Below are 57,671 nucleotides of genomic sequence, written 5' to 3'. Positions count from 1 at the left end.
CTGGCTCATATCCCGTGCGTTCGCGCCAGAACGGCCGAGCTCCTCGCCATAGTAGATGACCGGCATGCCCTTCGCGGTGATTTGCAGTGCGGCCGCAATCATCAACTTGCTCTTGTCGCCATCCACATAATGGGACAGGAAGCCGTCCTCGTCGTGGCTGCTCAGAAATTGTGCCATCATTGTCGTATTCGACAGCTTGGATTCACGGTCTTGCAAATACGCGTCCACCGCGTCGATGCTGCCATTGGCAAAGTTTTTCGCTTGCGCCTTGAAGCCAAAGTCGAGCAGCGCATCCATCTGGCCGCTTGCCAGCATGCCGCCGTCGCCCTCCACCGTGCCGCCGAAGTATTCGCCCAGCAGCTTGAAGCTTGGATCGATGGCGGTCAGCGCGTTTTTGAATGCGACCCAAGTCGTCGTCTCCACATGCTTCACCGTATCGACACGGAAGTAATCGATGGTGTCGCCGCGATCCGTTCTGGCTCTCTCCAGCCAGCCCGTCTGCCATTCGATAATCTGCTCGCGCACGTCGGCATTCTCCGTCATAAAGTCCGGCAGGCCGTCAAGCTCGCCTTTAATCGGGTTAATGTTCGCTGACAAGCCGTTCGTCCGCAGCATATCTGCAAAACGCGCCTTGTCTTCCTCCGTCACGCCTGGCTGATTGTCTCCGGGCTTCAAGCCATAGCCAGTATGATTGAGGACGACATCGACCATGATTTTGATACCGCGGTCATGCGCCTTCTCAATCAGTTCCTTGAAGGTCTCCATATCGCCCAAATGCTCATCGAGCTTTGTGAAGTCCTTCGCCCAATAGCCATGATAGCCATACTGCTTGCCGCCGAAGCCGGTACCTTGGTTGAAGTCGATATTGTCTACAATTGGCGTAATCCAGAGCGTGTTGATTCCCAGCTCATCCAAGTAATCGAGCTTGTCGATTAGGCCTCTGAAATCGCCGCCATGATAAGCTTCCAGATGCGACTTGTCTACGTTGATGTTATTGGTCTCGTCTCCGTCATGGAAACGGTCCGTCAGCAGGAAGTAAATACGCGACTCATCCCAGTCGAAATCCAGATCCCCTGCGAACGTTCTCGGTTTGACCGTTACTTGAATCCGCTGCGTATACGCATTGCCATATTGGTCCACAAGTGTCACCGGTATGGTCTTTACGCCTGCGGTTACCGATTGTTTCACGGCAATCGTATGAGCCATCAGCTCCACGTTGAACGGTGCCGTTGCCGAACCGCCCAATGCGGTCAGGTCCATATAGCCCTCGCGGAATGCCAGCGGCTCCGCGCTGGCAGCGCTGATGCGAAGCACAGCATTCTCGTCATACGTAATGGCGCCTGGCTTTACGTTGCCCGAGAGCGTAACGGCCGGCTTTTTATACACAACCTCGGACTTGCCGTCCTGTGTGTTCGCCGGGTCGCTTACTTCTGTAGTCCCGCCGTCCTTCGCAACCAGATAGCTGTATTCATAGTTGCCCGGAGATACATTCCGAAGCGTATAAGTGAACCATTCTCTGGATTCGTCGTAAGCCATATCATACGACTTGCCGCCGATTTTCACCTGAACACCTTCTATTGTATCCATCAGCCCCTTGCTGAACAGGCTGGCGTCACGATAGCGGAACGTGATATTCCCGTCATGCAGGTAAGGACCGTAGATGGACGGGAATACGTCCAGTTCGCCGACCATGCTATTCACATTCACTTTCATGTAGCGGTCGCCATCGGTCAGCGGGATGACACGGTCATACGGAATATCTTGCTTCGCCGTATCCCAGTCCGTACCCTTGCGAAGGACGAAGCCGACACCGATGGCATCATCATGTAATTCAATAGTAGCGGTGGCGATGCCGTTCTCTATCTTATCGAACAACACCTCGCCGTCTTGCGCGCCCGTGTTCCACACCCAAATGTTCCAGTCCTTATAGTCTCCATCAGGACGAATGTAGTTGAATTGAAGCGTACGAACCGTATTTGGCTCGGCAACCTCAATCTGCACCGTTGCCTGGAAGCCCTTGTATTCGACGGTAATCGTCGCACGGCCCGGGCTGACTGCCTGAATGACGCCTGCTGAAGACACGGTCGCTACGGCTGGCTTGTCGGAGACAAAGCTTGCCCCGCTCTTCACTTTCTCCCGGCTGCCGCCCTCGTACTGAGCGTACACCGAGACGGTATGGCTGCCATCAACCTTAATCGTCTGCTTGCTGCTATCTAGCTGAATCGATACTAGCGCTTGTGCCGCCGCATCCATACGGATAACGACCGCGCTTAGCGGATCGATTGTAAGCGACTGTTTTGTTAGTGTAAAGCCCGATGGATCGGATACGGCTACCGTGCCAGCCTCGTCGTTATCGACAATGACCGTACCGCCCGTCAAGTCAGCCGGGAGCGTCAACGTTCTGCTCTCATCGTCGGCATTAACGAAGACATAGTAATGGCCTGTTCCGTCCATGGCGATGTTTTTGTAGCCGATCAAAAGATCAGTGTCCCCGATCTCCGGAGCATCGATCAGTGTAACGTTGGAGTTCACCAAATCCTGATCGCCCAGACGGAACGCATCCGTATGTCTGCGAAGCTCGATCAGCCCTTTCGTATATTTGCTTGTCACATGGTTGACCGGAAAGGCCGTCTCATCTGTTGCCTTCGTCCAGTCGAACATGTTGATTGCATCTGACGAATCGTAGGAGTCATGGACGAAATACCCGAATACCTGGCCTTCCTGATCCTCCAGCGCGTGGTACTTATGCTCCGGTGTCCCCGGCGCCAGCCACTGCTTCGTACGACCATACTCTTGGCCGGCATGAAGGAAAGCCGTACCTTGCGATGTCAATACGAGCAGATTGCCAAGTCGAATGCGCTGGTGGATCTCCAGATCATTTTCCTTAATGGCAGGGTCTTTCTTGATCGATTGTGCAATTACATCGTATAGCGGCAGATTGTCATGCGCCTCAATATACGGCACAATGTCGCCCGGATCGTCGAAAGCCGTGTTGCTTGGCTGTCCTTTAATATTGTTCAGGATGGTCTGGATGCTTCTGGCGCCGCCTGTAATGAACCGCGGCTCGCCCTCAGATCCAAAGCCGGACTTCAGCTCGTTGCGGATCTCGTCGGAGAATACGCCGACATCATCCGTCTTATCCATCCAATCCTGGTCGGCGCCCATGCCGGCGAGCGACGGATCAGCTTCGTGTCCGGCGAATGTGCGCCATCCTTCGCCGATAAAGAGTGCATTCGGATTCAGCTCAGCAGCCGCATCGTACGCCTTCTGTACGGAAGGATACGTCGCATCGCCCATCATATCCCAGCGCATGCCGTCAATTTTGTATTCGTCAAACCAATACTTCACGGAATCGACCATCAACTTCTCGGCCATGGCGTGATTAGTCGCCAGGTTGTTGCCGAAGCCTCCGATGAACGAGCCGTCAGGACGCTGAAAAGCATAATAGTTCGGAACGATGTCATTCAGGAAATCCGACTTCGCCATATGCGTATAGACGACGTCCAGCACCACGCCCATGCCTGCTTCGTGAATCGCATGGACCAGCTCTTTCAGTTCCTTCACGCGAAGCTCAGGGTCCTTCGCATTCTCGGAATAAGCGCCGTCAGGCGAGAAATAGCTATGCGGGTCGTAACCCCAGTTGTATTCATTGTCCTTGGCGGAATACGACAGCTCGCGCACGTCCATCGCTGCTTCATCGCCGTAGTACCAAGCCATAACCGGCAGCAGCTGAATATGTGTGACGCCGAGTGACTGGATATAAGGCAGCTTGTCGACAAATGCCTTGTACGAGCCCCAGCGTGATTCCAGATCGCCTTCAATGGACGGATCGGAGGTGAAGTCGCGAACATGCGCCTCCCATATAATCGCATCCTCGCGTTGCCCGTAGCCGTCGATGGATGCATAGCCGAAGCCAGCCGGGTCTGTGCCGCTCAAATCAATAATGGCAGCCTTGCCCACTGTATCGCCATCCGGACCTGCCTCGCCTTTCGTATTGACGCGGAACTCGGCCATTGATTTGGCGTACGGATCAAGCACTTGCTTCGTTACGCTGTCATTTGTCACTTCGTATTGATAATAATAGCCGCGCAGATCGGTGACCGAGCCGCCAGACAAGCCGCTTGGAGCCACTGTTGCGGCCCATACGCCATGCTCGCCTAGTGTAAGCTCTGCCGTGCCCACAAGCTTCGTGGCATCGTTCTTGTCGTAGAAGCTCACGGTTACTTCGCTTGCCTTAGGCGCCCACAGCTTCAGCGTCACAATGCCGTTATGGTAGGTCGCACCAAGATCATTGCCATTGTAGGCATACTTATGATCGATCAGCCTCCAGCTCACATTCGCCGCAACCGTTCTACCCTCATAGGTTACAGATAACGGCGCCAGCTCCAGATCAACGTTCCCGGACAGCGTCAGTTGAACAGTCGTCTGACCGGTAATCGTTGCCGAAGCCGCTGTCAGCGGATCGCCGTTCTTGTCTTCTATCATGACCGATTGAAGCAAGCCCTCTGCTTGCATGCCTTCTGTCGTCGTGAAGCCTAACAGCAATTCGTTGTCCGATATGATCTCCGCCGCTACAATAGCCTTGGCTACTTCGCCAGTCGGCGAAGAATAGACCTTATCGTCGCCTTGCTTGATCCAAATCTGGTTGTTCGCAACGGATGACAGCACAACCGACTTGTCGCCGCCATCCTTCTCTCCCGTCGTACGATGCACTATCAGGAATCCTACTTTCGTCGCGTCATCAGCAAGCGGCACATCGACATAAGCGCCGTAGCTATCCTGCTTGTCTGCAGGGAAAGCTGTTGCGCCGGATGGCCAGTTCGCCGATGGCGAAGCTACGTGATCCCATAGCCATAAGCCGAAGCCATCATAGCTTAGGTCCGCACGCTGATAGTGAATACGAAGATGCCCCTCCGGTACCGGGTCCGTGTCGGGATCGACCGGTACGTTATAGCGGGCATTAACTTCATGCGTTGTCGCATCGTAGGTGAACGTAACCGGCAGCTCTTCTTGCAGCGCCAATACAGCATTCGAGCCAGGATAAGCGGTCGCCGTATCCCAGCTGTTGCCGAGAATGATCTTATACTCGTAGCTGCCGCCAGGCAGCGTCGCGACTGCTTCATACACGCCATTGTAATCTTCATCTGTCAGCATAAGCGACGCGTCAGCCGGGCTCCAATTGCCCGCATCACCGATCGCCGTCTGCAGGTCGCCCACTACTCTCGGAGTCTGCTCCCCTGGCAGCGGCAAGTAGTACGTGGAATCTGCAATTTTCCGGGTCGTATGGTTGTAGTAGAATGTGACCTCCGTCTCTTCAGCGAGATGAAGCACAATATTGCCGCCGTCCTCTACACCAGCCGGATTCGTATAGTTGCCGTGCCCATAGCTTTCGTCCCACGTGCCGTTCAGCGCCACCTTGTACGAATAATCCCCTGCAGGCAGCGTGCCGGTAAGCCGATATTCTCCTCCTCCCGCATAAGTCATTGCCGTATCATCCGAAGATGGGTCCCAGTCTCCGGCAGCGCCAAGCGCTGTCTGCAGCGTACCCACCACAGTCACCTTGCCGGGCAGCTCGCCGCTCGCCTGTGCGGGCGGAATGCCCATCGTCGTCCAGGTCAGCGCCGCGATCAAGACAATCGCCATCAGCCTTCTGAACTTGTTCATCATAGCCATGCATTAGTCCCCTTTCTCTGCGCAAACGTTTGCATCATGCGCAAAATAAAAACAAACGAACCCAAGTATCTAAATCCGGACTGCCGAAATGGCAAAAATCAACTTGAAAGCGTTTGCTTACCGTCAATTTTAAGCTCCAAAATAAAGCGCTGTCAATCCTTTTATCGTCCCATTTGAGCTAAGGAAACAAAATTCCACAAATTCTCGCCAAAATGACAACGTTTGCGCAATGGTGTAGCTAGACGCTTTGGAGAATGAACTCTTCTAGAATGAATGGAAATATAGTACATTTTAGAAAGCGCAAAAAGGAATACGCACGAAATATCCCACTACAGGTTTGCCTAGGAGGCTTTACATACCATGCTCAAAAAAATCATCAAGTGGCTGCTCTGGATTGCGATCACGGGTATCACTCTACTAGCCGTATTCCTGATTTACATCACCGCGATAGACTATAAGCCGCCAGCTCAGGTGCAGCTGCCCCATGAAAGCCGACAGTCGGCGGGCATTAAGCACAACGAGCCATTCAAGATAACAACCTTCAATATTGGCTATGCCGGCCTGGACCGTGGACAGGACTTCTTCATGGATGGCGGTACGAGGTCGAGAGCCGCCAGCAAAGAGCAGACAGAGGCTAATCTGGAAGCGGCGATCCACTTTCTGAGAGAATCAAAGTCCCGGCTTATTCTGCTGCAGGAGGTAGACCGAAAGTCTTCCCGCAGCTATAAGGTCGACGAGGCTCAGTGGATTGGCGATGGCTTGCAAGACTATGACCAAACCTTTGCCTATAACTATAAAGTTCCGTGGGTGCCCGTTCCCTTGACGCAGCCGATGGGTGCGGTGAAGAGCGGACTGCTGACGCTGTCGTCCTTCACAGCCAGCTCCCATACCCGCTACGATCTGCCGGGCAAGGAAAGCTGGCCGGTGCAGCTGTTCGAGCTGGATCGCGGCTTCATCGAGAGCAGACTGCCCGTCGATAACGGCAAGGAGCTAGTGCTTGTGAATTTGCATTTGTCTGCCTTTGACAAAGGAGGCCGGATACGCAAGCAGCAGCTCGACTTTCTCGGCGACTATCTGGAGAGTGAGGCCACTAAAGGGAATTACATCATAGTTGGCGGCGACTGGAACCACTCTCTGCCGTCTACGGATCCAGACGCCTTCCCTGCACAGCAGGAGTGGCCGGAGTGGCTGCAGCCGTTCCCGGAGACATTCGGCCCTGACGGCTTCCAGTGGGCAGTCGATCCAGCTGTGCCTACCGTTCGAACGCTCGACACCGCCTATGAGGAAGGCGTCAACTTCCTGGCGGTCATCGACGGCTTCTTCGTCTCGCCTAATATCGAGATTGTGCAGGTTGCGGGTACGTCTCTAGCCTTCGAGCACAGTGACCATAATCCGGTGACGGGGACGTTTATTTTAAAGTAATCAGAAGCGCCAGACGCCTAGTCCTTCGGCAGACGACACACCTTTGAGGCGGGACCCAAGCTGTCCATTCCTTCTGGAATCTATTATAATAGTCACGTATTCGCACTTATCCCACTATGCCGAAGGAGAGTAGATGAATATGTACGATATCGTTATTATTGGCGCAGGGCCCGCAGGGGCAAGCGCGGCTATCTATGCCGCCAAGTCTGGCAAGAAAACGCTCCTTTTTGACAATGACAAGAGCATCACCAAGAAAGCCCTTCTCCGCAACCATTATGGCGCTCCCGATATTACCGGGCCCGATCTGGTGGAGACCGGCAAGAAGCAAGCCGCCGAGTTCGGCGCGGAGATCATTCAGGATACTGTGGTCAATCTCGTCCAAACAGAGTCCGGCATTCATGTAGAGACAGAAAATCAAAGCTACGAGGCAAGTCATGTCATTCTCGCCACCGGATTAAGCGTGGATCTGGCCGATAAGGCGGGCATCGCCACCAAGGACGGCACCGAGCCGCGGATTAAAACCGTTATTGACGTCGACACTAGCGGCAAAACATCCGTTCCGGGCATCTGGGCAGCAGGCACAGTGGCAGGCGTAAGCGTGCATACCATTGTCACAGCCGGCGATGGCGCCAAAGTCGCGATTAACGTCATCAGCGAGCTGAATGGCGAGCGGTATGTGGATCATGATATTTTAAAAGCGTAAGGTCATTATAAAAAAGCGAAAAGAGCGCCTTGTCCGGCGCTCTTTCTTATTGCTCCTATGGGGCTAAACCCGCTAATGCTGCTCATCATCCGTCCATTCCATTGCCTCTCCCGGCTGATAACGGTACTGCTCCAGATCCACACGGCCCTCGTCATCCGCCAATACGCCTTCGCTGCTTAGATACAGGATCTGCTTAAAGCGCGACTCCTCATCCATGAGGGCAATCATGCCTTTGGCATTCACCACTCTGTGCCAGGGCAGCTTATGGACGGCGCTCATCGAGTGGAGAATACGGACGACCTGTCTCGCTCCTCGCGGGCTGCCGGCGGCTTCGGCAATTTGCCCGTAGGTCATCACATACCCCTCAGGTATGTTCTGTATGATGTGAATGACGCGTCTCGTGAATGGCTGCATGCAGAGTTCTCCTTATCGATAGGGTACTTGCCGGTCCCTTCAAGTACTGCCTAATGTATCATACCTCAGCCGGAAATAAAACCGCCCCGGAGTAGAGTGATTTCCGGCAACTGCGCGCGTTCCGTCGCTTTTCATCCAGGCGTTGTATTAAAATAAGACAGACTGCTTTTGGTATCGGAAGCACATTAGCATGATTGGAGGTTCTAGCATGGCAACTACCATTTACTCCGACTGGGGCGGTCATAATGTGAAATTAACCTGGCTGCCAGGGACTGACAGCCCTGATCCCGCCCTCGTCACAAGCGTCCATGGCGTATGCATGGATCAAGGCAAAATCATGCTGGTGCATGTCACTGGCCGGGGCTTCAACCTGCCAGGCGGGCATGTAGAGGACGGAGAATCGCCCGAGGAAACCGTCACCCGGGAGTGTATGGAGGAGGGCTATGTCAGATGTGAGGACCTTCGCTTGATTGGCGCCATTCAAGTTAGCCACGAGGAGAATCTGAGGTTCGATCCGAACGGTAAATACCCGTTAATCGGCTACCAGCTCTTCTACCGAGCTGACGTCACGGCATGCCTCCCTTATCTTCAGGAGCATGAATGCACGGCAAGAATATGGGTGGAGCCCGAATTGGCCGCCTATGTCATGGAGGACCACAATCTGGCCTATCTCATTGTGGAAGAAGCCGTTCGGCAGGCAAACGCAGAGACGTAAAAAAGACCCGGAAAGCTTACGCCGTTAAGCCTTCCGAGTTTTTCTTATTTTCATTGAAATCCAAATGGAAATGTAGAAACCATGCTTTGCTAAAAACCGCATTGAAGGATTTATCATCGTCATCGTCATTGAATACAGCATCGTAGATCTTAGTTAGCTGCTTATAGTAATGTCTAGTGAAATACAGCAGATTCATAAGCGCTAGGACTAATGCCACGATCTCGCGAACAACGGGAAAGTCAAATAAAAGCATATACACGCCGATCCCGAGCACGACAGAACTAATCAAAACGAGAATATGGAACAGGATGGTCTCGGAGCTATACAGGTTCTTGCGGTAGGACCCCCATCCGCTAACCTTTTTATTTTTACGATATACAAATACCGAGTCCATGCTCATCTTCAAATTCCGATAGAACATATGCTGGACGAGCTCTTTGTTAATCGCTTCTTTCTCGAAATTATAGAGCTGCTTGATGACGCGAGAAGTAATCCAGTACACTTCCTTGTACACCCGATATCTCACAACAACCCAAGCAAGCATAATACCCAGTATAAACAAGGCAAGGAAGCTAAGCCCCTTAATAAAAGTAGAAAGGCTTAAATCAATAATGGCTGGAATAACAAAGCTGATAATGGCAATGTAAAACGCGATAATCTGATCTCTCTTCGTCTGCTGAAGGCCAAGCTCATTAACACATAGACTGTATGCCTGCTCCAGATGATAATCCTTTTCGGCGTCTATAGTTTCTTCGTCAATCTTATAGTCCTTGTACTTGATTTTCTTCGTGTTCTCCTGGTCAGCCACCCTGACAGCCCCCGCCTCGTCATGTCCTATTGGTCGTACGGAATCTTCGGTACCTCGTCCGTAACGACTCGCTTCAAGTAATCATAATTCTCTCTCGAATTCGCGCAGATGAGCGGAATCGGACGAGTGAAGACGGTTCGATCGAACTCGACCGTTCCGACATAACCGCCTGCTTCCCGGATCAGCACCTCGCCTGCTGCAAAGTCCCATGGGAAGACACGCATCTCAAAATACAGATCGACTCGCCCAGCCGCCAAATAAGCAAGCTCCAGCGCAGCCGACCCCAGACGGCGAATATCGTCGCAGTCCTCGTACACCTTCTCGATGATGCGGAAGCAAGACCCCGCAAGATCCTTATTGTAGAGGCTCATAGCGGTACAAAATAACGAATGGGACAAATCATGATCGGATACCTTCATCGGCCTTCCGTTCACGTAAGCGCCCTTCCCTTGCTCGGCATAAAACATCTCATCCCGGTACGGATGATAGACGACGCCCAATACAGGCACGCCATCCTTCACAAGACCAACGGAAATGACGCTAAGCCCGATATCCCGTATGAAATTGGACGTCCCGTCAATCGGGTCCACGATCCATAGATAGTCATGGTCGTAATCGTCCACTTCGCTCTCCTCGCCAATAAAACCGCAATTCTCTATAAGCGGCGTCAGACGCTCCTTCAAAAACTCCTGCACCGACAAATCCACGGAAGTCACCTGATTCGATGCCGAGCCCTTGCTGAGCACGGTAAATTCTTTATTCTTAAATAAATCGCTTGCTTCGCGTACAATTTCCATTACTTTTTCAATCATATCTTACACCTGCCTGTATATTTTTTCTATATTTAATTTATTCGATTCCATGATGTGCGTTTTCTATCTATTTCACTAATAGTATAAGGGATATTCGCCCATTCCTGCATGCACTACTTTCATCATAACGCTTCCTCCTCCCATCAACCAAAAAAGGACTGCTTATCGCAGCCCGTTGATAACCCCTTGGTCATTACCCAATCGCCGACGTATGCGATACAACAGAACCATCTTCAGCAGCCCAATCATCATAAACAGCATAGGGAATATAAGCAGAGCATGCCCCCAGCCGGGAACAAACCGCAGAAGAGTCCCCCATGGCGTTCCTATCTGCTCCGGGAATCGAAGCAAAAACAGTACCGGACCAAGCAGATAGGCAACCGTAATCAGAATCCCTCTTATAAAAAACCATGGAGTATATAGTCGGTCCGAATTCCGCTTGCGCACAAGCTGGTATAACGACCAGATCAGCCATAACGCCAGTACAGCTATACCGGAGTTCATGTACACGCCTGCGGCCCCAAACTTCACCGGCTCAGCCATTAAATAGGTCGAATACAAAGCCCCATCGCTAGCCGCCTGCAGCAGTCGAATGGACAAATCGCCATACCCACTGCCGTAGATAGTCGTAAGCAGCGCATCGTTCGTATTCATCAGTACAACAATTCCCCAGCCGGAATCCAAATCCATGATGACATCGGAATGATAATGCTCGGCATCGCCTCCATGCGAAATCAGAGCCGGAGCTGTAAACCATCCCATGCCATAGGGAAACCCGGACTCGTGCCGCTGCATCAGTCCCGTGCTGGCTGCCGACAATACGGTTACATCGTCATATTGGCCTCCATTCATTTGAGACAGCAGGAAGTGGGTCATGTCCTTCACAGAAGCGGCCAAATAGCCCGCAGGAACAAGAGCGGGCGAAATGCTCGGCTCCGTCTCCATCAGCTTGCCGAACACGGTCTGATACCCGCTTGCAAGACCATTCTCACGGGCTGCAGCGGGATCAGCATAGCTGTCTGTCATATCAAGAGGCTTGAAGATATGCTTCTCGATATAGGCCGCATACGACTCGCCTGATACATGCTCGATAATAGTGCCAAGCAGCATATAGTTCAAATTGGAATAGCGGAAGCGTTCCCCCGGTTGTCCCTCCAGCTTGGGCTTACCTTGCCGCAGCATAATTTCTTCAGCCGTATGACCTTTTGCCGCCAAAATAACCCGGCCATCGTAGGTAGACAATCCGCTTGTTTGTCTGAGCAAATCCCGCACTGTCACCTCTCGGCTGTCCGCCAGACCGTCCAACTGCAACCACGGCAAATAGGTCCGTACCGGCTCGTCCAGCTTCAACATGCCCCGCTCGGAGAGCTGCATAATGGCTGCAGCCGTAATAGGCTTGCTGACCGAGCCCAGTATAAACGGCGTCTCCGGTGCCACATCTCTGCCTGTATCATCCGCCTTCCCGTAGCCTTTCAGAAACACAATCCGACCATCCTTCACCACGCCGACAGCAAGACCCGGGATATGATAATCCCGCATGCCTTGCTCTGCTTCCTTGTCTATCCATGATTCATTCACGATGGGAGTGGCATGGGTCAGCTGAGGGAGAAGCGCTGTGAGAACAACCAATATAATTAAAATGATGAAAATGATCTGTTTGATGCGCAAATAGCAACCGCCCCTTTCAGCCTATATTGGCCGACAGAAGCGGAAAGGTTCATTTTCCAGAAAAATAAGGCGTATTCCCCTGTGGATTCTTGCCAATCGGCAGCAGACCCATGCCAATCAGAAGGACCGCGATCATGATCGAGCCTACCAATAGCCCGGCCGACTCATACTTGCGGATCGCACTTATGATCAGAAGCGTGGTTAAATTAAAGGATATATGCATAATGACGGAAGCCCATAGGCTCTTCATACGAAGCGCAGCCCATGCAAAAAGAAGACCTAGCAGAAAGGTATAGCTCATTTGAAGGGGAGCGGTATGGAGAAGCGCAAAGAGAACAGCCTGCGCAATCACGGCTGTTGTAAGGGAGTAGACATGATAAAGCGTCCGCAGAACGAGTCCCCGCAGCATAATTTCCTCCATGAACGGAATTAGAATGCCGGCCGTGACCCCTACCATAAGAATGGAATCGGAGGCCAACTCAGCTGATACTTTCTGCTCGTGGCTGACGGCAAGCTGCCCCCATACATCGAGCTCAAGAATAATTCCGAACATAAGGCTAAGCAGCATCCCAAGTCCGATAAAAAAACCGATTCGCCGCATCCCGATGGCGCGAAAGCCGCAAAACTCCCATAACGATCTCTTTTTCTCCTGACGGGTCACGACTGCAAGAAGGATCAGGGCAAGCAGCACGCCGACGATTGTAGCGGCATTCGTATTAAGGTCGCTCCACGTAAACCCTTCTTCCATGAGGTTCTGAACGATAGCCACACCTAACGTAGAGAGGATAAATGAGCCGCCAATCAGAAAAGCGTATCCGATCAAATCCAGCCAGACGTGCTGCTCCTTGTAACGTTTCATATCCGCTAGCCCCCTATTGTGTCCGCGCTGCCAGGACAACGTGTTATAGAAGTTATCGATCAAACATATATTTATCCAATATAATCCTATTCGACATCATTATACTAATATGACGATCTTCCCGTATACTAAAAAAATGGATGGATGAGATAGAGCCGTCTGCCGTGCAGGAACAGCAAAAACCCCCACCCTCAATGCGGGTGGAGGTCCTTGATTGCGATGCTTTACGGTACGACGACGGTAACTGTATCGCTCAGAACAGTGCCGAACGGATTAATGAGCTCGACTTGGTACGTATAGGTTCCCGGCGGGCGTCTGAAGGTCCAGCTTCCCGACTGTCCAGACGTATTGCCAATCTCCTCGTAGTAATGCAGGGACACCTCTTGTCCATTCTCCAAGAGACGGCCGGAGGTCGCTTTATTGCCGTTCCAAATTGTCCATTTGATGACAAATTCACCGATTGTATGCAATTTATTATCATTTAGCTCTATACTAGGCTTGGCAGGTGCTCCAGTGGCCGATGTCGCCACTTGATTAATGGAATTGGACCACGTCGTGCCGCATTCATTTTTGGCGATAATGCCAAAGGAATATCCGATATAGCCATTGCGCAGCTCAGTTACGGTGAAGCTCGTAGCTTGAATATTTTGAGCAGCGAATGGCGCTCTTGGGGAATAATAGACATCATAAGCGTCAGCGCCTGCAGACGGTGTCCACGACAGCGCCATGGAGCGATTGCCCGGGGTTGCCGTCAGCGTAAAATCGCCCGGCTTCTCGCAAGCAACTGCCGGCTCAGCGCTGGCCGCTCCGAATAAGGATAAGGACAGAACAAGCGTTAAACCTAACGCCACCAGTTTCTTTTGAATGTTTCTCATAATCTCTCTCCTATTTCTATAATTGGAATAAAATCAGGAGTACTCCTCTATTTAACACAAGATTGGACGTCCACCTTTAATATAGCAATTATTAGTATTTATGTCAAAATAAGATATTGTATAGAGTCTCCTTGCCTATTCATCAATTGAGTAGTAAAGTGATAACTAAGATAAGCGATTGCGAGGGAGATCAGATGCAGAACAATACAATCGGCTCCTTAATTTGGCTGCGGTTGATGCGATTTACAAATCAGAGCAATCAGATGTCGAACACATTCTTGAAGCGGTTCGGCCTTACAACCGCTCAATTCGATGCCCTGATGCAGATTCGCGCTTATCAGCCGCTTACCCAGATGGAGCTTGCAGAGAAAGTAACGGTGACGCAAGGCGGCATCTCGCGCATGCTGGAGCGTCTGGAGAAGGAAGGCTACATCGTTCGCAAGCAAGATTGGAAGACGAAGACGATCTCTCTCTCGGAAAAAGGAGAAGCCGTACTGGAGCTGGCGATGCCGGAGCAGTTGGCCTTTCAATCGTCCTTCTTCGAGGAAGTGCTGAGCAAAGAAGAACAACAGACCCTATACACGCTCATGACACGCGTCCATAAGCATAGCGGGACAAAAGAAGTACCGCCTGAGTAATTATTTTGATTATCAGTTGACTAGTCAAGTTATAAAAGGAGGAATGACATATGCCGACGATTACCGGTCATCATCACATCTCTATGTTGACCAAGCATGCACAAGGTAATAATCACTTTTACCAAAACATCCTGGGACTTCGCCGCGTGAAGAAGACGGTCAATCAAGATGACCCATCCATGTACCATCTCTTCTATGGCGATTTGACCGGCGCAGCAGGCACAGAGCTATCTTTCTTCGAGATGCCCCGGCTTGCCGCCACGGTCCGCGGCACGAATGCAATCACACGCATCGGCTTGCTCGTGCCGTCCATGGACAGCCTCCAATACTGGAAAAAGCGCTTCGAGCAGCATGACGTTCAACACGGAGAGATTAGCCGTTATGCCGGACGGGACGCCTTGCTCTTCGAAGACGAGGAAGGTCTCCGCCTTGTCCTGATCAATCACAACGGAGAAGCCGTTCCGGAGCATTGGGCCCCTTGGGATGGATCAAGCGTGGATCAAGAGCATCGCATTCTCGGGATGGGCAGCGTCGAATTCACCGTACGTAATCTGGAGGACACCGCGCGTACACTCCGCGACATACTGGGGTATACGGAAGCAATCCGCACAAGCGGGGAGGCAATCTATCAATCCGTCCCGGGGGAAATAATCGGCGAGATCGTCGTGAGGCAGGAAGATGGACCCAACGAGAGACCAGGCAAAGGGAGCGTTCATCACCTCGCCATTCGCGTCAAGGACGAGGGCGAGCTTCGTTACTGGGATGCCGTCATTCAGCAGCACGGCTTCCGCTCGACAGGCGTTGTAGACCGCTATTACTTCCAGAGCCTGTACTTCCGCGAATCCAACGGGATATTGATCGAGATGGCTACGGACGGGCCGGGCTTTACCGCCGACTCGACTGTGGAGGAGCTGGGGCATGCGCTAGATTTGCCGCCTTTTCTGGAAGGACGCCGCGCCGAGATTGAAGCCAAGCTGATTCCATTGGATTAAGACTAGACGCAGGCACCATGAATAACGCTCGCATGACTGCAGACAAGACTTGGTATCTGATATTCCTCGGCTATGATGTCCGAGATATCGGAAGATGATTCGAGACGACAAAAGGACCTCCTGCGAGGTCCTTTTTGTCATCTTCCTCCTGCTTCGAATCGGTCCGCAGCTACGTTCCGCAGAAGGTGCGGTACGGATAAGCTGACGGCTCGGACAATGCCGCATATTCCTCCTGCTCAGGCGTATGAGCGTAGGGATTGCGCAGTACCGCAAGCAGTCTGTGCATCACGGAGAGGTCACCTTCCTCCACAGCCGCCTCCAGCGCTTCCTCCACCCGGTGGTTGCGCGGGATGACAGCAGGGTTGCTCGCCTTCATCAGCCGCTGCGCCTCTTCAGCCGACTGCTGCTGGCGGCCCTGCCGCTCCTGCCAGCGGGCGTACCATTCGCGAAAACCTTCGCTGCAGGACATCGCCACATCCTCCTGCTTGCCGAATGTCAATGCCTTAAAGGTGTTCGTGTAATCCGCATGATGCTCCTTCATCAGATCCAGAAGAGCCTTGATGAGAGACTCGTCGTCCGCTTCCTCATGGAACAGCCCAAGCTTTGCCCGCATGCCGTTCATCCAGTGGCTGTAGAAGCTGTCGATGAATCCTTTGATTGCATCCTCCGCCAGCTCAACTGCCTTCTCTTCCTCCTCGTGAAGAAGCGGCAGCAGCGCTTCTGCAAGCCTTGCCAGATTCCATGCCGCGATATTGGGCTGATTGCCATAGGCATAGCGTCCTTGCGTATCGATAGAGCTGAACACGGTCGCAGGATCGTAGGCATCCATAAACGCGCACGGGCCGTAATCGATTGCCTCTCCGCTAAGCGTCATATTGTCCGTGTTCATCACGCCATGAATGAAGCCAGCCAGCTGCCACTTGGCAATAAGCACGCCCTGGCGCTTGATGACTTCCTTCAGCAGCGCCAGATAGCGATTGTCGCCTGGATCGGCGTCCGCATAGTGCCGATCCCATGTGTAATCAGCCAGCGCCCGCAGATCCTCCACAGTCCCGCCTCCCGCAGCGTACTGGAACGTCCCGACGCGGATATGGCTGGCCGCCACACGCGTCAGGACAGCCCCCGGCAGCTCCGTCTCGCGGTAGATCGGCTCGCCTGTCGTGACGACGGCCAGGCTGCGTGTCGTCGGAATACCAAGCCCGTGCATCGCCTCACTGATGATATACTCGCGCAGCATCGGCCCAAGCGACGCCTTACCGTCACCTCCGCGGGAGTATGGCGTTCGTCCCGATCCTTTCAGCTGGATATCGAATCGCTCGTCAGCGGGTGTCAATTGCTCTCCGATGAGCATGGCCCGTCCGTCTCCCAGCATGGTGAAATGTCCGAATTGATGCCCCGCATACGCCTGGGCAAGCGGCAGCGAGCCTGAAGGCATCGTATTGCCTGCGAATGCAGCTATGCCCTCCTCGCTCTTCAGCGCCTCCACATTCAGACCAAGCGACGCGGCAAGCGGTTCATTAAGCACGATCAGCTCCGGGTCGGGTACCGGGTTCGGCTCCATCCTGCTATAAAACAATTCCGGCAAGCCGGCATAACTATTGTCAAAGTTCCAGCCAGCGGCTATGTTCGGTTTTTGGTCCGTCATGATATCTCCTTTGGAAAACATCGTTATGAGAAATTCGTCTTCTTTATCCCCTTATTATACCCTTCCCACTATCCGCCAAGGCCCTTAAATGTATGCGATAAAAAAATTTTTTCGCGCCGCTTAAACGAGTTAATTCACTACTCTGTCACAGCAATAAAGCCTTATTCCATGCGGCTTCCACGATATTTGTATCGTTCGGTTTTTGGACAAAAAAACACCATATCTTTCTAATTCCTCCCGAACTGGTTTGTACTATGTTATTATTAATTTGCATTATTGCGTTAAAAAACTTAAAATAATACGAAATCGCGCTCTGAGAGAGTGACTGGCATTAGGCTGAATCTCGCATTATTTTAGGAGGATTTAACATGGGTAGAATCAAGATTGGCATCGTAGGCTACGGCAACTTAGGCAAAGGGGTCGAGAAGGCCCTGGCGCAAAATCCGGATATGGAGCTCGTTGCAGTATTTACGCGCAGACAGCCAGAGCAGCTGGCAACAGGCAGCGTGAAATTCGAGCACATTTCGGCAGCAGAACAATACAAAGGCAAAGTCGACGTCATGATTCTGTGCGGGGGCTCCGCAACAGACCTGCCTGAGCAGACTCCATTCTTCGCAAGCATGTTCAACACAGTGGACAGCTTCGATACACACGCGAAAATTCCGGAGTTCTACGACGCGGTTAACGCTGCAGCAAAGCAAGGCGGCAATCTGAGCGTCATCTCCACAGGCTGGGACCCAGGCTTATTCTCGCTCAATCGTTTGCTGGGCCAATCCATTCTACCTGAAGGCACCGAGTACACATTCTGGGGCAAAGGCGTAAGCCAAGGCCACTCCGATGCGATTCGCCGCGTACCGGGCGTTAAAGCCGGCGTGCAATACACCGTTCCAGTCCAGTCCGTTATCGACCGCATCCGCGATGGAGAGACGCCAGAGCTTACGACACGCGAGAAGCACCTTCGTCAGTGCTATGTCGTGGCGGAAGAAGGCGCTGACCAAGACGTGATCCGCGAGACGATTGTGTCCATGCCGAACTACTTCTCAGACTACGATACAACTGTAACGTTTATTACCGAGGAACAGCTGAATGCCGAGCATCAAGGCATGCCGCATGGCGGATTCGTTATTCGCAGCGGTGTAACCGGTGCAGGAACAAAGCAAATTATCGATTTCGGCCTGAAGCTGGAAAGCAACCCTGAATTCACGGCAAGCGTACTCGTTGCCTATGCAAGAGCTGCCAACCGATTGAGCCAAGAAGGTCAAAACGGAGCGAAGACGGTATTCGATATTCCGTTCGCTTACCTGTCGCCTAAATCCGGCGAAGAGCTTCGCCGCGATCTTCTGTAATCTCTCGGTTTGATAGATAGAAAGTAACTAGCTAGTCATTTTCTCTATAGAAGGAGCGTCCACCCACGTGAACAATGTATTGGTAAAGGAGCAGACCGCCAAGGAATATGTCCAGTCGGTCTATGAAACGATTCTCAACCGCAATCAAGGGGAGCGGGAATTTTTCCAATCGGTGAAAGAAATTCTTGACTCCCTGATCCCTGTCATTGAGGCCAATCCGCATTACATGAAGCACAGCATCCTGGAGAGAATTACCGAGCCTGAGCGCGTCGTATACTTCCGCGTACCTTGGGTTGACGACAACGGCAAGCCACAAGTCAACCGCGGATTCCGCGTTCAATTCAACAGCGCACTAGGCCCTTACAAAGGCGGACTTCGCTTCCACCCTTCCGTGAACGCCAGCATTATCAAGTTCCTTGGATTTGAGCAGATCTTCAAAAATTCCTTGACCGGCCAACCAATCGGTGGCGGCAAAGGCGGCTCCGACTTCGATCCGAAGGGCAAATCGGAAGGCGAAGTTATGCGCTTCACGCAAAGCTTCATGACCGAGCTATACCGTTATATCGGTCCATACATGGATGTACCAGCTGGCGACATCGGTGTGGGCGCTCGCGAGATCGGATATATGTTCGGCCAATACAAGCGGATCAAGAGCGGCAATGAAGCCGGCGTATTGACGGGCAAAGGCCTCCTCTACGGCGGAAGCCTTGCGCGTAAAGAAGCAACGGGCTACGGATGCGTCTACTTCGTCAACGAAATGCTGCAAGCCAAAGACATGAGCTTCCAGGATCGTACCGTTGTCGTCTCCGGCTCCGGCAACGTATCCATCTACGCGATTGAGAAGGCACAGCAATTCGGTGCACATGTCGTTGCATGCAGCGACTCCAACGGCTATATCTACGATCCGAAGGGTATCGATCTTGCACTCGTGAAGCAGCTGAAGGAAGTAGAGCGCAAGCGCATTAGCGAATACGTCCTGACTCATCCTGATGCTGTATACACGCCAGGCTGTGAGAACATCTGGACAATTCCTTGCGATATCGCGCTTCCGTGCGCAACGCAGAACGAGATCGACGACAAAGCGGCCGAGCTGCTCGTGAAGAACGGCGTAGTGGCAGTTGGCGAAGGCGCGAACATGCCATCGACGCTTGACGCGATCGACGTATTCTTGAACAACGGCGTCCTGTTCGGACCGGCGAAAGCCGCGAATGCAGGCGGCGTAGCTGTCTCCTCGCTGGAGATGTCGCAGAACAGCATGCGCTTGTCCTGGACATTCGAGGAAGTAGACGCGAAGCTGCATGACATCATGCGCCGCATCTACCACAACAGCATGGCCGAAGCCGAGAAGTACGGCTACCCGGGCAACCTTGTTGTCGGCGCCAACATCGCAGGCTTCGTACGCGTAGCAGACGCGATGATCGAGCAAGGCGTTGTATAATAAAGTTCTTCGATTGAAATCATTTTTTTTCTAAATATAAGCATGAAGAAACCGGCTCCTGTGCACAGGGGCCGGTTTTGATTTTCCTTATGATCTTCATAGGGGTCGCCCGCCACCGCTGCTTACAGCTTGGCCAGACTATCGACAAGCAGAAAAAGCCCCGTTCCGCTCAGCAGAATGTACGTTATGATTCGGAATATGCGTTGATTCAACTTTTTGAACAATATCTGGCCAATCAGCAAACCGAGGAACACAATCGGAATGGCATAAAGACTCCATGTCCAAGTCCTCTCACTCGTGCCTGCAAAGATTATCTGGGTCAACAAACTTACGAAATAAATAAACAAATAAAAAGCGAGTGTAGTGGCTCTTATCTTCCCCTTCTCCGCATCCGTTCCCGTGAAATACAGCAATAACGGCGGCCCCGGCATTCCGATGCTGGTCGTGAGCAATCCGGATATTCCGCCTACGATATAATCCCGCTGCCTTGTCGCTTTCACTTTGAATCTGAATATCAGCAGTGCGGTTAACGCCAGCAGAAGGATACTCACCCCTAATGTGAAGGTGTTGATGTCCACAGACAACAGAATAAGCAAGCCAAAAGGCACACCCGCTATGCTGCCTGCGGTAAATCTTTTGAGAAGCATGAAATCGATGTCCCTTCTTATCTTCACAATTAAGGATACCGAGATCACCAGCGACAAAATAATGTTGATCTGGATCGCTTCTTGAGGCTGAAATAACAGAAGTAAAAATGGCGTTGCCATGATCGAGAAACCAAAGCCGGTGCTAGTCTGCAAGATCGAAGCGGCCAGAATAATCGCTATGAAAATCCCGATATGATCCAAGACATTCCTCCTATCTCTAACCCGCTTCGTTATAGTGTAAAGCTTATGGGCCATCCTTTCAAACCTATCAATGGATTTGCTCATTCTATGTTGAAATACTTGTCATTCGCGGTATGAAACAACCGGCCACTTCAACCTCTGCAATCTTCTGTGCAATCCACATAGCCTAAAGGATTGTTAGACGCTTATGTCGAATTTTATGATTATGACGACGCGACTACTCAAACATAAAACGATTGCTTATTTAATAATAGCTATTCTCTTTCTAGGCTGCCTCACTGGGCTTCGGTGGGCATGGTCGGATATCTTCCCTACCTCGAAGTCTCATCCGATTGTGAATGGCGTGCTGGACATGCGCGGTATAGATTTGGAAGCCTCTCACTCTTTCTATATGGACGGGGAATGGCTCTTCTATCCGGAGCAATTGTTGTCGAGCCAGGATGTGCACACCGATGCCCCGACACCGCAGTCCATTCAAGTACCTGGCAGCTGGGGAAATCTATTGAACCATGAGAAGGGATATGCCTACGGCTATGGCACGTATCGCCTGCGCATTCTGACCGATCCGCTCGTGCAGCCCGTATCGATCTGGCTGAAGGGGATTCAAGCCTCATCGGAAGTTGAGATTAATGGAAATACATTGGCCATCGTAGGCCAGCCTGCCGCCAGGGCTGACGACTATACCCCGAAGAGCGTGTCCTATACGGCCACCTATTCGGTGGAAGGCACAACGGAGCTTGATGTGCTTATTCGCGTCGCCAACTACGATAAGCCAAGCAAGGGCGGTATTATTCGATCCCTTCGGTTCGGCTCGCTCGCTGCGATAGACACAGTCCGATGGTATTCGATTGGATTCCAGTTGGTTACGGTTGTATTGCTTGTTTTGCACAGCCTGTACGCATTTATTCTTTACTACTTTAATCGGAAAGAGCGCACTCTGCTGCTTACCGGCTTGCTGCTGATTGCCGTTGGCGTCTCTATCGCTGCCGGTCACGATCACTTGCTTATGCTGTGGCTGCCCATCAACTACACTTGGGCGATAAAGATCAGGCTGGTCTCTCTCATGTGGCAGATTTTTCTTATCCTGCTCTTGTTCAGACGATTTTCGGCAGCAAAGCCAGGCAATATATGGCTTCGTGCCTTCACGGTATCCCTTGTTGCCTTTACAGCCGTAGTGTTTGCGGCTCCGGCGTATTTGATCGACATCATGATCACTTATAAGATCATTTACTTCTTTTTCTTCGTGCCGTTTATATGGTTTGCCGGAGTTGCTGGCGGCATGATCTTTCATAAGAAAAATGACATTGATATCGTATTTCTACTGCTGTCAGCCGTAAGCATTATTTCCAATCTGCTATGGAGCTTCGCCTCTACATCAAAAGATGTGACAACCGCTTATTATCCGTTCGATATTATGGCGGCCATGATTGGTTTCTCTACTTATTGGTTCAAGAAGTATTACCGCCAGTCCAGAGAAAACTCCGGGCTTTATGAACAATTGAAGAAGGAAGATAAACTGAAGGACCAATTCCTGGCCAATACGTCGCATGAGCTTCGGACGCCTCTGCACGGCATTATGAATATCGCCGAAACCGTTGTTATGAAAGAAAAGGAACGGATGGACGCCCACAGCATCAAAGATATGGAGCTGTTGATCCAGATTAGCCGGCGCATGTCCCATATGCTGGGCGATCTGCTCGATGTCGCACGGCTCAAGGAGCATCGCATCATACTGAAGCAAGAACCGATGCATATTCAGGCGTTGGTTCCAGGCATTATGGCCATGCTGGCGTTTCTTATGGAGGGCAAGCCCGTTCAACTGCAAATGAACATTCCGGACTCCACGCCGCTTGTCATGGCCGATGAGAAGCGGCTGGTGCAAATTCTCTATAATCTGCTGCACAACGCGCTGAAGTACACGGAAGAAGGCCAGATCGACATATCCGCTGAAGTCCGTGACGGCTTTGTGATGATTCATGTAGCCGATACTGGTGTTGGCATAGATGAAGAGACCCAGGCACGCATATTCCTTCCTTACGAGCAAGGAGCCTACGGGGTTAGCGACGGCAGAGGCATGGGACTTGGCCTCAGCATATGCAAGCAACTGATCGAGCTTCACGGCGGCGAACTCGCCGTCCGGTCAACACCCGGCCATGGCTCGACATTCAGCTTCGAGCTTCCGCTTGCAGGCGCGGAGCATCTGGCATCTTCACTTAATCCGGCCCTATCCGCAGCCATTGGCAGCGAGGCGGAGATGGCTGCCGGGATCGGCTCGCTGTACGATCCAGCATCATTCACGCAGGAATCCATTCCTTCGCTGCTGAATGACAGCAAGGTTCATATTCTTGCCGTGGACGATGATCCGGTCAACCTGAGCGTGCTGGCCGGCATCCTGTCGGCAGAGCCCTATCAGCTGACCACTGTCCATTCCGCACGCGAAGCATTGGAGCTGCTGCCGACTCGGACTTGGGATCTTGTCATTGCCGATGTGATGATGCCGCAGATGTCCGGTTATGAACTGACTCAGAAGATCAGGGAGCACTATTCCTTATCCGAACTTCCGGTATTGCTGCTGACCGCACGCAGCCAGTCTACCGATATCTATACCGGCTTTGCTTCAGGTGCCAATGATTATGTAACCAAGCCGGTAGACGCTTTGGAGTTAAAATACCGGATTAAAGCACTAATCACACTTAAGCAATCGATACACAAACGGCTGCGTATGGAGGCCGCTTATCTGCAGGCACAGATTCATCCGCATTTCTTATTCAACACGCTCAATTCCATTATGGCGCTAAGCATGACGAATACCGAAAAGATGCGTTCACTCGTTGAAGCCTTCTCTTCGTATCTTCGCATCAGCTTTGATTTTCTGAATACAGAGGAATTGGTTGAGCTATCCCATGAGCTGGATCTCGCCAAGGCGTATCTCTTCGTTGAGCAGGAGCGGTTCGGAGAGCGCTTGACCGTGGAATGGGAAGTGGAGCCCGGCATCAATCCGCTGCTTCCTCCGCTGACCATTCAGCCGCTGATCGAGAACGCCGTCAAGCATGGATTGCTGAAACGCCGAAAAGGCGGCACCGTGCTGATCCGGGTCGCGCGGCAACACCAAGGAACGCGGATAGAAGTGCAGGATAACGGGATTGGCATTAGTCCGGACAAAATTCACCAATTGCTGAACCGGACAATGAGCGGCAAGAGCGGAATCGGCGTCTCCAATACGAACCGCAGACTCCTCCAGCTGTATGGTCAAGGCTTGTTGATTCAGAGCACGCCTGACGAGGGAACGAGCGTATCATTCATCATACCCGATCAACAGAAGAGCAAGGGCAGTCAATAGCCCCTTACTCACGGCGTTCACCGTAAAATCTGAAAAGGATGTGTGACTGTACAATGAGACCTCCTGTTCTAAATGAAACGTTAACAGCACGTATTCAACAATCCGAGGCAGCATTTATGACATCGCGTATTAGCTCGATTGGCGAGAGGATCGGCAATCCCGAAGGGGTAGAAATGTTGAAGCTCGGCAACACAACAGCCTTCTATATTAGAACGATGCCTTGGGGACTGTTCAATTCGGTAAGAGGATTCTCGCATGAGGATATCGGCCATCTCGACGAAATTCTAACCTTCTATCGAGCGAGGGAGCGTCGCTTTCAGATGGATATTGATCCTGCCGGCAACAACGAAGAGACGCTTCAGTACTTGGCGGGGAAAGGATTGCTCCAGATGGGCTTTCAATCCGTGCTGTACGGGCTTCCATGTGCAGAGCAACCGGAGCTGCCCGCTTCTATTACGATCCAGCCTATTGAGAATGAAGCGGACTTTGATCTATATGCCCGTGTTCATTGCGTCGGCGCTGGTATGAGCCTGGACGATAAGCATCACTTCGTCAACAACAACATTGGCTTGCTGAATCGCTCCGGCTGGAAGCTCTTCCTGGCGAACTGGAACGACATCCCGGCTGCTGTAGGCGTCATGCATATCCATGAGGGTACAGCCTCGCTTGCTCTGGCTGCTACGTTGCCTGAATACAGGCGGAAAGGGTTACAAACCGCCCTTCTTAAGTGGCGGCTTCATGAGGCCTATCAAGCCGGCTGCGACCTCGTGGCAGGCCAAGCCAGCTTCGGCAGCTCCAGCCAGCACAACATGGAGCGTCTCGGCATGAGTCTCGCTTGGACGCGGGCGGTGTGGGGGCCTGTAGCTAACTGAAATAACTGGCTTACCAGCTACACTTTAACCTGAATCAGGTATGGCGAAAGGTGCTAGAATGCTCCAAAGGTGAATTAACGCTGCTACACAACACTAATCTCGTCAAAAGGGTGGAAACTCAGAATTAGTGGTGCTAGGAAACGCTAAATGGCTGGAACCTCCTCAAACGGTGAAATAACTTTGCCTCCTGCCACTAATTGCGCCCGCCTTAAGCATATAAACCAGCGCGATCATCAGATCGCCATGTGCATCGCCGTCTTTGCGCATAAAAATCAAAAAAGGGCTTCTGCTGAAATAAGCAGAAGCCCTCCTTGCGTTATACTACCTTTAAAGTAATCGATTGTCCCTCGCTGGAGTTCGGTCCAACCCAAAGCGTGAAGTCGCCCGGCTCGACGGTCAGCTTCATATGCTGATCGATAATGGCAAGCTGCTCCCTGCCAACCTTGAAGTTGAGTGTAGCCGATTCGTTTGGCCCTATGCTCACTTTACTGAATCCAATCAATTTCTTCAGCGGCTGGGTGACGCTCGCTATCTCGTCCCGCACATAGACCTGCACGACTTCCTCGCCCATACGGTCGCCGACGTTCGATACCGTTACTGAAAGAGTCAGCTCGCCATCAGTCGCAATTGTGGTCCGGTCGGCTGTAATGTCGCTGTACTTGAACGGTGTATAGCTCAGGCCATAACCGAACGGATACAGCGGCTCTGTCGTCGAATCAATGTAGTAAGAAGAGTAGACGCCGCCCGGCGGACGGCCCGTCTTCTTGCGGTAGTAATAGATCGGAACCTGGCCGACATTATGCGGGAAGGTGACCGGCAGGCGCCCGCCCGGGTTGTAATCGCCGAATAACACATCGGCAATCGCATGACCGCTTTGTACGCCGAGATGCCAAGCCTGCACGATGGCATCAGCCTTCTCCTGCAGCCAAGGCAGTGCAAGCGGTCTGCCGCTCAGCAGCACCGCCGTAACCGGCTTGCCCAGCTCAGCCACAGCCTCGACGAGCTTGCGCTGCGCACCTGGCAGGTCCAGCGACGTCCGGGATCGAGACTCGCCGCTCATCTCCAGCGCCTCGCCCAGTGCCAGCACAACGACATCCGCTTGACGAGCCGCATCAAGCGCAGCCTCGAAGCCCTCCTCGCCGTCTGACTCCATGGAGCAGCCTTCCGCATAATGAATCGCGGCGTCAGCTCCAACAGCCGACCGGATGCCCTCCAGCAAGCTGACGACATCCTCCGGATTGCCGTCGAATGCCCAGCAGCCGAGCGGGTCCTTGCGGTTGTCCGCGAGCGGCCCGATCACAGCCACCGACGCAACTTGCTTGCTCAGCGGCAACGTCTTCCCTTCGTTGCGAAGCAATACAATCGATTCTCTCGCCGCTTCGCGCGCAAGCTCCGTGAACGAAGCGCGCGCCGCAGTAGCCGCCTCTTCCGTTGGAACCGTCACGTATGGCTGCTCGAACAAGCCCAGCTTGATCTTAACCGCGAGAATGCGCAGCACCGACTCATCTACGACACTCTCCGGCACGCGGCCCTCACGGACCAGCTTCGGCAGGTAGCGCATATAGAAGCCGGAATGCATGTCCATATCGCATCCCGCCAAGATACTGCGCTCGCAAGCTTCTTCTTCGCTGCCGGCGACGCCATGCGTGATCAGCTCCTGAAGCGCATTATAATCACTCGCTACAATGCCCTCAAAGCCCCACTCGTCCCGCAGTATCGTCTTCAGCAAATATTCGTTGGCACAAGCCGGAATGCCATTCACTTCGTTGAAAGAAGCCATGATGCTCAGCGCCCCGGCGTCTACCGCTTCGCGGAACGGCGGCAGAATCACTTCGCGCAATACGCGATCGGACAGGTCGACGGTATTGTAGTCACGCCCCGCTTCCGCAAGTCCGTACGCAGCATAGTGCTTCGGACAGCTTGCGGTAGCCTGGCCTGCTCCGTCATCGATTTGCGAGCCTTCAACCCAAGCTTTCGCATATTCGCCTGTCAGCAACGGGTCCTCGCCGATACTCTCGGCGATGCGTCCCCATCTGGGATCACGGCTAATATCGATCATTGGCGCGAATACCCAAGCTACGCCATCCGCCATCGATTCGCGGGATGCCGCTTCCGCTGTTCTTCTCGCCAGATCCGGATTCCATGCCGATGCCTGCGCCAGCGGAATCGGGAATACCGTCTTATAGCCGTGAATGACGTCACGTCCAATCAAGAGCGGAATACGGCTCGCTGTATTCTCTTGAATGAGCTTCTGCAGTTCATTCGCTTGCTCGGCACCGGCCAAATTAAAGATCGAGCCGACTCGGCCTTGGCGAATTTCCTCGACCAGCAGGTCTCGTTGGGACACGCCTGTCTCCGGGTTGATCGGGTTATAGCCCCAATCGTATTGCGTCATCTGCCCGACCTTCTCTTCCAGTGTCAAACCGGACAGAATTTGCTTCGCTTGATCAAGGATGGCCGGTGTCAGCCAATTGCTTTTAGAAGTTGCGGTCATGCTATCTCAGTCCCCCTTCATACACTTGGGAAAATCAGCGTTTGGATAGAATGCGCAGGAATATGACCTTCCGCGATTTGCTCGTTGTTGCGAAGCACATACGGGTGCTGATCGTCGGAACGGTTCAAGATCACAACCACAAGCTCGCCGTTCGGGTTTTTGAATGCCGTGGTTTGCAATGCTTCTGTATATTTGGAGCAAGCGACACGAACAGCGCCCGGACGAATGTATTTGCTGAAATGCCCGATGTAGTAGTACGACGATTGGAACGTCAAGGAATCCGACTTCGTGTCGGCGATTATTGGTGCGTCACAGTAGTTGCCTACGTGGTTCGGGCCACCCTGCTCGTCCAAAACGATGTTCCAGTCTGTCCAGCCTTCCATGCCGTTATTCAGATTGCCGATAATGTCATGCGCATAACGCTCGCCGCTCTTCCACGAGCCGAGCTGTACGCCGCCCTCATGGCAGCCTTCGGTGAACATCAGCCCTTTGTTCGGGAAGCGATGCTTCACAGCCGACAAGGCATCGAAGTGGTCACCGGAATACCAGTGGAAACCAAGGCCCCAAATGTACTTGGACGCTTCTGCATCTTCGAATGCCGTCTTCGCGCGATCATACACGCGCTCCTTGTTATGATCCCAGATCATGACCTTGACGTCCTGGCGGCCCGACTTGTGCAGCTCTGGTCCTAGATGGTCGCGGACAAAATCACGCTCTTCCTCAGCTGTGTAGATACAGGAATCCCAAATTTGCACCGCCTTCGCTTCGTTCTGCACCGTCAATCCCCATAGCGGCAGACCTTCTGCCTCATAGGCTTCCATGAACTTGATATAATAGCGCGCCCAGACATCCCAGTATTCCGGCTTCAGCTTGCCGCCGTGGTTCATCTCCCCATTGGTCTTCATCCATGCGGGAGGGCTCCAAGGCGAGGCGTAGAACGTAAAGTCTTCGCCAGCCAGCTGCTTGGCCTTTTGGATGTATGGAATGATAACTTCGCGGTCATGGCTAATGTCGAAGGTCTTCAGCTCGACATCGCCATCTTCTACGTAAGTGTAATTGCCCAGCGCAAAATCGCAGCTATTGATATGTGTGCGGCAAATCGTATAGCCAATACCCTCTTCCGCGTCATAATAAGCATTCAGGATACGATTGCTATTCTCTTCACTCAGCTTCGCGGCAGTCACAGCGGAAGCCTCGGTGATTGCACCGCCGAAGCCGATAATCGACTGGTATTCGACGTCTTCATATACGTTAATCACTTGGTTCTCTACACCGGCCTCATCGGGCCGCAGCGATAACGATGCAACCTCCGTCAGCCGGTCTTGTGTACCTTGCGATGTCTGAATCGTTGTAACTGTACGAGTAGTCATAGTGAATGTATGCTCCTTCCTTGATCCGTGATGCTTTCATTATAATGGGAGCCCCTCCCTTTTTTGTAGAAACAATATAATCGAATACATCAACAATCTGATTGAATGTTATAATGATAGCGGAGGGAGAGTGAATGTCGATGAATCCCATTAACGTCCAATTGAGTGAGTTTTCCAGACATGAGGAGCCATTCCGCCAAACTTATGGCACTGGTTTAGATACTTATATTATAAGGCTTCAGGTTGAGGGGATCTGCCAGGCGCTTGTCCATGGCGAGATGAAGGAGATTCGTCCGGGGGACCTGCTGCTGTTCCAACCGGGAGATATCTACGATCTGCGCATCGGATACCTGCAAGGGGCACCCAAGCTCTCCGGCGATTATTACGTCATGAGCAACGGTCCCGGGATGCGTCAGTGGTGGGATCAGAAGAAGCGGCCTACTCTGACCAAGATTGCCGAGGACAATCGGCTGAGAGCCGTGTGGTACCAGATCATATTGGAGAAGAGGCGTCTTGACGGCGGCAATCCTGACATCACCTCGGCACTGGTGTGGTCGCTGCTCATGCTGATCGACCGGGCCGTCGAGGAATCGCCGGAGGGCCAGTCGCCGCTCGCCTTTCATGCGCTTCGCATGAGGCAATATATCGAGGAGCATGCGACGGAGCCGCTGACGCTGGACCAAGTAGCCCAGCATACCGGCCTCAGCGTATCCCGGGCCGTCCATCTGTTCAAGGCGCATTTTGGCGTCTCGATAATTGGCTACGCACAGCAGCTGCGCCTCAGCCATGCGATTAAGCTGCTGGATCACAGCCCTATGTCGCTAGAGCAGATTGCAGCGGAGACCGGACTTGGCAGCTATGCGTACTTCCACCGGTTGTTCCGGGAGCGGTATGGAATCTCGCCAGGAGCTTATCGGAAAAAACGGTAGGATATGGTACAATAACACCCATATACAGATAACTAGAGAGAAGTGTGCGCATTGGATGCTCTAACAGGCAAAGTTCTATTTATCGCCTTATTTATCCTCATCATTCATAGCATTGAGACGCTTGCCTATGCCGTGCGGCTGTCGGGAGCCAGGGTTAAGCTGATCGCCTCGGCGCTGTCGCTGTTCAACATGATGGTCATCGTCTCGCGCATGGCGAATATGATGCAGCTGCCCGTCACAGGCAGTCTGATTGACACCGCTCCCAAGGAAAATACACTTGCTTTCGTGGAGCAGCAGTACCGCGTGCTGATTGGCGCTTCTACGCTTGGTACAATCGTGGGTATTATATTGCTCCCTACGTTCACCGCCCTCTTCTCCCGGGCAATCATCCATATGTCCCAGGAGCGCGGCTCTATTCCATCTCTGGTAAAAAAGGGCTTCTCTCTTGAATATATCAGACGAGGCATTAAGCACATTCATGTTCCGAAGCTCTCCTATCTCAAAGATATCAAGATAAAGGATGTGCCGCTCCGGCTGTTTTTCTTCAATATGATCGTCACGGCCGTGTACACAATCGGAGTTTTATCGGCGTTATACGCATCACTGCTCGCTCCCGACCGATCCGGAGCCACCATGATGGCTTCCGGACTGATTAACGGAGTCGCTACCATTCTGCTGGCCCTCTTCATCGATCCCAAAATATCAGTGCTCGCCGACGATGTCGTGAACGGCCGGGGCAGCTACTTGCATCTCAAAGGCATCTCCGTCATCATGATTGTCTCACGTCTGCTGGGTACGCTGCTTGCGCAGCTGCTCTTTATACCAGGTGCTCAATATATTGCCTGGATGACGAAGTTTCTGGTGAAATTTAATTAGTCCAAAAAAATCGCCGCGCGCTCCCTTTATTGGAAGCGCGCGGCGATTGTCCTCTCTATCCTCTTGTCGACCACACCGCCCGGCCGTCCGGGCGATAGATGACGACATTGCCGTCGTCCTGTACGACGAGGCGGCTGCCAGGGTGATTGAAGGTATTGGAATGCCAGCGGGAGCGATTAAGCTCATCGTAAACAACCAAATTCCCGTCCGGCTGCATGATGCACACGCCTGCCGGCGCTCCCGTGCCGCTTGCCCAGATCGCTGTTCGCTGAATATTAACTTGAGGCGGGTAGGTTACGTTGCAGGCATTCAACGCGTTCTGTTTTTGCCCAATGAGAGTGTTCAGCTGGCGGATTTCGGCCAAGATTCCGGGCTTCTCCCTTGGAGAAGCTGTAGATAATTCCTCTTGCAGAAGCGATACGTTATTTTGCAAATTTGATATTTCGTTAGCGATCGGGCGGCATTGAGGCGAGATTGCCCCTGTCGTTTTTGTGATCTTGTACAGAACGAGATTGCCGTCACCCTGAAATACGAATGAATATTGCCCATTCGGCGAATGAATGCCTTGTTCGAAGGCAAGAATTTCCCCCGCCAGCATATCGTCGCCTTGCGCCACGGGACCTGTGGACAGCCACAAGCCGCGTTCCGGCGTCCAGGGATGGCGCTCCCATGTCGTCCACCAGCTCTCGACCTCCGACGGAACATAACCCCCTTTTTGCTGACGCTCGCGCACCAGGTCGCGCAGGATATTTTTGAGCGCGCGAACCTCGCGCATCGCCTGCAGGCTGGCCTCCATTCTCTTAGCAGGATGGACAGGCCTGCCGTTGCTGTCATATTCCAGCTTGAAGCCGTTCGCCGCATACTCCAGCTTCCAGATCTCATGTCGCGTCTCATAGATCAGAATCGTATTCCGGTCACGGGAATACTGCTCTGCCAACTGCTTATAGCCCGGGGCATTATTTTGCTTAGCCTGATACGTATCGTCTGCTCTCATATAGCCATGCGCCATGCGAATATCGATGAGGCCGGGATCAATCGTCATAATATCGTGAATATCATTATCGGGCTGAATAATGGTCACGTTAATGCCCGGGCTCCAGCCGTTATGCGGCTCTACCTCGTTAAGTACAATTTCATTGGTCATAATATCGCTTGTCGAACGGTTAATGACATCTCCTACATTCGCAACACCTACGTCAAAGGATGGCAGCAGATGTCCGCCAATAGCGCTACGGGCAGGGTCCATTCGGCTATCCGACGCCAGTACGGCATAAATGTCAGTAGCACCAGCCTGAATAGCCGCCTGAATCGGCGCAATCTCCCGTACGCCGCCGTCTACGTAATTTTCACCGCCAAGCTTAACAGGCGGGAAAGCCAGCGGAATGGAAGCCGATGCGAGCGTGCCTTGAATCAAGCTGACATTCAAGGAATTGGACTGAGAAGGATGTGCCGCTTTGCACGCGGACAACAAGTTGCTCTGATGCGAGATTTGGGCGTTCAGATCGCGTATCTGTGCGACCAGCTGCGCTTTCTCCCCGGTAGCAGCTCTATGAAGCTCTTCCTGAAGATTAGCCCTGCTGAGCTCCAGGTTCTTAATCGTATCTGCGATTGGACGGCATTCTGGCGCCAGCATGGGGCCCGTCTGCACATAGCTGACGCTGTCGCGTTCCAGCAGCTGACCCGTCTCGGTCACATAGCGCAGAGCGCCGCTCTCCAGGGCGACAACACCCAGCCGCAGCTTAATACCGCTCTGTCTCACCTTGTTCAAATCCAGCTTGGCGGGATCATTCAGCTTAGACAAAATCGGTCCCAGATTGTATAAGGAACGAGCCTGTGCGTTGACTACTTTGCCAAGCTCGCGTTTCAACTCATCCAAATCGCCCACTACCTGAGCAATATCATAGGCGACCCATGCCCAGCCGATCGGCCCCAGTCCCAGCTTCGCAACCTCCAAAGCAACCGTGCCGAGCTGGCGGCCAGCCGATTCGTTCAAAAACTTAATAATTTCCGAGTTCTGAACGTTCACTAGCCAAGCTTCCTCTGTCCACATATCCGCACTCGTTTTCAATTCGCGCCATATGCCCATCAGTCCGTGCAGACCTCGAGAGGCATCATTGCCGTCTCCCTCGCCTTCCGTAAGCTTGATTGCATTAATCGCTCCCACCGATGTGCCTGTGATAACAGTGGGTTTAATGTTGCGTTCGTAGAGGTAACGCACCGCTCCTACCTGAAAATCTCCGCGCGCTCCTCCGCCGCTAAGCACCAATCCGACAGCCATTTCCGTTCCTCCCAATTTCCTTTTATTTGAAGACCCGTATAGAGCATATTCTGCGGATTTCGCCTTAAGACTGCGGAGTAAAATGTTTATATTGCGGAAATTTTCAGTTTTTAATGTCGCAATTTCACCATAGGCCATCTCTTCACCAGGTTCCCAGGCAAAGCCGGGAGCCCCAATCCATACCAGCGTTCGCCCTTACCTTTTAGGAAACCACGCCGACTATAAGCTGATCTGAGGCATTTACAACGGCGGTTCGATAAGTGTGGACGATATAATGGTCACCAAAATCAATTAACACAAGCAAGTGAAAACCAAGGAGGAACAGCAGCAGTGAAAAGGCCTAATATGCTAGTCATTGGCAGCTTGAGTCGCTCGAGTCTGCTATGCGGCGGATGATGAAATTGGGAGCGGCACATGTCGTCACAACCCTGGGCGCCAGCGGTTCAGCTTATCTAGACGATGAGAGCAAGCTGCGAATCGTTTCCGCTCATCGAATGTCTGTTGTGGACACAACCGGGGCAGGGGACTGCTTCAACGCCGCGCTCGCCTGCTCCCTCGCTACCGGGAAGCCTCTAGAAGAATCGAATTAGTACGCTTCTATGGTCTCTCATAAATAACGAGGTGCACCGCTTCAACGTACAGTGGACTTCCCCCTGGGAGGTCACGACTATGCTGAGCGGTGCACTTTTGTTTTTCCTCATAGGTAGAGAGGCAAGATGACGTATACGATGAGATAGAATACCTTATATCGAAGAATGGCCTTTTACGATCTCTCTCAACACATTTCTGGCGAGCCTTGCCTTCTCTTCATTAGCCTCACGAAGCATGCTCACGACTTCCTGGATGCTTTCATCCAGTGGCGTAGCCTCAAACCCCTCATCTATGTAAGCAAATAGCTGGATCAAATTCACTTCAAGCGACTCTGCGATTTTGGCAAGATTCAAGAGCGACACATTCTTCTCGCCCCGTTCAATCTGCCCGATATAGGAAAAATGAAATCCGCCCTTCTCTCCAAGCGACTCTTGCGAGAGCCCTTTCTCCTTCCGCAGCACCCGAATACGGGTTCCTACAAGCTTCAGTACTTCTCTGTCCTTCATGATGGCTCACCTCTCTCTATGACAAAAGTGTAGACAAGTTTCTGAAAGGTAAACACCAAACAAATGATATCATTGATATTTTCGATATCTATAGGTATTATTGGGAAGATTGTACTTTTTCAGGGGCAAGGAGGCTGCAATCGTGGAAGATCACGTTCAGCGTAAAATCGAAGGGTATTATACCCTGTCGTATTACCATATGCTGCTGGCCTATCGGATGCAGGATCACAATCAGAGCCGTACTTCTCTACAGCTCTGCAACTCCGCATTCCAAGCCATGCTGAGAGCACTGTGTTTGCACGAGAATAGGTTCAAGCTGCACACCAATCTCACGATGTTGGACTTAATCGCATGCATCCATACAGATACGAACCCTGGTGACGACCTATTGATTCACTATACGAAACTAAACGACTTGGCGATAGGCTGTCATCCTGGAAACGGCACATTGGAGAATCCTAACCTGGACCAAATCATGCGGCAAACGGATATGTTCCTGAACCGCTTATTTTCAAGGATGAGCGGATTGCATCGTGCCTGGCGTTTTGACTAGCCCCTCTTGCTTTCTCCCATTGCCCATGCCATCATCTCTATAAAGAGAGCCTATGTGCAATTGAAAGGCAAGGAGGAACATGATGATTCATTTTGAGCCGGATCGCTATGAAGCCGCCTACGCGGGAGAACGCATCTCGCTTCTGCCCAAGGAATTCGCGCTGCTCCGATACCTCTATGAGCATGCGGGACGTTCCTTCTCCAGGGATGCCTTGCTCGAAGCGGTCTGGCCGCTTGAAGAACCAAGTGACCGGACGGTGGACGATCATATCTACCGGGTCCGCAAAAAGATAACGGCGTGGTCGCATCTGCTTCAGATTGAGACGATTCGCGGCCAAGGCTACAAGCTTGTGCGCCATTCCGCGGCCAGGGGCGACAGCCCTCTTCTGCAGGATGATCAATTCGCAGCCGATGTAAATCGCATGTTCTCAAAATACCATAGCCTGGGCATGGGAGCGGCCCTGCAGCTATTATCGGCGCATCGGGAGGTGCTTAGCCTGCCCGGTGATCCGTACTACGATGTGTATCTTCACTTCGTCAGGGGAGACTTCGAATGGCTGCTGGCGACGGATAGCATCAATAGCTGGCAAAAAGCGGCTTACGCGGTCTTTATCTACTCAGCCCTTCAATCAGAGCCGACCGTCTCGATCCCTTACTTTGAAGGGTTGATTGCGAAGGGCAAGATGCTATCGCCGGCATGGAGAATCGACTTGCGACTAAACGCGGTTATCTTGTACATTGAAGCCGGAATGCTGGATAAAGCGCGTGAAGAGCTGGATGCCATTCGAGACGACATCGCTGAACTTAACTCCCCAAGCTTTACAGCCGTATTTATATTGAAAGAAATGTACCTGCATATTGAGGAAGGCCAGCTTCAAGAAGCTGCCGTCAAGCTGGGGGCCTGCGAGGAGCTGCTTGCCCTCCACCCGATTCAGCGGGAACGGGGAGCTTGTCTCGTCGCCAAGGCGATGCTCCATTACCGGGATGGAGACATCCGCTCGGCAAGGCAAGCGCTGGATGACGGTATCGAGATAACGAGACGGACACAGTTCATCCCCCATCTGCTTGCCAATCTGAGATTGGTCCTGTCCTTCCTGGGCAAGTATTCCTGCGATGAAGCCTATCGCAAAAATTATCAGCGGCAATGGGACCAGCTAGGCGAGCACTATCAATTCGACAGTCTGCTTGCCAAGACGGAACGCCTGCTTCGCGAGTGCCTCTGATCATTCTCTGACATTCCCTTGTTACGATCATCTCCATGATGTCGTCAGGGGGTTTTTTCATATGTTAAAAAAGAATCGCTCATTCGCCAAAATGTTCGCCGCATACGGTCTCGCAGCATTCGGGGACTACTTCGACTTTATGGCAGTCTCCATTCTGCTCGGTTTCATCTGGAAGGCGGATGCCATGACGCTGGCGCTCGTCCCGCTCTCCTTCGCCGTGCCGAGCATTCTGTTCAGCCAGTTGGCCGGCATTCTGGCGGACCGTTGGAACAAGCGGAATCTCATGATTGCTACCGACCTGATTCGCGCCATGTTCACGATCTTGCTCATCTTCGCGCCGAATGCCTGGGTGCTGCTTGGGCTCATTACGATCCGTTCCACTGCCCGCGTCTTTCATTATCCCGCTCAGCAAGCGATGACAAGAAATGTGGTGGCGCCCGATCAGCTGCTGCAAGCCACCTCTCTGAATGGCGCCGTCTTCCAGCTGTCGAAGGTGCTTGGCCCGCTGCTTGGCGCATCTGTCGCCGCGGCCCTATCCCCTTCGGCGTGTATGGCCGTCAATGCCGTCTGCTACATCCTGTCGGCGCTGCTGCTTCTGCGCATTCCTGTGAGGGAAGGACGAACCGCCTCCGCTGATTCCTCATCCGGGACCACCCTCTCGCTGCGTGCCGCTTGGCGAGATGGCTGGCATCTCTTGCTAAGCAGCCGCACGCTGCAAGTCAGTCTCCTCTTCTGCCTCATTGGGCTAGCGGGCATTCAGATGATTGACGCCCAGATCACCGTCCTGCTGCGAGACATTGCGCCTGACCAGCCTCAGCTGGTGGGCTGGCTAGTGACCGCGATTGGACTGGGCGGCCTCACCAGCGTAGCCTGGCTGCGCCGATTCCAGCAGCTCTCCGCCTATGGGTGGCTGCTGGGCGGAGGGGTCTTGCTGATCGGCGTCATGTTTGCAGCAGCGGGGCTGTTCCAGCCGGAATCGCCTATATGGCTCCTTCTGTGTGCTTCCTTCGTCGGCGGAATCGGAACGGGATTCACGTCGACCGGCATGAACTATATCTTGCAGAAGGAGACGCCGCCTGATGCCATAGGCAGGGTTAGCGGCATATTCGATTCCTTGAGCAGCGTGATCTTCGTGATCGCTCCGCTCTCCGGCGGCATTCTGATCGGACTATGGGGCGCCTCCACCACTTTCTTGTATGTAGGTCTGTCTGTCGGAGGGATTGGTCTGATCGGCCTTGTCATCCAGCGACTGTTATGGAGTACCGACCGGCCTGCGAAGAAGACAACGTCTATGTCAGCCTAAGGATAGAGAAAGGCAAAAATGGATAAGAAAAGGACAAGATGGATCAAGTGAGGATCGCGCATAGGAAGGCGCTTTCGTGATACGATAGGGATGCATCCCAAACCTAATTTTGTTTGCACATGACAACAACCGATACATCCACTTAAGGAGAGATCATCATGACATTGAAAGTTGGCGCTATTGGCACCGGCGGCATATTCAAAGCTGTACATTTACCGGGCTGGCTTACTCATAAAGAAGTTGAAATCGTGGCGTTCTGCGACCCGTTCCGCGCTTCGGCAGAAGCACTGGCCCTTGAATATCCCGGGACGAAAGTGTATGAGGATTACAAGGAGCTGCTTGCAGACCCCTCCATCGATATCGTAGACATCAGCACACCGAACCTGCTGCATTCGGAGATTGCGATTGCGGCCTTGCAGCAAGGCAAGCATGTCTTCTGCGAGAAGCCTGATGCGATTAATCCGATTGAAGCGCAGAAGATGGCCGACGCCGCACGCGCTTCCGGCAAGCTGCTGATGGTCATGCGCAACAATCGATTCACCGAGTCGGCGAAGTTCGCCAAGCGCATCATCGAGCAAGGCCAGATGGGCGAGCTCTACATGGGCCGCTGCGGCTGGATTCGCCGCCGGGGCATTCCGGGACGCGGCGGCTGGTTCACAACGAAGGAGCTGTCGGGAGGCGGCCCGTTAATCGATCTCGGCGTGCATATGATCGACATGGCGATGTGGCTGAGCGGCAATCCGAAGCCGGTGACGGTATCGGGGTCCACCTATCGCAAGTTCGCAGATCGTCCCGATGCCTCGGGCAAGATTCCGGCAGGCACCTTCGACGTAGAAGACTTGGCGGCCGGCTTCATCCGGTTCGATAACGGCGCTTCGCTGCAGATCGAATTCAGCTGGGCTTCCAATATCGAAGAGGAGAAGAAATTCCTCGAGTGGCGCGGCACGGAAGGCGGCTTCAGCCTCGTGAATGACAAGCTTAGCCTCTTCACGGAGAACGAGGGCACGCTGATCAATCAACAGCCGCACTTCAAGGCAGACGAAGTCCCGCAGCATACGGCGAACATTCACCACTTCATCGCATGCGTGCTGGGCCGCGAGAAGCCGATTATTACACCGGAGCATGGCGTGGATATGATCAAAATTTTAAGCGCCATCTATGAGTCCGCGGAGCGCGGCCGGGAGATTGTGCTGTAGCACTTAAGATTTATAACGATAAAGCACATCCGATGGCGTGCATGACGCCTCGGATGTGCTTTTTGGCTGTTATTCCAGATTAGCATGCCTGCCGTACATGGCCGCTGAGTCATACCCCTTCTGATCCATAAGCCGAAGGATGATGGAATCGAAAAAGACGAGCAGGGTCTGTTCGAATAAGGAGCCCATCGGCTGCCGAGTGGAACCATCATCGCTCGATTGATCCTTGGGCGAACCGGGAAGTTTAATAACGATGTCCGCCAGCTGGCCAATCGACGATTCCGGAAATATTGTGACAGCCGCGACGGAAGCTTGTAAGCTTCTAGCTTTCTTCGCCATCGATAGGAGACTTCTCGTCTCTCCGGAGCCAGAGCCGACAATGAACAAGTCATGCTCGGTAACATTCGGGGTAATCGACTCGCCCACCACATACGCTTCAATGCCCAGATGCATAAGCCGCATGGCAAAGGCTTTGATCATCAAGCCCGATCTGCCTGCCCCTGCCAGAAAGACTTTGCGCGACTGCACAATCCGCTCTGCCAGCACCCCCGCTTGCTCATCATCCAATTGGTTAACCGCTCGTTGAAGCTCCTCAAGGATAGCAGCCGCATGCCGATTGTTCTTCATCGGCCTCAGGCTCCTTGCTGGATCAATTTGCGCATCTCTGCCGCAACTGCTTGCATGTCTTCATGAGCGGTAATGCCGCCCCCTACAATGACAAGATCCGGGCTAGCTTCGATGACCTCAGGCAGCGTGTCCAACTTAATGCCTCCGGCGATCGCTGTTTTGGCCTGCTTCACCACACGTTTGATCGTTAGCAGATCGTTGAATGAATTTTGTCCCACTGCCTGAAGATCATACCCTGTATGCACGCAGATGTAATCAACGCCAAGCGCATCAACTTCCTGGGCACGCTGCTCCAGGTTTTTCACCGCAATCATATCAACCAGAATCTGCTTGCCTTGTCTCCGCGCTTCTTCTACGGCACCTTTGATCGTCATGTCCTCCGAAGCTCCTAATACGGTAACAATATCAGCCCCAGCTTCAGATGCTTTCATCACCTCATAACCTGCTGCGTCCATCACCTTCAAGTCCGCCAGCACTTCCAGGTGCGGAAAAGCTTCTTTGATTTCTTTCACCGCGCGAAGCCCTTCGTTAATGACAACCGGTGTGCCGATTTCCACGATATCTATATAAGCTTCCACTTCTTTCACCACTTGCTTGGCTTGTGGAATGTCGACCAGATCAAGCGCTAACTGCAATTTCATTAGAGTGTCACTCCTTATCCTATTGTTTTTCTTGGTTACGGGACCATTGTACGACGATCCTTCCAAAAGAAAAAGTACGCACTATTCAGTAACGTAGTACCCATTTCGAAACCATGCTCCACAAAAAAAGGACCCGCAACAAGTGGTTGCAGGTCCTATACATCCATGGTTTATTCTACGGAATCAGCTTCTGTCCGCTCTTGATGTCTCTCTCCCCAATCCGCCATGACATGAAGTACGGACTCCATCGTCTTGCCGTACTCCGTCAAGGAATACTCCACCTTGGGAGGCACTTGCACGAACACTTCCCGATGGATAATACCGTCCTCCTCCAGCTCGCGAAGCTGCTGAGTCAGCATTTTTTGCGTGATGTCCGGCATACCCCGCTTCAGCTCGCCAAAGCGTTTTACGCCGTCCATTAAGTGGCATAATATGACCAGCTTCCACTTGCCTCCGATTACTTTCAAGGTCAGTTCGACCGATTTTTTAAAGTGCAGATCGCCCATCGTTATGACTCCTTAGTATACTTTGGGATACTAGCTTGCTTACAAGCAGGTACTTGTAATTGAACGCAATATCATTAATAATAAAGGCCGTAATGACCTTGTTGCAAATATGGCTTTAGGTCGTGCCATTCTTACACACCACTGAAAAGGAGCCATTCATTATGACCTTACGCAACCAATACGCCATTATTACAGGAGCCGGAAAAGGCATCGGCAAATCAACAGCTATTGCTTTGGCCAAAGAAGGCGTTCATCTAGGACTGCTCGCACGCAGCCAGACTGACCTGGAGGCTTTGCAGCAAGAGCTGACCAGCAACTACGGCATCAAAGTCAGCATCGCCACAGCGGATATCGCCAAGCGGGCAGAAGCTGAGCGCGCTGTAGCCAGTCTGATCGAGGAGCTGGGCACAGTCGATATACTGATCAATAACGCCGGCACAGGTCAATTCGGTACAGTAGCCGATATGGACCCCGATCTATGGGAGAGCATTATTCAGACCAATCTGATGGGCACGTATTATATCACTCGCGCGGCGCTGCCGACCATGATCAATCAAAATCGCGGAAGCATTATTAATATTGCTTCTAGTGCAGGTGAACGCGGCTTTGCCACAGGCTCCGCCTATTGTGCCTCGAAGTTCGCAGTGATCGGCTTCACAGAATCGCTTTTGCAAGAGGTTCGCAAGTCCAATATTCGCGTAACCGCGCTTAATCCGTCTACCGTCAATACGGAGCTGGCTGTGAAAACAGGACTTCCGATTGGCGACGAGGATCGCATGATGCAGCCGGAGGACGTAGCCGAGCTGATCCTGGCGGCCTTGAAGCTGCCGCAACGCGTATTCATGAAAATAGCCGGCATCTGGACCACGAACCCTCAATAAAGCAGTAGATAGGAAAAGCTGCATCCGTAGAGGTACGGATACAGCTTTTTTTGTTTGCCCAATCTACTCAGATCTAACCTTTTCTCATCAGAAGTGGCTTAACAGAGCCTTCGCCTCTTCATTGTCCGGCTCTACCTCAAGCAGTTTGCGGGTATAATCCAGTCCCTCTTCATCCAGCTCCAGCTCGAAGCAGCAGATGGCCAGACAATAGTAGACGGTCGGCACAATCGTATCGGTATCGGCGAGAACGGATGTTTCCAGGAATCGGCGCGACTCCTCATACATCTCCATCTCGAACAAAATGAGGCCTGCATCAAGCGCCAGATCGTAGCGCTGCGCCATCACATAAAACGACGACCACATCAGCTGAATGCCTCTCCAAATATCCTGCTTCTCTTCGTCATTCGCTTCAGGCAGCAAGCTGGAGATTCGCTTTGCGCTTTGGATGAAAAACTCCGCGTCGTACCCGCCCAGCCGCCAGAAGCCGAGTATTTGCTGCATCCCCATGCTTTCGATATGACGGTCTACCCATTCCTTCAAGCTGAAAAAGTCGTCCGGGCCAAATCGCTCCACAAACCGTCGGTACGCCAATCTCGTATTAGCATAGCTCTGCGGTGTATCCAGATGAAGCAAACAGCCTACGTTAATATTCTTATAATGATGCGGCGGGAACAACGCCTCGGCTCCCTGCTGCTCATAGAAATGCTGAAACGCATGGTAGTTGGCTGTTAGTGAGAAGCTTCCGTGAAAAATCAATTCCGGCGGCTCAGAGAACTTCCAGTTATCGAGCAAATGGTCGCCTTTGTCCGCGGTAATCAGCAGGAACCCTGCTTGTGACAGCTTATGCAATCGATCCAGGCAGGCTAGTCCCGCGACCGGGAATAGAATATGCGAATCCTCCAGTTGCTCTTGATAGACGGCAATGACATCCCGGTAAGGATACGACTCCTGCTCATATTCCGGTGCGCGCCGATGCTCATATTGCAAGGAGAGCTTATTCAGCACTTCGGATGGTCGATGTGTCTCTATCCCTTCCGGATAGTCCATTAGGATATCCGTTTCGTAAATTTGTCCGTCGCCTATATAAAGCAGCTCTTGCTGAATGCCATCAAAAAAGTAATTGGCGACGAGAAGTAACGGCTGCTTTAAATCGCCCTCACGAATGGTCTCGCCTGTAACAACCAGATGGAGTTCGGTATCTAGGAATGCATCGAAACGCGCAAAATCAAGCAGTCCCTCTGCGATAAAGGATTGCAGAGCAGGATGCTCTCTCCATGCCAGCACGTTGCTCATCGCCAGATCGGTCATGACATAACGGAACGGCGGGAGCGCAATCCCTGCATACTCCCTCAGTCGACACAGCTCTTGCAATAAGTGGAACGCGAAACGGCCCGCTCCTGCTCCCAGCTCGACAATCTGGACGAGCTCCGTGCCTTCCCCTTTGCTCGCGCGGTCTTGAAGGAATCCGAAGATCATCTCCGCATAAGCCGCTGCAATCATGGGATTGCTCGTAATATATTGAGGCACCTGATCATTCTTCCAGGCGTTCAAGCCCTCTTCCTCATAATAATCCCGCTGCAATTGCCATATAGGCGCTTCACTGTAACGGTAACGCTGTTGTCTAGAATTCGTCATGTCTTCTTAGCCTGCTCTCTGCTCATTATTCATAGGTCATTCGAAAATCCCTTTCTGCCATCATACCCTTTTTTTCAAGTAATCACTAATGCTAATCCGATTGTAATAAAGAACGTTACGCTTGCTCGATGAATGACAAACTTGACCTTAGGTCAGACCTAAGGTATAACGTATTGTTGTAAGAAACCTCTGCTTAGGAGTGATGACCGATGAAAAATGAATTAACGATAAGCGAGTTAGCCAAGCTTATGGGGGTGTCCGTACACCAAATTCGATATTTCGAAGAAAAGGGCGTGCTTCATCCGGCGTACATCGACGACAACCAGTACAGAATGTATGGCATGGACCAAATCTATCAATTGGCCCATATTCTGTTGCTGCGCAAGCTAGGGGTTTGTGTGTCAGCCATCAAGGAATGCGTCGCTTCCTATAGCGCCGAGCAGTATCGGGAGCTTCTCCAGCAATCCTTGCAAGGCATTCAAGCAGAGCTGCTGCGGCTGACGGAGCTACAGCAATTCATCCAGCATGTCCTGCTGGAGCAAGAGAGCTTCGGTGCGGAGGCCCATCCGTATCAGTTCAGGCGGCGTGACACCGCATGCCTGGTGCAATGGCTGGAACTTGAAATGGAAACGACGCTAAATGCCCGGCATTTGGCTGAGCATGCCCGGAGCGTTCCGGACTTGTTTGAGTCCGATATTCATTGGGTGTATGACGGTACGGGTACCATTACTCTATATATGGAGTCGGACAACAGCTGCGATCTAACGCTGCAGGAGGGTATGTACTTCACAATTCAAGTGCTGGTGAGCGATGACAGGGAGCTTGAGCAACATATAGAGCAATTTTATGCCGCTGCTGCAGCACAATCCATTAACGTAACAGGTCCTTTATTAATTGTTGAAAAATCTTACCTTTCTCTCTTTAGTAACAAACAGCTGTGTTATGAGCTGCAGATGCTCATATAACCAAAGGTTTATATTTTGCAGCTTCTATCATGTCCAACGAGGAATAGGGTTGCATTTCTTTCAATTGTTATGGAACTATATAAAGAGGGAGATGGAACGACGTGGCTTGTTCCATTTTACTAGCGATCTCAAATAGAATTTGTGCACAAGCCCAGGGGGCTGTCCTTGCTTAAATTCCACTTTCTACTTATCCAATTATTCTTCAACCAATTACATAAAATAAGGTCACACAAATTTTGGACCACTTATTCAATTATGTAATAATTCCACTATAAGCAAAGAGTTGACTCATTACTATTTTTTCAATAAAATTAGCATTATAATCATAATATACAATACTCTTTCAGCATTCACTTGCAGGGCATTAGGTATAAGATTGTATGCTCCAACTGCATTTGAGAATTTTCCTCTTATTCTTCAACCCCGAGGGCTACATTTCATGAACAACTTATGATTAAATAACATGATTGAATATGCGGACTCCTGTTTCCCTCTATTTGAAAGCGTATTTATATTTAGTAACAGCATTTAATGAAGATTATCCACCTAACGAATAGTGAAGAGGCTGTCAAGGAGCCACTCTCATTGGACTGTCGAGAAAAACGAAGCTTAAGAAGGCAAAGAAAAGAAAAACGGAGGTGACTCTATGCATCTATTGGCATATCTGACCGATATGCTGCTGGCTGGCATGTTCTTCCTGGCCGCATTCTCCAAGCTGGGATCTTCATTTGCCGATTTCCGCCTATCTATTACATCCTATCGCGTATTGCCCAGATCGTTCTTAACGCCAGCGGCAGGAATTGTGTTAGCGGCTGAGCTTGGTTTGGTTGTGCTTTATGGATTTGGCCTTTTGCCTATATGGAGGGATTTACTCGCAGTGCTGCTTTTTGCGGGATTCACCATTATGCTGTTCCGAAAACGGCGCCTTCAAGAGAGCGAGGATACCAGCTGTTCTTGCTTCGGAAAGATCGAAGTCCTGAATAAGTATCCCGTCATGCGTAACGTAGTTCTCATGCTGTTAGCAGGCGGACGCTTGGCTTTGCCCGATCGCGCCACGGCTGACCTGGATGCGGCTGTGCTTGCTTTGACAGGATTAACAGTCATCATCAGCGGAACGATGCTGCTGGAGTTATATTCGAGCCTAAGACGGAGTAAGGAGATTCGAATAGACCTATGACCTATTACGCAGCAATTCTACTATGTATCGTCATGGCCATAGTAGCCGCTTTATTATGGCATCAGAAGAAACGCGTAAGACATTCGGAAGTGGATTTGTTGCACCGATTGCTGGCTAATCATAATATTCCGGTGCTCGCCAAGGCTACTATTATACGTATCGACTATGCCCATTCTTCCTTTAAAACCATTGAAGAGTGGCTATCTCTCCATCCTACTGAGCGTGATCAATCGCTAATTATTCTACTGCACGCGCCTGAGTGGCTGTGCAACATCAAGCGCAAAACCTGGGGGGCCCGTGCGACAGTCCTAGATGCGACCCAATGCCATCCGGCATGGGACATGCTTGTACGCTCAGGCTACACGGTCGCAGAATGGAGTGATAACCGAATTCGCCGCTTCACAGACCAACAGCTGTATTTGAATCACTTCACACCCCATCCCTCACCATCCAAGCAGGAAGTAATCGAGACATGACAACCTGACATTTAGTCTCGTTGCCGAGAAAGTTGAGTTTGATCCCGCAATCAAAAATCTTTCCATTATTCAAGTATAGAACAAATTATGGCTGAAGAACGAGGAGCGCCAATCGGTCATCCTGTCCATGTATCACCCCAGTGGGCAGATGCTCCTTCACAACCGAATTGACCAAATTGTCAGCGTCCGGCCTTCAGACATGTCGCCTGGCATGGATATGCAGCGGGAGATTCGAGTAGTTGTGACGCAGCCCGGGATCTATCCCCTCATTCTTCGCGATGCGGAACAAAACATCATTGCTGAATACCCTCTCTATATTTCAAAAGAAGAATCCTAAAGCTTCACATGCTTCATTCGCGCTGGATAAGGAACGGCTTGATTCACCTCAATGGGAGCCAAGCCGTTCTTATTTGCGTGTGAATCTTCAAAAGATATTGCTATTCCATCCAAATATAGGTTATTATAAATGAACACTGTTAACTAAATAGGATGGTGGTTATGCCAAACGTACGTAATGATGAACCTGCTGAGCCGCGTAAAGTTGTCCGGCGACGTCGCGGTGAGCAAAAAGAGCAGCTTCGGCGCCTTATTCTCCAAACAGCAAGCGAAATGTTCCTGGAGCTGGGTTACCATGACTTCTCAATGCGCAAGCTGGCGGCGCGGGTCGGCTACTCTGTGGCTACCCTGTACTTATACTTTCGCGACAAGGATGACCTGTTGTTCACGGTTGTCGATGACGCCTTCACCCTCTTCCGCAATCAGTTGACCGAAGCTGCCGGTCGAAGCACCGATCCTTGGGAAAGGCTGAGCCAGCTAGGCGAGGCTTATGTCCGGTTCGGACTAAATAACCCCGCGTATTATCGGCTCATGTTTATGTGGAGAATTGACTATCTGATCGAGTCGCGCGCGGGAGAAGACGGTCCGCGTATAGAGGCTTTTCAAGTGCTGGTCGATTCCGTGCAAGAGGCCATGAATCAGGGCGAGATGCAGCAAGAGGAATCAGCAGCCTATAGCGACGTCCTATGGGCTATGCTTCACGGCATTGTATCCTTAGCGATTCAGATGCCCATGTTCGATGAGGAACGCACGATAAAGCTGGTGACGCAAGCGAAAAACATGATCTACAAGGCCTTTCACGCATAGGCCTTTTTTCAAACCAATAGATGAACACTGTTCATTAATGAACGATCGGAGAGGAGCACATGATGGCAACACTTTACACTGTATTTCTCGTGATTCATATTGTCGCCGGAACGGTATGTTTGCTGGCAGGAGGAATCGCCATTGGAGTCCGTAAGCGAAGAGGCGTCCACACGCTAGTCGGAGAAGCATACCATGCCTTTTACTTCGTTGTGTTCATCACCTCGGTGGCGATGGCAATCATGAAGTGGTCTACCCTCCAGTACCTTTTCTATATCGCCTTATTCTCTTACGGGCAAGCACTTTATGGGTATCTTGCCCGCAAGCGGCGGTGGGACGGCTGGCTGCGCAAGCATATTATTGGCATGCTTGGATCCTATATCGGGATTATTACTGCCGTTCTCGTCGTAAATGGTGAAGATATCGCCAGCCTCACGGGTATGCCAGCCATTATGCTATGGTTCATTCCGACTGTGATTGGCACGCCGCTCATTATTCGAACGGTCAATCGATTCGTCCGAGCTTGAACGGTCCGTACAAAATGGCCCGCCATGGAATGGCGGGCCGCATATCTAACAGCTCTTCTGAAGCAGCTCTACAAGCTGCGAGTATTCCTTATATCGTTTCTCCCACACACTCTCCCGCGACTCGATCATCTTCTCCTCCAGCAGAGCCTCAATGACATCCAGACATACATGCCAGCCTGCCAGATCCTTCGGCGTATGGTCGGTTAAGACGTGAATCTTCTCGACCAGCACCAGCCGGCATCCCTCCGCTTCCGGGTAAAGCTCGAACCGGACCTGATCCTCGCCCCACGTATATGCGAGCACGGACTGATCCTTCAGTTCCAGTATAGCCATCTCCTCGAACGTGCCATCCTGCATATCGAACTTTATAACCCCGCCTTCCCGCAGATCGTCCACATGCAGCTCGGAGAACCATTTCTTCAATTGCTCGTTGTCGGTAAGCATCGCCCAGACCTTCGCCACAGGGTGGTTCAACTGTCGCTCAAACCGCGCCTTATATTCCCCTTGGACTTGCCTTAATACGGCTAACATCTATATCCTCCTCTCTGCATGTCCCACTACCTCACTGTACCTTAATATAGCCTAGTCATATTATTTTCATTTACATGCATAGCTCCCCGCCCTCCGTCTCCATCTTCATCTTATCGAGAATCACCAGTCAATTCCGGTGTGATGCAGGGCATGGAAGCCTGGCCTCAGCCATATGGTAATAAAGATATAACTTATAACATGGGAGGTAAGAGCATGGACAATCCTAACGATAATTCCCGGACGCCGTCCGCCCAGCCATCGCAGCATGCGGCAGGAGATGAACAACGCCAGGTTCGCGTCACCGGTCATTGGGCAAGCGATGCGCCCGCTGAACGGCATTCGCAGACGATAGGCGATCGCGGCCCGGTACTGGAGCAGGACAACATCCTCCATGAGACACTGGAGACCTTTGTCCATGAGAAAATCATCGAAAGACCGGTGCATGTAAAGGGCTACGGCGCCTTCGGCTACTTCGAGACCGTTCATTCCATGACTCCGTATACACAGCTCAGCTTTCTGCAAAACCCTGGCCAGCAGGTTCCCGTCACTGTGCGGTTCTCCCTGGCTGTCAGCAACCGGGGTACACCGGACACATCTCGCAACGTGCGCGGCTTTGCCACCAAATTTTATACTCACGAAGGCGTATTCGATCTGATCTGCAACCATATTCCCGTCTTCTCTGTGCGGGATGCAATCCGCTTCCCGGAATCCATTAAGGCATTCCTGCCATCTCCGGTAAATAATCTGCTCGATCCAGAGAGGTTCTGGAGCTTCGTCGCCAGAGCGCCGGAATCTACGCATTTCCTTCTCTATCTTTATTCCGATGCAGGGACGGTGAAGAGCCTTCGCCACATTCCGGGCCACGGCGTCAATACCTATGTGTGGAAGAATGCGCAGGGCGCACGCGTGTACGTCAAGTATCACTGGATTCCGACCGCAGGCATTCAGTACATAGACCGACATGAGTCGGCCAAGTTAAGTGCGGCTAACCCGGATTACGCAGGCCAGGATCTGTACGATACCTTGGCGGCGGGCAAAACAGTAGAATACGGGCTGTATGTGCAGCTCATGAATCCGCAGGATGAAGCTGTACTTCCCTTTGACCCGCTGGATGATACAAAGGTATGGGACGAGAGGCTATACCCCATGAGGCCGGTAGGGCGGCTCGTGCTGAACCGCAACCCTCGCAACTATATGGAACAAGTGGAGAAGCTCGCCTTCTCGCCTTCCAATCTGCTCGAAGGCGCTGAGCTGTCCGATGACAAGATGCTCCAAGGGCGCGCCAACATCTACTGGGATTCGCAGCGGCGGCGGCTCGGGCCCGACTTCCGCAAAATTCCCGTCAATCATCAGGAAAACTGGACACCCGCTAACCTCGTGACCAGCGGCGATGGACGTCATGTCGAGGGCCGCCTCCAACGCTCAGATATCCCGAAGCCAGACGACTTCACACAAGCCGGCCAATTCTACCAAGCCCTTCCTCCTGTGGAGCAAGAGCATCTGGTTGATAATCTGGCCGCTGATCTCGCCGGCATTTCCCAAGAGACACGAAGCGTCGTGCTAGGCTATCTGTCCCAGGCTTCGCCTGAGCTGGGAGAACGGGTAGCCCGGCAGATTCAAGCCTCGTCTCAGAATGGCTCCAGCTAGAGCATACGAGCGAGCATAGTCTCGCAGCATTGACTCGGCCATTCCCCGTTGAACCGAATAGAACTGCACCCGTAGGATTGGCTAGTTGCCAGCCTATAGGTGCAGTTCCTTGCTGTTTGGAGGCCGTGCAATAAGCGCTCCCCCGCTATTCCGATCGAGATGCATACGCCGCAATCAGCCTGCGGATATGCTTGTTCCTCTCTTCGATATACTGAGTCATATACGCGTTGCCATTCCTGCGGTCGAACGCCTCCGCCAGTCGCGCAATCTCTTGATTCACCCAGTCCATTGTCACGCGATCCGCCTCGGCTAGCTTCTTCCTCCGCCTCTTCTTATGCCACTCGGCGAGGAACATTCGCACGGACAGAAAATAGTGAAACCGGTCCCAGCCTACTTTGCTATCCAGACCATAACGAATAGTCTCGTTGTATATTTTCACAGCCTTAGGCAAGTCGGTCACGGTGAAGAACTCCAAGAAAATGCTATGCTCCTCCAGAAACTGCGGTCCTTTAATGAGCCGGAGCGCTTTCTTCGAGATAGCCATCGCCTGATCATATTCCTTAAGCTTCAGCAGCGGAACAATGGTATGGCTGTATGTATTCTGAGGAACAGCGTGACAGGTCATCTTCCCCTCCAGAATCGGCTTCAGGGTTCCCATGCCCTTCTTGTAATGGTTCATCTTGAACTGGTATACGCCAAACAGATTCTGTTCGCAGGCTTTGCAATCAGCGAGGGAATCGCGCGGCGCGGAACGCCATAGCTTATAAAATTCTGTGGCTTCCGCAAGCATGCCCTGTGACAATAAGAAATTGACCTTCTGCTGATAGTAAGGACGAAGATTAAAGCCGTGCTGAATACACTTTTGCTTGAAATCCTCATAAATCCGTTCCACCTGATCCAGACTGAACTCCGGCATTCGCCATACCTCATTCAAGACCCACTTGTAATACCAGAGCAAGGTATGCACCGAATATTCGCCCGGCGTCTGCTCGAACTTCGCCAAGCACCAGGAGAAAGCAACTAATATCTTCTCCCGCGAGCCTGCTTCAAGCGCGGCCGACATATAGTTAATCCGTGCGTCATAGGCATCCTCTTCCGTCATATAACGGTCTGCCATGACGATCATTTCCTCGAAGGTCGCCGCCTTCTGCTTCTGGTCCGTTATGCTCCAGCTTCCGCGTCTTAATTCATGGAATCGATTGCTCATAGGCGTACCTCGGCCGCTCCGCCGAGTCCTCTATTCATGAACTTCAGCAGAGCCTCATTCAGCATCCGCAGCTCTTCCGCTCCCATGACATGGTTGCCAAGCAGAAGCGCCTGCGTATAGAACAGCTCTATACTGGCCTTCTGCAGCTCCAGATCACGGGATTCAATCGCTTTGCGGACCATCGGATTGTTGTAGTTGTAGCAGAGACGAGCATACGGCTGTTCATACAGCCCATCCTTGATGACACGAACGACCTCCGCGAAGAGCGGGTTCGCTTCCTGCTTGCTTGCCTCCGCCAGCTTAAAGAAGTTCGCTTCCTGATCAGTGTTGTACAGCACCGGAATGTCCGCCGGCTCGAACCAGCGCATTAACGTGCGGCATTGGAACGGCTCAAGCAGCCGATCGGAATAGTCCAGAAAAGGCTGGACAGCCACCTTATCCTCATAGCCCAGCTCCTCGAACCGATTGGCGAATTCCAGAATGCTTAAGATATCGACCGTTACATCTTCCTCTACTGTCGTCACATTCCGTACAAGGTCCAGATCATGGACGTAGCCGCCATTCACGACCATCAACTCCTGCGCCTTGGCTACACGCGCAACCTGCCGGAATTCATCCAGAGTAGCCGCAACAAGAATGATGCGGTGATCGCGGAGAATGTCCGCCATCTTCCGATCCCCATAGGAGGTCTCAAAGCTTAAGTGACGGATGAACAAGGCATACAGCTCATCATCCTCGACGGCCATCGTCTTAATCGAAGCATAGTGTACGCGAATGATACGCTGGAACAACTCCGGATCGCGCTCGGACAGCCCGATCAAGTACCGCTTGATACACTCACCCAGTTCGTCACGGACGGCAAAGAACAAGTCATTCTCCTGAAAGGCTTCCCGTGATGCCGTAGGGCGCAAGCTATCGGTATTCAATATGCCGTTGACGAAAAAAGCCCATGCCGGCAGGATGTTGTTCATCTTATCGGATAGCAGCATGTTTTTCAGATAGACCCGGTGTCTCTTCTCGTCCTGTAAGCTAACCGCATAGGGAAGAATATGCGCGATGCCAGACACGCCTCCAATGACCGAAGATAACGGGATAATATCCATGGGCTTGGAATACGTCTCTCGCTCCACATACGCAAGAGCCTCCTCCTTTTCCATGCACCACGGCGGTATAGGCTCGTTGATGGTACGCTCGTATTTATCCTCAATCAGCTTGATTGGAATCGGCAAATATTGCCCGTACTTCTCCAGCAGCTCGCTGACTTGATAATACTCAAAGTATTCCTCATAATCTGGCTTCGCCTTCAAGTAGACGGTCGTCCCTATCGGTACCTGCCGCTGAAGCTTCTTAATGGTGTAAGTGCCATCCGGCTTGCCGCGCCATTCTAGCGCGTCCCCTTCCAATGCGGAACGGGTAATCATCACGATCTCCTCGCTCACGACAAAACAAGCCAGCAGGCCTACCCCAAACTGACCGATAAAGTCGTCCGCCGTATCCTGCTGCTCCCGCTTCGTCGAGCTGCCGATTCGAGCCAAAAACTGCTCAATCTCTGACTCCGTCAACCCGCAGCCATTATCCGAAAAGGCGAGCGTATGGGAAGAGAATACTTCAACCTTCACCGTCTCGTCGAAGGTATGTCCAAGCCTTCTTCTTGAGGTCACCGCATCGACGCCGTTCTGCAGCAACTCTCGTACAAATACGCCGGGATCGGAGTAGAGGTGATTAGATAATAGATCAATAACGCCTTGTAAATTCACTTGAAAGTTCATATTTTTCATGAGTCTACCTCATCATACTAGAATGGAATATGTTGCAAATTTAATTATATCAAAGTAAGGATAAAGTGAATATGTTAGCTGCCTCGTGAACCTGAGCCCAGTCTATCTTGTCTATTCTATAGAAGGTGATCGACGTTGGACTACAGTTACTTGAAATATGAGGGCAACCAGTTCATTATCTATTCGAATATGCCCAGGGAAGCAAATATCTCTAATTTGTATATCGACATGTTGGGATGGAAGGATTATGGCGGGAGCAAGGCAATAGGCACGGCGAAGAGCGGTAATCTCGACAAACACATTTTTGCTTTCGGGATTACGCTAAACGGTGTCACCACTTAAGGCTCCCTTACAAAACCAAAGCCCCTGCTGCTTCACTGCAGCAGGGGCTTCTTTCGATTAGGCGAGATATTCCGCCATAATCTCCTCCAGATCAAACGGCGTAACCCCTTTATCCATCGAAAATACCGAGTCAGCCTCATTCGCATCTTCAGCCAGTACGCCTCTTGCCATCGCATGGAGCGTAAACAAATCATACAGGTTGGGCTTCCGCAGGGTAGTCATTGCTTGGCCCATAATGACGATACCGTTCTGGTTCCCTTCCACATTATTATGATAACCAGGATGTCTCTTCAGAGATAAATCTGTCCATACCACTGTACGTGTCACTAGATCCAAAATGACGGGAATCGCAATCTGCGTATTAGCCGTCACATCAATCTTGTTCTCCACTGTCGAAGGCTCGAAAATCTCACCCGAGCCAGGCTTCTTGCGCATCATCCAGCCCATGAAGCATTCCGGCAAGTCACAGTACGGCTGATCCGTATAAGACTGAAGGGTTGCGATAACATAACGGCCGCCCTGTTCGACGATCGAGGGAATATGCAGATCAATGAACTCACACGCGCCGTGTGGCGCCGCTACAATATCGCCGCTATGCACTGCACGCATACTGGCGGATCTTAGATTCGTGTACGAGATATGCTCCATATACTTCCAATTCTTATCGTACATCACGGCGGACAAATCGATATCCACACGTCCGGTAGGCTTGCCGTTCACGTCCCCTTCCTTCCACCAGCTGAAGAAACGGATCGTATCTCCCTCCGGCATCGCCAGACGGCTGCCCCGGACGATGGTGCGCAGCGCCTTGCTTGCCGATCGCTGAGAGAACGGAACTAGACAATTCGCCAATCGGCGATCAATATAGGACTTCCCGAGCGGCGGAAGCGACGAGAATCGCTCGATCAGGGTCCGGTCAGAGATGTGTACAATCTCTTCACACAGCGCACGGTCTATCACAGGCAGCTGATATGGAATGACAACCGCCTTGGCGACATTGCCTTTGGGGAAAAATGTCCGCAGCTCTGCCCGCTCATGACGAAGGGCAAAGTGCGCCTTCACTTGCAGCAAGACAGGCGTAGCTACTTGGTCTGCGATCTCGCCGAAAGCCGCCACCACGTATTCTTGATCATCGACGCCTATACGCAGCAGGTGATCCAGCCGTCTGGCGAACTCGCCGGGACGCTGCATCAAGAGATTCATCGAGGTCCATACATCTCGATACTGCAAGGCCAGCTCAACGCTTCCGCGGAAGGTCGTAAACGGCTTATTATTGCGCAATATATCGAATGCCTCTTGGCAGCGCGTATAACGATGCTTATATTCCGCAGGATGCAGAATTTCGCCAAGCCTGATCCAACGCTGCTTGTATTTCAACATGTCCTCCGTTATAGAATGGCATTGTTCCAGCAGCCCCAGCAATAGCCTTCTCTCGGAACGCTTGAACTTGCGGAAGCGTGCAGGCTCCGCAAGACTGACATCGCCTTCCGACCAAGCGACAGCCAGACGAAGGACATCCGTTGCGTTCTTCACATAACGCCCGATTAACGCGGTATCCGCTTTGTCATGCTTAAGCAAAGCGCCTGCGACGAATGCCACATTCTCCTTATAAGGAATCTGCTCGGGCAATATCTCGCTCAGTACCCGATGATCGGCATATTCAATTACCGAATCGATATCTGCTTTATCTGTCTCAGAGATGGATGCATTTGCCTGAATTAGTCTGAATAACATGACGCAGAACTCCGCGTCGCTGCCTAGTTCAATGGTTTTCAATTTCGTTTTCTCCGGGAAAGGAGGTCTTTCAGACATCATATATTCGGGAACATTTAGTGTGTAATAGTGATAGATTGCATTCAAATACAACTCTGTATCGTGAGCCTCCATCACTTGGTTCGGAAAGTCAGGATACATCGGTCTGTACGTAACATGAGCGCCTGTCATCACGCTTAGATCCGCGACAAGTTGAACATACAACTCTTCAAACTGCTTAATGGACAAGGATCGCACAGCTTGCATCAATGGGGCCGAGAACGTATAGCCGAGCTGTTCGATATTGTTCAGCGCTGTCGCCAAGTAAGTATGGGGCAGCAGGTTGCGAGGATTCTCTCCCCGATTCACAATTAACTTGTTTGCTCTTCGCAAATAAATGGTATTCATATTCATATGGACTCCCAGGAAAGCTATATCCCTAATCATTGGTAGTTGGTTTAGAAGGAAGGAATATAATAGCCTGGTTGCCTCCTCTCATGAGAACTCCTTCAGGAAAGCTGCGCCCCTAGTTCACCTTTAATTGAATAATAGAAGGAAGGATCCACGGTAGCCTGAAGGCCAAAACCAGCAGCCGGGCTGCTCGCCTTGATGTTTCCATCTTCACATAACCGCCACGCTCCGAACAGGGCGAAAGTATTACAAAGCGTTAAACTCATCCTTCATATTCGAATTGTGGGGGCTGTTTAGCGCTGGCATGAAGGGAAGAAATATGAAAACCATTACCCTTTTGGATGATTGCCCTTATAATAAAAGGAAGCCGATCCCATTTGCTCATTCCTAATGAACAGAGAGGTGAAGACGATGACAATCTTTTTCACAGCATTAGCCGTTATGTCCTTGATTACAGCTACAATAACCATTGTGCTTGTCGTTAAGCTAGTGCGTTCCAACAGCCAACGCTACAAACAGAAGAAAATGATTCTTGCGGAAGGCACAACAGCCCAAGCCGTCATTAAGTCCATTCAGCAAACCAACGCACAGGTCGACAATCAGCCGGAGGTACTGCTCCATCTGGAAGTGACCAAGCCAGATGGCGAGGTAGTCCATACCGAAGTAAAGGCCGTTATTCCAATTATATCAATCCCTTCGTTTCAGAAGGGCAGCGTCATTGAAGTCAAGTTTATGATGATCGGCCAGGAGCGGCGCTATGAAGTTGTTGGAGCCTACCTGCCATCATAATGCACAGACCCGCAGAGAGCACAGGATGTGCCTACTGCGGGTCTTTATCTTAAAGAGCTGAATCGCTATTTGTCGTTATCCTCGAACAGGTATCCGATGATGCCATCCGGCAGCCAATAACGTCTGACAATAAGCACCACCGCAAGTACAATGACGCCCACAATTATATTTTTCGCCAGCTTTTTTTTGTCCAATCCGCGCCCCCCTCTCCGCTCATGATTCCATTCCGCCTTTACTTGTCAAAGCTCTTACTGCGATAAATGATCAGGGTGAGCACAATCGCCGCCGCAGCCCAGATTGCCAGGTTCAGCAGACTGCCCTTCACTCCCTCGAAGCCCCCGCCATGCGCATGCTCGGATAGCCCAATCATGAATTGATAGGATGGAAGCAGCTCCACGATTTTTACAATGACGGCAGAGTCAATGCCAGTCCCGAACATAGGCCCGAATATAAAGATAAGCAGTACAGGGAGCCCTACAATGGATGTCTCCGATGCGGTACGCGAGATAAGCCCAATAATTGTACCGAATGCCATAAAAATAATAAGCATAATAAGCACAAACAGAATAAGAAATCCGATATGGAGATCAGGTATGCCCGTAATTTGGGTACATATGACGATAACCACGGCAGTAAAGACTGCGGTCATGGCGCTTTTGCCGAGCAATACTTCCATAGGCGATGCAGGGGACAGCATGAGCGCCCGCAGCGTGTTCTTTTCCTTTTCTTCCGAAATCATTAAGGCCTGTGCGAAAGCGCCGACCGTCACAATGGCAACCATTAGAGGCAGTGTGAAGATGTCCATGCCTTCTCCTGCCGTCTGGGGCCTTCCTTTTGCCAAAATAGCCATTAATATGGGGATACCCGCCATTAACAGAATCTGCGGATTTTTCATGGAGTCCTTCCATTCTTTGTTGATAATGGCCAACAGCCGATGCAGCGATAAGATCATTCCAGGCCCCTCCCCGTAATCTTGACAAATATATCTCCGAGCGTTGGCTCGTTCGAATGAATCGCAAGCAGTTCTCCTCTTGCCATCAGCTCACTGATTCGCCTCGCTCCTGCTTCATCCTGCGATACGATTTCCTTGCCTCCGGGCGTTGTAATAGTAATGGACCGGTCGCCATGCTGCAGCCGCAATTCCAGCGGAGTATCCAGTGCAGATATTTCTCCATTGTTCAGGAACGCTACCCGGTCGCAGAGCGTCTCCGCCTCTTGCATATTGTGCGTCGTCAGAAAGATCGTGGTACCTTCGCGGTTAAGCCGTCTAAGGGTAGCATGAATCTGCCCCATATTGACGGGATCGAGCGCTGAGGTCGGTTCGTCCAGGAAAAGAATCTCCGGCCTATGCAGAATCGCTCTGGCTAGCGTAATCCGCTGCTTCATCCCTTTGGACAGCTTCTGTATCGGCGTCGACTGGTCAGCTGCCATATTAACTGACGCCAGCACCGGCCCTATCTCTTTATACGGGACGCCGTACAAGCCGCAGAACAGCTTGAGGTTCTCATAGACAGTAAGACGGTCATACATACTGCTGTTGTCCGTCAACACGCCGATCCGGCTCAGGAAACCAGCCCTTCGGTTACGGAATGGATCTGCTCCGAACACGCTCACCCGTCCTGATGTATGCTGCAGCTGGGAGGTGAGAATTTTCACCGTTGTTGTTTTTCCCGAGCCGCTTGGACCGAGAAAACCGAATATCTCCCCCCTCCGTACCCGGAAGCTGACATTCTTCAAAGCTTGCTTATTTTTGTACGTTTTCTGAAGCTTCTCCACTTCAATAATGCTTTCCATTGCCGTCACCCACTGTCATGTAGTAGCTTTTTTCAAGCTCACGGCAAGCTTATCGAAAATCTCCCTCACACACAGCAAATCCCCCTTGAATTGCGCAGTCAGGGGGATGAAATCAGCCATATTGAGGTTGAATGAATCAGGTTTGTGAGCCAACAATCGCCTTAAGCTCCTCGAATTTGGCCTTCGACATCGGAATCATCGACTTCTTGCCGTCGCCGATTACCAGGCTGTAGCTGTTGCGTGACCATACAATCAATTCCGCTGCATGCTGGAGATTGACGAGATAGGATCGATGGCAGCGGTAGAACTGATGCGGAGCGAGCCGCGACTCCATCTCCGTCAGCGTCCATGTCACCGCAAATTCTCCCATGCCTGTATGAATATGCGACAGTCCGTCATTGCTCTCCACATAGTAAATATTCGACGGATCGATAAACACGTATTTATCATCCGACTTCA

General features: G+C 51.8%; 49 protein-coding genes and 1 pseudogene (2 of these 50 cut by a window edge). 25 read left to right on the top strand and 25 right to left on the bottom strand.

Annotated elements, in window-relative coordinates; all coding sequences use genetic code 11:
* Positions 1 to 5,673, bottom strand: partial view of an alpha-amylase family glycosyl hydrolase gene (locus tag ACFVSO_RS21400; RefSeq protein ID WP_387477321.1) — the 5' portion only. The gene continues 1,554 nt to the left of window position 1, outside the view; only the first 5,673 of its 7,227 coding nucleotides appear in the window; it begins with the start codon at positions 5,671 to 5,673; the stop codon falls past the left edge of the window.
* 360 nt (positions 5,674 to 6,033) lie between these two features.
* Between ACFVSO_RS21400 and ACFVSO_RS21395 the strand changes: the two genes are divergently transcribed.
* Positions 6,034 to 7,095 carry an endonuclease/exonuclease/phosphatase family protein gene (locus ACFVSO_RS21395; protein ID WP_387477319.1) on the top strand — a complete coding sequence of 354 codons (1,062 nt, stop codon included), beginning with the start codon at positions 6,034 to 6,036 and terminating at the stop codon, positions 7,093 to 7,095.
* A 139-nt stretch (positions 7,096 to 7,234) separates the two neighbouring features.
* Positions 7,235 to 7,798: an FAD-dependent oxidoreductase gene (locus ACFVSO_RS21390; protein ID WP_387477608.1), complete on the top strand. Its 564-nt coding sequence runs from the start codon at positions 7,235 to 7,237 to the stop codon at positions 7,796 to 7,798.
* Positions 7,799 to 7,870: 72 nt separating this feature from the next.
* On the opposite strand, the gene ACFVSO_RS21385 is transcribed toward ACFVSO_RS21390, so the two are convergent.
* On the bottom strand, positions 7,871 to 8,212 hold the full coding sequence (locus ACFVSO_RS21385; RefSeq protein ID WP_387477317.1) for an MGMT family protein: 342 nt from the start codon (positions 8,210 to 8,212) through the stop codon (positions 7,871 to 7,873).
* A gap of 208 nt (positions 8,213 to 8,420) precedes the next feature.
* Between ACFVSO_RS21385 and ACFVSO_RS21380 the strand changes: the two genes are divergently transcribed.
* A complete protein-coding gene (locus ACFVSO_RS21380) occupies positions 8,421 to 8,927 on the top strand; it encodes an NUDIX hydrolase (protein WP_387477315.1) in 507 nt (168 codons plus the stop codon).
* A gap of 16 nt (positions 8,928 to 8,943) precedes the next feature.
* Here ACFVSO_RS21380 and ACFVSO_RS21375 read toward each other — a convergent pair whose 3' ends face one another.
* The 5 genes from ACFVSO_RS21375 to ACFVSO_RS21355 form a co-directional block, all read right to left on the bottom strand.
* Positions 8,944 to 9,735: a hypothetical protein gene (locus tag ACFVSO_RS21375; protein WP_387477313.1), complete on the bottom strand. Its 792-nt coding sequence runs from the start codon at positions 9,733 to 9,735 to the stop codon at positions 8,944 to 8,946.
* A 26-nt stretch (positions 9,736 to 9,761) separates the two neighbouring features.
* Complete coding sequence (locus ACFVSO_RS21370; RefSeq protein WP_387477311.1) at positions 9,762 to 10,547, bottom strand: inositol monophosphatase family protein; 786 nt, start codon at positions 10,545 to 10,547, stop codon at positions 9,762 to 9,764.
* A 162-nt stretch (positions 10,548 to 10,709) separates the two neighbouring features.
* A complete protein-coding gene (locus tag ACFVSO_RS21365; RefSeq protein ID WP_387477309.1) occupies positions 10,710 to 12,215 on the bottom strand; it encodes a serine hydrolase domain-containing protein in 1,506 nt (501 codons plus the stop codon).
* Between the two features lie 49 nt (positions 12,216 to 12,264).
* Complete coding sequence (locus tag ACFVSO_RS21360; RefSeq protein ID WP_387477307.1) at positions 12,265 to 13,074, bottom strand: CPBP family intramembrane glutamic endopeptidase; 810 nt, start codon at positions 13,072 to 13,074, stop codon at positions 12,265 to 12,267.
* A gap of 224 nt (positions 13,075 to 13,298) precedes the next feature.
* Positions 13,299 to 13,949 carry a fibronectin type III domain-containing protein gene (locus tag ACFVSO_RS21355; protein WP_387477305.1) on the bottom strand — a complete coding sequence of 217 codons (651 nt, stop codon included), beginning with the start codon at positions 13,947 to 13,949 and terminating at the stop codon, positions 13,299 to 13,301.
* Between the two features lie 194 nt (positions 13,950 to 14,143).
* Here ACFVSO_RS21355 and ACFVSO_RS21350 point away from each other — a divergent pair, with 194 nt between their 5' ends.
* Positions 14,144 to 14,587, top strand: coding sequence for a MarR family winged helix-turn-helix transcriptional regulator (locus ACFVSO_RS21350; RefSeq protein WP_387477303.1), 444 nt, complete (start codon positions 14,144 to 14,146; stop codon positions 14,585 to 14,587).
* 50 nt (positions 14,588 to 14,637) lie between these two features.
* Positions 14,638 to 15,579 carry a ring-cleaving dioxygenase gene (locus ACFVSO_RS21345; RefSeq protein WP_387477301.1) on the top strand — a complete coding sequence of 314 codons (942 nt, stop codon included), beginning with the start codon at positions 14,638 to 14,640 and terminating at the stop codon, positions 15,577 to 15,579.
* Positions 15,580 to 15,748: 169 nt separating this feature from the next.
* Here the strand turns inward: ACFVSO_RS21345 and ACFVSO_RS21340 are convergent, their stop codons facing one another.
* On the bottom strand, positions 15,749 to 17,224 hold the full coding sequence (locus tag ACFVSO_RS21340; RefSeq protein ID WP_387477299.1) for a protein adenylyltransferase SelO: 1,476 nt from the start codon (positions 17,222 to 17,224) through the stop codon (positions 15,749 to 15,751).
* 368 nt (positions 17,225 to 17,592) lie between these two features.
* On the opposite strand from ACFVSO_RS21340, the gene ACFVSO_RS21335 reads away from it, so the two are divergent.
* Together ACFVSO_RS21335 and gdhA are read left to right on the top strand one after the other, a co-directional pair.
* Positions 17,593 to 18,570 carry a diaminopimelate dehydrogenase gene (locus ACFVSO_RS21335; RefSeq protein ID WP_387477297.1) on the top strand — a complete coding sequence of 326 codons (978 nt, stop codon included), beginning with the start codon at positions 17,593 to 17,595 and terminating at the stop codon, positions 18,568 to 18,570.
* Between the two features lie 67 nt (positions 18,571 to 18,637).
* The gene (gdhA, locus tag ACFVSO_RS21330) at positions 18,638 to 20,008 is read left to right on the top strand and encodes an NADP-specific glutamate dehydrogenase (protein ID WP_387477295.1); all 1,371 of its coding nucleotides are present in this window, start codon (positions 18,638 to 18,640) and stop codon (positions 20,006 to 20,008) included.
* Positions 20,009 to 20,130: 122 nt separating this feature from the next.
* Here gdhA and ACFVSO_RS21325 read toward each other — a convergent pair whose 3' ends face one another.
* A complete protein-coding gene (locus tag ACFVSO_RS21325) occupies positions 20,131 to 20,856 on the bottom strand; it encodes a sulfite exporter TauE/SafE family protein (protein ID WP_387477293.1) in 726 nt (241 codons plus the stop codon).
* Positions 20,857 to 21,043: 187 nt separating this feature from the next.
* Between ACFVSO_RS21325 and ACFVSO_RS21320 the strand changes: the two genes are divergently transcribed.
* Complete coding sequence (locus ACFVSO_RS21320) at positions 21,044 to 24,196, top strand: ATP-binding response regulator (RefSeq protein WP_387477291.1); 3,153 nt, start codon at positions 21,044 to 21,046, stop codon at positions 24,194 to 24,196.
* A gap of 53 nt (positions 24,197 to 24,249) precedes the next feature.
* Positions 24,250 to 25,068, top strand: coding sequence for a GNAT family N-acetyltransferase (locus ACFVSO_RS21315; protein ID WP_387477289.1), 819 nt, complete (start codon positions 24,250 to 24,252; stop codon positions 25,066 to 25,068).
* A gap of 316 nt (positions 25,069 to 25,384) precedes the next feature.
* Here the strand turns inward: ACFVSO_RS21315 and bglX are convergent, their stop codons facing one another.
* Positions 25,385 to 27,562, bottom strand: a complete 2,178-nt coding sequence (gene bglX / locus ACFVSO_RS21310) for a beta-glucosidase BglX (protein WP_387477287.1) — start codon at positions 27,560 to 27,562, stop codon at positions 25,385 to 25,387.
* 17 nt (positions 27,563 to 27,579) lie between these two features.
* Positions 27,580 to 28,932 carry a glycoside hydrolase family 30 protein gene (locus ACFVSO_RS21305; protein WP_387477285.1) on the bottom strand — a complete coding sequence of 451 codons (1,353 nt, stop codon included), beginning with the start codon at positions 28,930 to 28,932 and terminating at the stop codon, positions 27,580 to 27,582.
* A 134-nt stretch (positions 28,933 to 29,066) separates the two neighbouring features.
* Here ACFVSO_RS21305 and ACFVSO_RS21300 point away from each other — a divergent pair, with 134 nt between their 5' ends.
* Together ACFVSO_RS21300 and ACFVSO_RS21295 are read left to right on the top strand one after the other, a co-directional pair.
* The gene (locus tag ACFVSO_RS21300; RefSeq protein ID WP_387477283.1) at positions 29,067 to 29,861 is read left to right on the top strand and encodes a helix-turn-helix domain-containing protein; all 795 of its coding nucleotides are present in this window, start codon (positions 29,067 to 29,069) and stop codon (positions 29,859 to 29,861) included.
* Between the two features lie 51 nt (positions 29,862 to 29,912).
* Positions 29,913 to 30,737, top strand: a complete 825-nt coding sequence (locus ACFVSO_RS21295) for a lipid II flippase Amj family protein (protein ID WP_387477281.1) — start codon at positions 29,913 to 29,915, stop codon at positions 30,735 to 30,737.
* 55 nt (positions 30,738 to 30,792) lie between these two features.
* On the opposite strand, the gene ACFVSO_RS21290 is transcribed toward ACFVSO_RS21295, so the two are convergent.
* The gene (locus tag ACFVSO_RS21290; protein ID WP_387477279.1) at positions 30,793 to 33,015 is read right to left on the bottom strand and encodes a patatin-like phospholipase family protein; all 2,223 of its coding nucleotides are present in this window, start codon (positions 33,013 to 33,015) and stop codon (positions 30,793 to 30,795) included.
* A 374-nt stretch (positions 33,016 to 33,389) separates the two neighbouring features.
* Between ACFVSO_RS21290 and ACFVSO_RS21285 the strand changes: the two are divergent.
* Positions 33,390 to 33,605: pseudogene (locus tag ACFVSO_RS21285) on the top strand (PfkB family carbohydrate kinase); the annotation flags it as partial.
* 153 nt (positions 33,606 to 33,758) lie between these two features.
* Here ACFVSO_RS21285 and ACFVSO_RS21280 read toward each other — a convergent pair.
* Positions 33,759 to 34,112, bottom strand: a complete 354-nt coding sequence (locus tag ACFVSO_RS21280; RefSeq protein ID WP_387477277.1) for a helix-turn-helix domain-containing protein — start codon at positions 34,110 to 34,112, stop codon at positions 33,759 to 33,761.
* A 142-nt stretch (positions 34,113 to 34,254) separates the two neighbouring features.
* Here ACFVSO_RS21280 and ACFVSO_RS21275 point away from each other — a divergent pair, with 142 nt between their 5' ends.
* The 4 genes from ACFVSO_RS21275 (at position 34,255) to ACFVSO_RS21260 (ending at position 38,386) form a co-directional block, all read left to right on the top strand.
* Positions 34,255 to 34,665, top strand: a complete 411-nt coding sequence (locus ACFVSO_RS21275) for a hypothetical protein (RefSeq protein ID WP_387477275.1) — start codon at positions 34,255 to 34,257, stop codon at positions 34,663 to 34,665.
* A gap of 79 nt (positions 34,666 to 34,744) precedes the next feature.
* The gene (locus tag ACFVSO_RS21270; protein WP_387477273.1) at positions 34,745 to 35,887 is read left to right on the top strand and encodes a winged helix-turn-helix domain-containing protein; all 1,143 of its coding nucleotides are present in this window, start codon (positions 34,745 to 34,747) and stop codon (positions 35,885 to 35,887) included.
* 61 nt (positions 35,888 to 35,948) lie between these two features.
* Positions 35,949 to 37,190, top strand: coding sequence for an MFS transporter (locus ACFVSO_RS21265; protein WP_387477271.1), 1,242 nt, complete (start codon positions 35,949 to 35,951; stop codon positions 37,188 to 37,190).
* 158 nt (positions 37,191 to 37,348) lie between these two features.
* Positions 37,349 to 38,386, top strand: a complete 1,038-nt coding sequence (locus ACFVSO_RS21260) for a Gfo/Idh/MocA family protein (protein WP_387477269.1) — start codon at positions 37,349 to 37,351, stop codon at positions 38,384 to 38,386.
* Positions 38,387 to 38,455: 69 nt separating this feature from the next.
* Here ACFVSO_RS21260 and hxlB read toward each other — a convergent pair whose 3' ends face one another.
* The 3 genes from hxlB to ACFVSO_RS21245 all read right to left on the bottom strand — a co-directional run bounded on the left by hxlB (position 38,456) and on the right by ACFVSO_RS21245 (position 40,160).
* Positions 38,456 to 39,013 carry a 6-phospho-3-hexuloisomerase gene (hxlB, locus tag ACFVSO_RS21255; RefSeq protein ID WP_387477267.1) on the bottom strand — a complete coding sequence of 186 codons (558 nt, stop codon included), beginning with the start codon at positions 39,011 to 39,013 and terminating at the stop codon, positions 38,456 to 38,458.
* 5 nt (positions 39,014 to 39,018) lie between these two features.
* Positions 39,019 to 39,654 carry a 3-hexulose-6-phosphate synthase gene (hxlA, locus tag ACFVSO_RS21250; protein ID WP_387477265.1) on the bottom strand — a complete coding sequence of 212 codons (636 nt, stop codon included), beginning with the start codon at positions 39,652 to 39,654 and terminating at the stop codon, positions 39,019 to 39,021.
* 170 nt (positions 39,655 to 39,824) lie between these two features.
* Positions 39,825 to 40,160, bottom strand: a complete 336-nt coding sequence (locus ACFVSO_RS21245) for a winged helix-turn-helix transcriptional regulator (protein WP_387477263.1) — start codon at positions 40,158 to 40,160, stop codon at positions 39,825 to 39,827.
* A 161-nt stretch (positions 40,161 to 40,321) separates the two neighbouring features.
* On the opposite strand from ACFVSO_RS21245, the gene ACFVSO_RS21240 reads away from it, so the two are divergent.
* A complete protein-coding gene (locus ACFVSO_RS21240; RefSeq protein WP_387477261.1) occupies positions 40,322 to 41,041 on the top strand; it encodes a 3-ketoacyl-ACP reductase in 720 nt (239 codons plus the stop codon).
* Between the two features lie 87 nt (positions 41,042 to 41,128).
* Here ACFVSO_RS21240 and ACFVSO_RS21235 read toward each other — a convergent pair whose 3' ends face one another.
* Complete coding sequence (locus tag ACFVSO_RS21235; RefSeq protein ID WP_387477259.1) at positions 41,129 to 42,676, bottom strand: tetratricopeptide repeat protein; 1,548 nt, start codon at positions 42,674 to 42,676, stop codon at positions 41,129 to 41,131.
* A 209-nt stretch (positions 42,677 to 42,885) separates the two neighbouring features.
* On the opposite strand from ACFVSO_RS21235, the gene ACFVSO_RS21230 reads away from it, so the two are divergent.
* The 5 genes from ACFVSO_RS21230 (at position 42,886) to ACFVSO_RS21210 (ending at position 46,961) form a co-directional block, all read left to right on the top strand.
* Positions 42,886 to 43,641, top strand: a complete 756-nt coding sequence (locus ACFVSO_RS21230) for a MerR family transcriptional regulator (protein WP_387477257.1) — start codon at positions 42,886 to 42,888, stop codon at positions 43,639 to 43,641.
* 646 nt (positions 43,642 to 44,287) lie between these two features.
* Entirely contained in the window at positions 44,288 to 44,818 is a 531-nt protein-coding gene (locus tag ACFVSO_RS21225; protein WP_387477255.1) for a MauE/DoxX family redox-associated membrane protein, read from the top strand.
* On the top strand, positions 44,815 to 45,294 hold the full coding sequence (locus ACFVSO_RS21220; protein WP_387477253.1) for a hypothetical protein: 480 nt from the start codon (positions 44,815 to 44,817) through the stop codon (positions 45,292 to 45,294). The genes ACFVSO_RS21225 and ACFVSO_RS21220 overlap by 4 nt, the downstream gene beginning before the upstream one ends.
* Positions 45,295 to 45,792: 498 nt before the next feature.
* Positions 45,793 to 46,437, top strand: coding sequence for a TetR/AcrR family transcriptional regulator (locus tag ACFVSO_RS21215; RefSeq protein ID WP_387477251.1), 645 nt, complete (start codon positions 45,793 to 45,795; stop codon positions 46,435 to 46,437).
* Between the two features lie 59 nt (positions 46,438 to 46,496).
* Positions 46,497 to 46,961 (top strand): DUF2306 domain-containing protein, encoded by a 465-nt coding sequence (locus ACFVSO_RS21210; protein WP_387477249.1) that lies wholly within the window; start codon positions 46,497 to 46,499, stop codon positions 46,959 to 46,961.
* Positions 46,962 to 47,006: 45 nt separating this feature from the next.
* Here the strand turns inward: ACFVSO_RS21210 and ACFVSO_RS21205 are convergent, their stop codons facing one another.
* The gene (locus ACFVSO_RS21205; RefSeq protein ID WP_387477247.1) at positions 47,007 to 47,492 is read right to left on the bottom strand and encodes an SRPBCC family protein; all 486 of its coding nucleotides are present in this window, start codon (positions 47,490 to 47,492) and stop codon (positions 47,007 to 47,009) included.
* 213 nt (positions 47,493 to 47,705) lie between these two features.
* Here ACFVSO_RS21205 and ACFVSO_RS21200 point away from each other — a divergent pair, with 213 nt between their 5' ends.
* Entirely contained in the window at positions 47,706 to 49,139 is a 1,434-nt protein-coding gene (locus ACFVSO_RS21200) for a catalase (RefSeq protein WP_387477245.1), read from the top strand.
* A 145-nt stretch (positions 49,140 to 49,284) separates the two neighbouring features.
* On the opposite strand, the gene ACFVSO_RS21195 is transcribed toward ACFVSO_RS21200, so the two are convergent.
* Together ACFVSO_RS21195 and ACFVSO_RS21190 are read right to left on the bottom strand one after the other, a co-directional pair.
* Positions 49,285 to 50,346 carry a hypothetical protein gene (locus ACFVSO_RS21195; RefSeq protein WP_387477243.1) on the bottom strand — a complete coding sequence of 354 codons (1,062 nt, stop codon included), beginning with the start codon at positions 50,344 to 50,346 and terminating at the stop codon, positions 49,285 to 49,287.
* Complete coding sequence (locus ACFVSO_RS21190) at positions 50,343 to 52,124, bottom strand: HSP90 family protein (protein WP_387477241.1); 1,782 nt, start codon at positions 52,122 to 52,124, stop codon at positions 50,343 to 50,345. The genes ACFVSO_RS21195 and ACFVSO_RS21190 overlap by 4 nt, the downstream gene beginning before the upstream one ends.
* 135 nt (positions 52,125 to 52,259) lie before the next feature.
* Here ACFVSO_RS21190 and ACFVSO_RS21185 point away from each other — a divergent pair, with 135 nt between their 5' ends.
* Positions 52,260 to 52,466, top strand: a complete 207-nt coding sequence (locus ACFVSO_RS21185) for a hypothetical protein (protein ID WP_387477239.1) — start codon at positions 52,260 to 52,262, stop codon at positions 52,464 to 52,466.
* Positions 52,467 to 52,523: 57 nt separating this feature from the next.
* Here the strand turns inward: ACFVSO_RS21185 and ACFVSO_RS21180 are convergent, their stop codons facing one another.
* Positions 52,524 to 54,632 carry a TerD family protein gene (locus ACFVSO_RS21180; RefSeq protein ID WP_387477237.1) on the bottom strand — a complete coding sequence of 703 codons (2,109 nt, stop codon included), beginning with the start codon at positions 54,630 to 54,632 and terminating at the stop codon, positions 52,524 to 52,526.
* A gap of 408 nt (positions 54,633 to 55,040) precedes the next feature.
* Here ACFVSO_RS21180 and ACFVSO_RS21175 point away from each other — a divergent pair, with 408 nt between their 5' ends.
* Entirely contained in the window at positions 55,041 to 55,418 is a 378-nt protein-coding gene (locus tag ACFVSO_RS21175) for a hypothetical protein (protein ID WP_387477235.1), read from the top strand.
* Between the two features lie 65 nt (positions 55,419 to 55,483).
* Here ACFVSO_RS21175 and ACFVSO_RS21170 read toward each other — a convergent pair whose 3' ends face one another.
* The 4 genes from ACFVSO_RS21170 to ACFVSO_RS21155 form a co-directional block, all read right to left on the bottom strand.
* Positions 55,484 to 55,612: a hypothetical protein gene (locus ACFVSO_RS21170; RefSeq protein ID WP_387477233.1), complete on the bottom strand. Its 129-nt coding sequence runs from the start codon at positions 55,610 to 55,612 to the stop codon at positions 55,484 to 55,486.
* A 38-nt stretch (positions 55,613 to 55,650) separates the two neighbouring features.
* A complete protein-coding gene (locus tag ACFVSO_RS21165) occupies positions 55,651 to 56,370 on the bottom strand; it encodes an ABC transporter permease (protein WP_387477231.1) in 720 nt (239 codons plus the stop codon).
* Positions 56,367 to 57,212 carry an ABC transporter ATP-binding protein gene (locus ACFVSO_RS21160; protein ID WP_387477229.1) on the bottom strand — a complete coding sequence of 282 codons (846 nt, stop codon included), beginning with the start codon at positions 57,210 to 57,212 and terminating at the stop codon, positions 56,367 to 56,369. Before ACFVSO_RS21160 ends, ACFVSO_RS21165 begins: the two co-directional genes overlap by 4 nt.
* 136 nt (positions 57,213 to 57,348) lie before the next feature.
* A protein-coding gene (locus ACFVSO_RS21155) for a LytTR family transcriptional regulator DNA-binding domain-containing protein (RefSeq protein WP_387477227.1) crosses the window boundary here: on the bottom strand, positions 57,349 to 57,671 show its end. It continues 751 nt past the right edge of the window; only the last 323 of its 1,074 coding nucleotides appear in the window; the start codon falls outside the window, past its right edge; its stop codon occupies positions 57,349 to 57,351.

This window comes from Paenibacillus sp. NPDC057967, assembly GCF_042887015.1.
Lineage (GTDB): Bacteria > Bacillota > Bacilli > Paenibacillales > Paenibacillaceae > Pristimantibacillus.
Note: the sequence above shows the minus strand (reverse complement) of the source record. Positions and strands in the feature narration are given on the sequence as shown.

Coding starts and splice junctions, on each gene's coding strand:
- ACFVSO_RS21370 (WP_387477311.1), bottom strand. CDS start 10,547: ATGATTGAAAAAGTAATGGAAATTGTACGCGAAGCAAGCGATTTATTT.
- ACFVSO_RS21190 (WP_387477241.1), bottom strand. CDS start 52,124: ATGAAAAATATGAACTTTCAAGTGAATTTACAAGGCGTTATTGATCTA.
- ACFVSO_RS21230 (WP_387477257.1), top strand. CDS start 42,886: ATGAAAAATGAATTAACGATAAGCGAGTTAGCCAAGCTTATGGGGGTG.
- ACFVSO_RS21245 (WP_387477263.1), bottom strand. CDS start 40,160: ATGGGCGATCTGCACTTTAAAAAATCGGTCGAACTGACCTTGAAAGTA.
- ACFVSO_RS21180 (WP_387477237.1), bottom strand. CDS start 54,632: ATGAATATGAATACCATTTATTTGCGAAGAGCAAACAAGTTAATTGTG.
- ACFVSO_RS21175 (WP_387477235.1), top strand. CDS start 55,041: ATGACAATCTTTTTCACAGCATTAGCCGTTATGTCCTTGATTACAGCT.
- ACFVSO_RS21385 (WP_387477317.1), bottom strand. CDS start 8,212: ATGCAGCCATTCACGAGACGCGTCATTCACATCATACAGAACATACCT.
- ACFVSO_RS21355 (WP_387477305.1), bottom strand. CDS start 13,949: ATGAGAAACATTCAAAAGAAACTGGTGGCGTTAGGTTTAACGCTTGTT.
- ACFVSO_RS21345 (WP_387477301.1), top strand. CDS start 14,638: ATGCCGACGATTACCGGTCATCATCACATCTCTATGTTGACCAAGCAT.
- ACFVSO_RS21160 (WP_387477229.1), bottom strand. CDS start 57,212: ATGGAAAGCATTATTGAAGTGGAGAAGCTTCAGAAAACGTACAAAAAT.
- ACFVSO_RS21240 (WP_387477261.1), top strand. CDS start 40,322: ATGACCTTACGCAACCAATACGCCATTATTACAGGAGCCGGAAAAGGC.
- ACFVSO_RS21205 (WP_387477247.1), bottom strand. CDS start 47,492: ATGTTAGCCGTATTAAGGCAAGTCCAAGGGGAATATAAGGCGCGGTTT.
- ACFVSO_RS21380 (WP_387477315.1), top strand. CDS start 8,421: ATGGCAACTACCATTTACTCCGACTGGGGCGGTCATAATGTGAAATTA.
- ACFVSO_RS21395 (WP_387477319.1), top strand. CDS start 6,034: ATGCTCAAAAAAATCATCAAGTGGCTGCTCTGGATTGCGATCACGGGT.
- ACFVSO_RS21270 (WP_387477273.1), top strand. CDS start 34,745: ATGATGATTCATTTTGAGCCGGATCGCTATGAAGCCGCCTACGCGGGA.
- ACFVSO_RS21225 (WP_387477255.1), top strand. CDS start 44,288: ATGCATCTATTGGCATATCTGACCGATATGCTGCTGGCTGGCATGTTC.
- ACFVSO_RS21350 (WP_387477303.1), top strand. CDS start 14,144: ATGCAGAACAATACAATCGGCTCCTTAATTTGGCTGCGGTTGATGCGA.
- hxlA (WP_387477265.1), bottom strand. CDS start 39,654: ATGAAATTGCAGTTAGCGCTTGATCTGGTCGACATTCCACAAGCCAAG.
- bglX (WP_387477287.1), bottom strand. CDS start 27,562: ATGACCGCAACTTCTAAAAGCAATTGGCTGACACCGGCCATCCTTGAT.
- ACFVSO_RS21165 (WP_387477231.1), bottom strand. CDS start 56,370: ATGATCTTATCGCTGCATCGGCTGTTGGCCATTATCAACAAAGAATGG.
- ACFVSO_RS21215 (WP_387477251.1), top strand. CDS start 45,793: ATGCCAAACGTACGTAATGATGAACCTGCTGAGCCGCGTAAAGTTGTC.
- ACFVSO_RS21290 (WP_387477279.1), bottom strand. CDS start 33,015: ATGGCTGTCGGATTGGTGCTTAGCGGCGGAGGAGCGCGCGGAGATTTT.
- ACFVSO_RS21195 (WP_387477243.1), bottom strand. CDS start 50,346: ATGAGCAATCGATTCCATGAATTAAGACGCGGAAGCTGGAGCATAACG.
- ACFVSO_RS21235 (WP_387477259.1), bottom strand. CDS start 42,676: ATGACGAATTCTAGACAACAGCGTTACCGTTACAGTGAAGCGCCTATA.
- ACFVSO_RS21280 (WP_387477277.1), bottom strand. CDS start 34,112: ATGAAGGACAGAGAAGTACTGAAGCTTGTAGGAACCCGTATTCGGGTG.
- ACFVSO_RS21390 (WP_387477608.1), top strand. CDS start 7,235: ATGTACGATATCGTTATTATTGGCGCAGGGCCCGCAGGGGCAAGCGCG.
- ACFVSO_RS21200 (WP_387477245.1), top strand. CDS start 47,706: ATGGACAATCCTAACGATAATTCCCGGACGCCGTCCGCCCAGCCATCG.
- ACFVSO_RS21260 (WP_387477269.1), top strand. CDS start 37,349: ATGACATTGAAAGTTGGCGCTATTGGCACCGGCGGCATATTCAAAGCT.
- ACFVSO_RS21335 (WP_387477297.1), top strand. CDS start 17,593: ATGGGTAGAATCAAGATTGGCATCGTAGGCTACGGCAACTTAGGCAAA.
- ACFVSO_RS21315 (WP_387477289.1), top strand. CDS start 24,250: ATGAGACCTCCTGTTCTAAATGAAACGTTAACAGCACGTATTCAACAA.
- ACFVSO_RS21305 (WP_387477285.1), bottom strand. CDS start 28,932: ATGACTACTCGTACAGTTACAACGATTCAGACATCGCAAGGTACACAA.
- ACFVSO_RS21360 (WP_387477307.1), bottom strand. CDS start 13,074: ATGAAACGTTACAAGGAGCAGCACGTCTGGCTGGATTTGATCGGATAC.
- ACFVSO_RS21220 (WP_387477253.1), top strand. CDS start 44,815: ATGACCTATTACGCAGCAATTCTACTATGTATCGTCATGGCCATAGTA.
- ACFVSO_RS21300 (WP_387477283.1), top strand. CDS start 29,067: ATGTCGATGAATCCCATTAACGTCCAATTGAGTGAGTTTTCCAGACAT.
- ACFVSO_RS21265 (WP_387477271.1), top strand. CDS start 35,949: ATGTTAAAAAAGAATCGCTCATTCGCCAAAATGTTCGCCGCATACGGT.
- hxlB (WP_387477267.1), bottom strand. CDS start 39,013: ATGAAGAACAATCGGCATGCGGCTGCTATCCTTGAGGAGCTTCAACGA.
- ACFVSO_RS21320 (WP_387477291.1), top strand. CDS start 21,044: ATGTCGAATTTTATGATTATGACGACGCGACTACTCAAACATAAAACG.
- ACFVSO_RS21210 (WP_387477249.1), top strand. CDS start 46,497: ATGATGGCAACACTTTACACTGTATTTCTCGTGATTCATATTGTCGCC.
- ACFVSO_RS21340 (WP_387477299.1), bottom strand. CDS start 17,224: ATGACGGACCAAAAACCGAACATAGCCGCTGGCTGGAACTTTGACAAT.